Annotated in this window: 52 protein-coding genes and 2 riboswitches (1 of these 54 cut by a window edge); of the genes, 31 read left to right on the top strand and 21 right to left on the bottom strand. The window is 67.6% G+C overall.

Annotation, left to right across the window (positions count from 1 at the left end; genetic code table 11):
• Positions 1–28 precede the first annotated feature (28 nt).
• Complete coding sequence (locus ACYVII_RS10370; RefSeq protein ID WP_460534602.1) at positions 29–1,435, bottom strand: hypothetical protein; 1,407 nt, start codon at positions 1,433–1,435, stop codon at positions 29–31.
• A 196-nt stretch (positions 1,436–1,631) separates the two neighbouring features.
• On the opposite strand from ACYVII_RS10370, the gene ACYVII_RS10365 reads away from it, so the two are divergent.
• A complete protein-coding gene (locus tag ACYVII_RS10365; protein WP_460534600.1) occupies positions 1,632–2,447 on the top strand; it encodes a ZIP family metal transporter in 816 nt (271 codons plus the stop codon).
• A gap of 28 nt (positions 2,448–2,475) precedes the next feature.
• Here the strand turns inward: ACYVII_RS10365 and ACYVII_RS10360 are convergent, their stop codons facing one another.
• Complete coding sequence (locus ACYVII_RS10360; protein WP_460534598.1) at positions 2,476–3,204, bottom strand: VIT1/CCC1 transporter family protein; 729 nt, start codon at positions 3,202–3,204, stop codon at positions 2,476–2,478.
• Between the two features lie 213 nt (positions 3,205–3,417).
• Between ACYVII_RS10360 and ACYVII_RS10355 the strand changes: the two genes are divergently transcribed.
• The 8 genes from ACYVII_RS10355 (at position 3,418) to mctP (ending at position 12,068) form a co-directional block, all read left to right on the top strand.
• Positions 3,418–4,083 carry a TetR/AcrR family transcriptional regulator gene (locus tag ACYVII_RS10355; protein WP_460534596.1) on the top strand — a complete coding sequence of 222 codons (666 nt, stop codon included), beginning with the start codon at positions 3,418–3,420 and terminating at the stop codon, positions 4,081–4,083.
• Positions 4,080–5,357 carry an MFS transporter gene (locus ACYVII_RS10350; RefSeq protein WP_460534594.1) on the top strand — a complete coding sequence of 426 codons (1,278 nt, stop codon included), beginning with the start codon at positions 4,080–4,082 and terminating at the stop codon, positions 5,355–5,357. Before ACYVII_RS10355 ends, ACYVII_RS10350 begins: the two co-directional genes overlap by 4 nt.
• Positions 5,358–5,398: 41 nt before the next feature.
• Positions 5,399–6,664: an alanine racemase gene (locus ACYVII_RS10345; protein ID WP_460534832.1), complete on the top strand. Its 1,266-nt coding sequence runs from the start codon at positions 5,399–5,401 to the stop codon at positions 6,662–6,664.
• On the top strand, positions 6,661–8,010 hold the full coding sequence (locus tag ACYVII_RS10340) for an FAD-binding oxidoreductase (RefSeq protein ID WP_460534592.1): 1,350 nt from the start codon (positions 6,661–6,663) through the stop codon (positions 8,008–8,010). The genes ACYVII_RS10345 and ACYVII_RS10340 overlap by 4 nt, the downstream gene beginning before the upstream one ends.
• A 189-nt stretch (positions 8,011–8,199) precedes the next feature.
• On the top strand, positions 8,200–8,766 hold the full coding sequence (locus ACYVII_RS10335; RefSeq protein ID WP_460534590.1) for a LemA family protein: 567 nt from the start codon (positions 8,200–8,202) through the stop codon (positions 8,764–8,766).
• 57 nt (positions 8,767–8,823) lie between these two features.
• Positions 8,824–9,729 carry a M48 family metallopeptidase gene (locus tag ACYVII_RS10330; RefSeq protein ID WP_460534588.1) on the top strand — a complete coding sequence of 302 codons (906 nt, stop codon included), beginning with the start codon at positions 8,824–8,826 and terminating at the stop codon, positions 9,727–9,729.
• A 258-nt stretch (positions 9,730–9,987) separates the two neighbouring features.
• Positions 9,988–10,341, top strand: coding sequence for a DUF3311 domain-containing protein (locus tag ACYVII_RS10325; RefSeq protein ID WP_460534586.1), 354 nt, complete (start codon positions 9,988–9,990; stop codon positions 10,339–10,341).
• Positions 10,338–12,068 carry a sodium:solute symporter family protein gene (mctP, locus tag ACYVII_RS10320; RefSeq protein WP_460534584.1) on the top strand — a complete coding sequence of 577 codons (1,731 nt, stop codon included), beginning with the start codon at positions 10,338–10,340 and terminating at the stop codon, positions 12,066–12,068. The genes ACYVII_RS10325 and mctP overlap by 4 nt, the downstream gene beginning before the upstream one ends.
• A gap of 21 nt (positions 12,069–12,089) precedes the next feature.
• On the opposite strand, the gene ACYVII_RS10315 is transcribed toward mctP, so the two are convergent.
• Complete coding sequence (locus tag ACYVII_RS10315) at positions 12,090–13,319, bottom strand: winged helix-turn-helix domain-containing protein (protein ID WP_460534582.1); 1,230 nt, start codon at positions 13,317–13,319, stop codon at positions 12,090–12,092.
• A gap of 81 nt (positions 13,320–13,400) precedes the next feature.
• Between ACYVII_RS10315 and ACYVII_RS10310 the strand changes: the two genes are divergently transcribed.
• Both ACYVII_RS10310 and ilvA read left to right on the top strand, forming a co-directional pair.
• Positions 13,401–14,618 (top strand): AI-2E family transporter, encoded by a 1,218-nt coding sequence (locus ACYVII_RS10310; RefSeq protein WP_460534580.1) that lies wholly within the window; start codon positions 13,401–13,403, stop codon positions 14,616–14,618.
• Between the two features lie 94 nt (positions 14,619–14,712).
• Positions 14,713–15,969: a threonine ammonia-lyase gene (ilvA, locus tag ACYVII_RS10305; RefSeq protein ID WP_460534578.1), complete on the top strand. Its 1,257-nt coding sequence runs from the start codon at positions 14,713–14,715 to the stop codon at positions 15,967–15,969.
• Between the two features lie 17 nt (positions 15,970–15,986).
• Here ilvA and greA read toward each other — a convergent pair whose 3' ends face one another.
• Both greA and ACYVII_RS10295 read right to left on the bottom strand, forming a co-directional pair.
• The gene (gene greA / locus ACYVII_RS10300; RefSeq protein ID WP_460534576.1) at positions 15,987–16,478 is read right to left on the bottom strand and encodes a GreA/GreB family elongation factor; all 492 of its coding nucleotides are present in this window, start codon (positions 16,476–16,478) and stop codon (positions 15,987–15,989) included.
• An 89-nt stretch (positions 16,479–16,567) separates the two neighbouring features.
• The gene (locus tag ACYVII_RS10295; RefSeq protein ID WP_460534574.1) at positions 16,568–16,996 is read right to left on the bottom strand and encodes a DUF4307 domain-containing protein; all 429 of its coding nucleotides are present in this window, start codon (positions 16,994–16,996) and stop codon (positions 16,568–16,570) included.
• Positions 16,997–17,154: 158 nt separating this feature from the next.
• Between ACYVII_RS10295 and mca the strand changes: the two genes are divergently transcribed.
• Genes mca through ACYVII_RS10280 form a run of 3 tightly spaced genes read left to right on the top strand, consistent with a single transcriptional unit; the run spans position 17,155 to position 19,524 of the window.
• Positions 17,155–18,051, top strand: coding sequence for a mycothiol conjugate amidase Mca (gene mca, locus ACYVII_RS10290; protein WP_460534572.1), 897 nt, complete (start codon positions 17,155–17,157; stop codon positions 18,049–18,051).
• Positions 18,052–18,345, top strand: a complete 294-nt coding sequence (locus ACYVII_RS10285) for a hypothetical protein (protein WP_460534570.1) — start codon at positions 18,052–18,054, stop codon at positions 18,343–18,345.
• 24 nt (positions 18,346–18,369) lie between these two features.
• The gene (locus ACYVII_RS10280) at positions 18,370–19,524 is read left to right on the top strand and encodes an ArsB/NhaD family transporter (RefSeq protein ID WP_460534568.1); all 1,155 of its coding nucleotides are present in this window, start codon (positions 18,370–18,372) and stop codon (positions 19,522–19,524) included.
• Positions 19,525–19,544: 20 nt separating this feature from the next.
• On the opposite strand, the gene trhA is transcribed toward ACYVII_RS10280, so the two are convergent.
• Positions 19,545–20,348, bottom strand: a complete 804-nt coding sequence (gene trhA / locus ACYVII_RS10275; protein ID WP_460534566.1) for a PAQR family membrane homeostasis protein — start codon at positions 20,346–20,348, stop codon at positions 19,545–19,547.
• Between the two features lie 101 nt (positions 20,349–20,449).
• Here trhA and ACYVII_RS10270 point away from each other — a divergent pair, with 101 nt between their 5' ends.
• The 4 genes from ACYVII_RS10270 to ACYVII_RS10255 all read left to right on the top strand — a co-directional run bounded on the left by ACYVII_RS10270 (position 20,450) and on the right by ACYVII_RS10255 (position 24,772).
• Entirely contained in the window at positions 20,450–21,238 is a 789-nt protein-coding gene (locus ACYVII_RS10270; RefSeq protein ID WP_460534564.1) for an undecaprenyl diphosphate synthase family protein, read from the top strand.
• 94 nt (positions 21,239–21,332) lie between these two features.
• Positions 21,333–22,445, top strand: a complete 1,113-nt coding sequence (locus ACYVII_RS10265) for an aminotransferase class V-fold PLP-dependent enzyme (RefSeq protein ID WP_460534562.1) — start codon at positions 21,333–21,335, stop codon at positions 22,443–22,445.
• 186 nt (positions 22,446–22,631) lie between these two features.
• Positions 22,632–23,987, top strand: a complete 1,356-nt coding sequence (locus ACYVII_RS10260) for a PhoH family protein (RefSeq protein WP_460534830.1) — start codon at positions 22,632–22,634, stop codon at positions 23,985–23,987.
• 203 nt (positions 23,988–24,190) lie between these two features.
• Positions 24,191–24,772 (top strand): prepilin peptidase, encoded by a 582-nt coding sequence (locus ACYVII_RS10255; RefSeq protein WP_460534560.1) that lies wholly within the window; start codon positions 24,191–24,193, stop codon positions 24,770–24,772.
• Between the two features lie 64 nt (positions 24,773–24,836).
• Here ACYVII_RS10255 and ACYVII_RS10250 read toward each other — a convergent pair whose 3' ends face one another.
• From ACYVII_RS10250 to xseA, 5 genes are all read right to left on the bottom strand, one after another.
• On the bottom strand, positions 24,837–26,246 hold the full coding sequence (locus tag ACYVII_RS10250) for a class II fumarate hydratase (RefSeq protein ID WP_460534558.1): 1,410 nt from the start codon (positions 26,244–26,246) through the stop codon (positions 24,837–24,839).
• Between the two features lie 67 nt (positions 26,247–26,313).
• Positions 26,314–26,940, bottom strand: a complete 627-nt coding sequence (locus tag ACYVII_RS10245) for a carbonic anhydrase (RefSeq protein ID WP_460534556.1) — start codon at positions 26,938–26,940, stop codon at positions 26,314–26,316.
• A complete protein-coding gene (locus ACYVII_RS10240; RefSeq protein ID WP_460534554.1) occupies positions 26,937–27,590 on the bottom strand; it encodes a DUF4245 domain-containing protein in 654 nt (217 codons plus the stop codon). Before ACYVII_RS10240 ends, ACYVII_RS10245 begins: the two co-directional genes overlap by 4 nt.
• Positions 27,591–27,595: 5 nt before the next feature.
• Positions 27,596–27,895: an exodeoxyribonuclease VII small subunit gene (locus ACYVII_RS10235; RefSeq protein WP_460534552.1), complete on the bottom strand. Its 300-nt coding sequence runs from the start codon at positions 27,893–27,895 to the stop codon at positions 27,596–27,598.
• A gap of 10 nt (positions 27,896–27,905) precedes the next feature.
• Positions 27,906–29,225 carry an exodeoxyribonuclease VII large subunit gene (xseA, locus tag ACYVII_RS10230; RefSeq protein ID WP_460534827.1) on the bottom strand — a complete coding sequence of 440 codons (1,320 nt, stop codon included), beginning with the start codon at positions 29,223–29,225 and terminating at the stop codon, positions 27,906–27,908.
• Positions 29,226–29,287: 62 nt separating this feature from the next.
• Here xseA and ACYVII_RS10225 point away from each other — a divergent pair, with 62 nt between their 5' ends.
• On the top strand, positions 29,288–30,319 hold the full coding sequence (locus ACYVII_RS10225) for a 4-hydroxy-3-methylbut-2-enyl diphosphate reductase (protein WP_460534825.1): 1,032 nt from the start codon (positions 29,288–29,290) through the stop codon (positions 30,317–30,319).
• The gene (locus ACYVII_RS10220; protein WP_460534550.1) at positions 30,316–30,909 is read left to right on the top strand and encodes a DUF6264 family protein; all 594 of its coding nucleotides are present in this window, start codon (positions 30,316–30,318) and stop codon (positions 30,907–30,909) included. Before ACYVII_RS10225 ends, ACYVII_RS10220 begins: the two co-directional genes overlap by 4 nt.
• Positions 30,910–30,957: 48 nt before the next feature.
• Here ACYVII_RS10220 and fbaA read toward each other — a convergent pair whose 3' ends face one another.
• Positions 30,958–31,992, bottom strand: a complete 1,035-nt coding sequence (gene fbaA, locus ACYVII_RS10215; protein WP_460534548.1) for a class II fructose-bisphosphate aldolase — start codon at positions 31,990–31,992, stop codon at positions 30,958–30,960.
• Between the two features lie 266 nt (positions 31,993–32,258).
• Between fbaA and glpX the strand changes: the two genes are divergently transcribed.
• On the top strand, positions 32,259–33,218 hold the full coding sequence (glpX, locus tag ACYVII_RS10210) for a class II fructose-bisphosphatase (protein ID WP_460534823.1): 960 nt from the start codon (positions 32,259–32,261) through the stop codon (positions 33,216–33,218).
• A 21-nt stretch (positions 33,219–33,239) separates the two neighbouring features.
• On the opposite strand, the gene ACYVII_RS10205 is transcribed toward glpX, so the two are convergent.
• Together ACYVII_RS10205 and ACYVII_RS10200 are read right to left on the bottom strand one after the other, a co-directional pair.
• On the bottom strand, positions 33,240–34,592 hold the full coding sequence (locus tag ACYVII_RS10205; protein ID WP_460534546.1) for a DNA recombination protein RmuC: 1,353 nt from the start codon (positions 34,590–34,592) through the stop codon (positions 33,240–33,242).
• Positions 34,593–34,768: 176 nt separating this feature from the next.
• Positions 34,769–35,353 carry a 3'-5' exonuclease family protein gene (locus ACYVII_RS10200; RefSeq protein ID WP_460534544.1) on the bottom strand — a complete coding sequence of 195 codons (585 nt, stop codon included), beginning with the start codon at positions 35,351–35,353 and terminating at the stop codon, positions 34,769–34,771.
• A gap of 309 nt (positions 35,354–35,662) precedes the next feature.
• On the opposite strand from ACYVII_RS10200, the gene ACYVII_RS10195 reads away from it, so the two are divergent.
• From ACYVII_RS10195 to ACYVII_RS10170, 6 genes are all read left to right on the top strand, one after another.
• Entirely contained in the window at positions 35,663–37,396 is a 1,734-nt protein-coding gene (locus ACYVII_RS10195; protein WP_460534542.1) for an ABC transporter ATP-binding protein, read from the top strand.
• Positions 37,393–39,507, top strand: coding sequence for an ABC transporter ATP-binding protein (locus ACYVII_RS10190; RefSeq protein WP_460534540.1), 2,115 nt, complete (start codon positions 37,393–37,395; stop codon positions 39,505–39,507). The genes ACYVII_RS10195 and ACYVII_RS10190 overlap by 4 nt, the downstream gene beginning before the upstream one ends.
• Before the next feature lie 30 nt (positions 39,508–39,537).
• Positions 39,538–40,287: a class I SAM-dependent methyltransferase gene (locus tag ACYVII_RS10185; RefSeq protein ID WP_460534538.1), complete on the top strand. Its 750-nt coding sequence runs from the start codon at positions 39,538–39,540 to the stop codon at positions 40,285–40,287.
• A gap of 101 nt (positions 40,288–40,388) precedes the next feature.
• Positions 40,389–41,462 (top strand): redox-regulated ATPase YchF, encoded by a 1,074-nt coding sequence (gene ychF, locus ACYVII_RS10180; RefSeq protein ID WP_460534536.1) that lies wholly within the window; start codon positions 40,389–40,391, stop codon positions 41,460–41,462.
• Positions 41,463–41,587: 125 nt separating this feature from the next.
• The gene (locus ACYVII_RS10175; protein WP_460534534.1) at positions 41,588–41,755 is read left to right on the top strand and encodes a hypothetical protein; all 168 of its coding nucleotides are present in this window, start codon (positions 41,588–41,590) and stop codon (positions 41,753–41,755) included.
• Between the two features lie 110 nt (positions 41,756–41,865).
• Positions 41,866–42,687, top strand: coding sequence for an Fpg/Nei family DNA glycosylase (locus tag ACYVII_RS10170; protein WP_460534532.1), 822 nt, complete (start codon positions 41,866–41,868; stop codon positions 42,685–42,687).
• 54 nt (positions 42,688–42,741) lie between these two features.
• On the opposite strand, the gene ACYVII_RS10165 is transcribed toward ACYVII_RS10170, so the two are convergent.
• Positions 42,742–43,293 (bottom strand): type 1 glutamine amidotransferase domain-containing protein, encoded by a 552-nt coding sequence (locus tag ACYVII_RS10165; RefSeq protein WP_460534530.1) that lies wholly within the window; start codon positions 43,291–43,293, stop codon positions 42,742–42,744.
• 110 nt (positions 43,294–43,403) lie between these two features.
• On the opposite strand from ACYVII_RS10165, the gene ACYVII_RS10160 reads away from it, so the two are divergent.
• Positions 43,404–44,126, top strand: a complete 723-nt coding sequence (locus tag ACYVII_RS10160) for a methyltransferase domain-containing protein (protein WP_460534528.1) — start codon at positions 43,404–43,406, stop codon at positions 44,124–44,126.
• A 15-nt stretch (positions 44,127–44,141) separates the two neighbouring features.
• On the opposite strand, the gene ACYVII_RS10155 is transcribed toward ACYVII_RS10160, so the two are convergent.
• Positions 44,142–44,540: a PPOX class F420-dependent oxidoreductase gene (locus ACYVII_RS10155; protein ID WP_460534526.1), complete on the bottom strand. Its 399-nt coding sequence runs from the start codon at positions 44,538–44,540 to the stop codon at positions 44,142–44,144.
• A gap of 34 nt (positions 44,541–44,574) precedes the next feature.
• On the opposite strand from ACYVII_RS10155, the gene ACYVII_RS10150 reads away from it, so the two are divergent.
• A complete protein-coding gene (locus tag ACYVII_RS10150; protein ID WP_460534524.1) occupies positions 44,575–45,033 on the top strand; it encodes an SRPBCC family protein in 459 nt (152 codons plus the stop codon).
• On the opposite strand, the gene ACYVII_RS10145 is transcribed toward ACYVII_RS10150, so the two are convergent.
• The 5 genes from ACYVII_RS10145 to ACYVII_RS10125 are packed head-to-tail and all read right to left on the bottom strand — an operon-like array spanning position 44,995 to position 50,834.
• Complete coding sequence (locus tag ACYVII_RS10145) at positions 44,995–46,224, bottom strand: cysteine desulfurase family protein (protein ID WP_460534522.1); 1,230 nt, start codon at positions 46,222–46,224, stop codon at positions 44,995–44,997. The genes ACYVII_RS10150 and ACYVII_RS10145 overlap by 39 nt on opposite strands.
• Before the next feature lie 22 nt (positions 46,225–46,246).
• Positions 46,247–47,140, bottom strand: coding sequence for a nicotinate-nucleotide diphosphorylase (nadC, locus tag ACYVII_RS10140; protein ID WP_460534520.1), 894 nt, complete (start codon positions 47,138–47,140; stop codon positions 46,247–46,249).
• Positions 47,134–48,717 carry an L-aspartate oxidase gene (nadB, locus tag ACYVII_RS10135; protein ID WP_460534518.1) on the bottom strand — a complete coding sequence of 528 codons (1,584 nt, stop codon included), beginning with the start codon at positions 48,715–48,717 and terminating at the stop codon, positions 47,134–47,136. The genes nadC and nadB overlap by 7 nt, the downstream gene beginning before the upstream one ends.
• A gap of 1 nt (position 48,718) precedes the next feature.
• The gene (gene nadA / locus ACYVII_RS10130; RefSeq protein ID WP_460534516.1) at positions 48,719–50,026 is read right to left on the bottom strand and encodes a quinolinate synthase NadA; all 1,308 of its coding nucleotides are present in this window, start codon (positions 50,024–50,026) and stop codon (positions 48,719–48,721) included.
• Positions 50,027–50,084: 58 nt separating this feature from the next.
• Entirely contained in the window at positions 50,085–50,834 is a 750-nt protein-coding gene (locus ACYVII_RS10125) for an NUDIX hydrolase (protein ID WP_460534514.1), read from the bottom strand.
• A 121-nt stretch (positions 50,835–50,955) separates the two neighbouring features.
• A riboswitch (glycine riboswitch) is annotated at positions 50,956–51,055 on the top strand.
• 1 nt (position 51,056) lies between these two features.
• Positions 51,057–51,157: riboswitch (glycine riboswitch) on the top strand.
• Between the two features lie 83 nt (positions 51,158–51,240).
• Here ACYVII_RS10125 and gcvT point away from each other — a divergent pair.
• Together gcvT and gcvH are read left to right on the top strand one after the other, a co-directional pair.
• Positions 51,241–52,464, top strand: a complete 1,224-nt coding sequence (gene gcvT, locus ACYVII_RS10120) for a glycine cleavage system aminomethyltransferase GcvT (protein ID WP_460534512.1) — start codon at positions 51,241–51,243, stop codon at positions 52,462–52,464.
• Between the two features lies 1 nt (position 52,465).
• Positions 52,466–52,500, top strand: partial view of a glycine cleavage system protein H gene (gcvH, locus tag ACYVII_RS10115; RefSeq protein WP_460534510.1) — the 5' portion only. It continues 352 nt past the right edge of the window; the window shows 35 of its 387 coding nt (coding positions 1–35); the start codon lies at positions 52,466–52,468; its stop codon lies beyond the right edge, outside the window.

Genomic DNA, 52,500 nt, shown 5'->3' with positions numbered 1-52,500 from the left:
GCGATTTAGCCGCGAAGCCGCGATCACGTTACTCGCGCAGGTACCCGCAGAGCACGGGCACGTGCCATCCGAGAGTCTCGTTCAGGGTGACGGTTCTGAGGTCGGGTGCGTCGGAACAGGCATCCTGCGCTGCCGGGATCTGCTGCGACCAGCTGGGTCCGGATGAGCGACGCGTCCAGGTGGGCAGGTAGTTCGCTGTCAGGCAGGCGGCGACGCAGGCTACGGCCGCTAGCCCGAGCGTGTACCGAACCCTGTACCGTCGCCTTGGATGGCCCCCCGGCGCTAGATCGGTCGGGTGCCGGGGCCGGCGAAGCAGCACGTCGGCGGCGACGAGCGCGATGCTGATCAACAGCATTCCGGGGACCACGCCGTACCTGGTCAGCCAGATGTGCAGCAGCTGACTGTGCGAGAGCGCCGCGTAGTCGTAGAACGGAGCGGGGTTGTCCACGACGGATGCCGTCCAGACGACGATCGAGAGGGTTGCCGCCGCGAGGATGGCCAGGCGTTGCCGCGCAAGGGCGTGACGCCAGGCGACGGCCACCAGCCCGGCGAGCAGCGCGACGATGGCCACGGCGAGGATCAGGCCTCCAGTCGCCACGAACCGCCCGACCTGGCTCTGCGGCATGAGGTCGGGAACGATCGCGTTGATCAGGTATCCCTCCGCGATCGAGAGGGGTGAGTCCTGTGCTGCGCTCGGCAGGCTTCGCGGTGCCAGGAGGGTGACGACGAGCTGCGTGGCAATTCCGATCGCCGGGCCGGCGACGAGCATCCACCCGTGTCGCCTGCGTGCCGCCGGAACCAGCAGAGGGAGAAGGAAGACGGCCTGGATCTCGCTGAGTGCGGCGGCGAGGCCCATCAGGCTCATGATGACGGCACCGCCTCGGGTGCGGGGCGTGAAGAGGAGCAGCCAGAACAGCATCCACATGAGCAGGGAGTGCAGGTTCGTCGGGGTGCCGAGAACGTCGCGGGGGCCCAGCGGAAGTAGCACGACGACGGAGGCCAGGATCACGCGCAGGGTTCGGCTGAACAGCACATCGCGCGAGGCGACGAAGACGACGCACGCGATCGCTCCGGTGACCAGGCACGCGCCCGCGGTCATCCCCAGCGCCCAATCGGCTGCGGGTAGCCACTGCACCACCGCTGCGGCGATCAGGCGCGGGACGAACTGGAGGTAACCGGCGTAGGGGACGAACGTCGCGCCGAAGAGTCCGTGTTGCTCCGCACCGAAGAGGAACAGCCGGCCGTCTTCGGCCCACAGAGTGTCGTGCGCCACCGGAGGCAAGCGGAACCACACCAGCAGCGCCGCACCCAGCGTGGCAGCTGGGAACCCGAGGGAGAACAGGGCGCGCCGCCGGAGACGATGGTCCGGTGCCTCTGGCGGGTTCCCGTGCGGGCGAGACGGCACTCGTATGCTGCGCGGAGCGAGAACCGTCATGAACCCATCGCACGCTCAGCACCCACAGGAACGAACAAGAGTCGGCGGCTTGGCCGCGTCTCACAACGTTCTCGTCAGCAGCTCATAAGTCGCGCACACAGGGACTCCGGCTCACGACGGAGACCCGCGGTACGGAGGAGTGCATTCCGTCCAGTAGGTTAGGTATGCCTAAGCTTCCCGGCGAAAGAGAGTGTGCGTGACCACAGGGACCGTCATCATGATGGGCATCATCGCGGGTGGGACGATCTTCATCGGTCTTCCGATCGGAAGGCTTCCAGCACGCGGCGCGGGTCTGCGGGCGCTCCTCAACGCCATCACCATCGGGGTCCTGCTCTTCCTGCTCTGGGACGTGCTCGCGCACGCCGTCGACCCGGTGGATGCCGCGCTCACCGCAGCGACGGACGGCCGGTCCTGGTGGCCGTTCGCCGGGCTCGCGGCGCTGTTGTTCGCAGGCATTGCCATGGGGCTCATCGGGCTCGTCGCCTACGACCGCTGGATCGCGCGGAGACCTCGCGAGCTGCACGTGCCGATCCATGGCGTGCTCCGGCTCGGCGACCCGGCCAGCAGGCTCGCGTTCCTCATCGCGGTGGGCATCGGGCTGCACAACTTCTCCGAAGGTCTTGCGATCGGCCAGTCGGCCGCTTCTGGCCAGTTGCAGCTCGCGGTCACCCTCGTCATCGGCTTCGCCCTGCACAACGCGACGGAGGGCTTCGGTATCACCGCGCCGATGGCGGCGTCGTCAGTACGGCCGCGCTGGCGTCAACTGGCGATTCTCGGTGCGATCGGCGGTGGCCCCACCTTGGTCGGAACCCTGCTCGGCAGCGTCGTGGTCAACGACGCGCTCGGCCTGGTCTTCCTGGCGCTCGCCGCAGGGTCGATCATCTACGTGCTCGTGCAGCTGATCGGAGTCGCGCTCAAGATGAGCCGCGGCTACACGCTCTATATCGGGGTCATGATCGGGCTGATCGCGGGCTTCGTGACGGACTTCATCGTGAGTGCCGGGGGAGCGTAGGCGCATAGAGCCCACTCCCTGGCGCGCCTCACACGCCTGAGGTGTGGAAGATCCGGCCGATGACGAAGGTGGCTGCGAGCGCGATGGCTCCGCCGATCACGACACGGAATGCGGCTCTCCAGCGCGAGCTTCCGCCGATCGCTGCGGCGGCGTATCCGGTGAGTCCGAGCGCCACGATGACCGCGGCGAACGTGATCGGGATGCGGTACGCCGCCGGGAGCAGGATCGTCAGCATCGGGAGCGCGCCGCCGACGAAGAACGACAGCGCCGACGCCAGGGCCGCATGCCAAGGACTGACGACGTCGTCGGGGTCGATGTCGAGCTCCGCTGACAGGTGCGCCCGGAGGGCGTCGTGTTCGGTCAGCTCGGTCGCCACCAGGTACGCGGTCTTCTCCGAGAGCCCCTTCGCGCGGTACAGGCCGGCGAGCTCCTCGAACTCCTCTTCGGGCATCGTGGCGAGTTCTTCGGTCTCCTTCGCGATCAGCGCGCGCTCGCTGTCGCGCTGACTGCTGACTGAGACGTATTCTCCGAGCGCCATCGAAACGGCTCCGCCCACGAGCGCTGCAAGACCGGCGACGACGATGGGGCCGATGCTGGGTGTCGCACCCGCGACACCGACGACGATCGCCGCCACCGACACGATTCCGTCGTTGGCGCCCAGCACCCCGGCTCGCAGCCAGTTCAGCCGCTGCGCGAGGCCGACGCGGTGCGGCTCATCCGCATGCTGACCCGGTACCGGAACATTCTGTTCGGACATGTCGGAAGCACATCACACGTTGCGCGTCGTATCCAGCAAGGATTGGCACACCTTCGGTGCGGCGCAGGGGTGCGGTCCGGTCCCGGATGATGCATACTTGGTCAACTGACCAAGTTCGGCGGACGGGCGACCCGTCGATCTCGTTGTCTCTGTTCGACGAGGAGCAGGAGCCATCATGCAGCACATCACATCGCAACCCGAACGGTCCGGCGCATGACGCGCATGTCGGTCTCCGAGCGACGAGCCGCCCTCGTCAGCGCCGCACTGCGGGTGATCGCGCGGGAGGGGGTCTCGGCCGCCACGACGCGCGCGATCTCCGCGGATGCCGGCATGCCGCAGGCATCCTTCCACTACGCCTTCGAATCCCGCGACGAGCTGATGCGCGAGGTGGTGAAGCACGTCGTGGAGCAGGAGGAGCGCTCGATCCTGCCCGCGATGGTGCCGGCATCCGCTCCCGCCGACATGCGCGAGGCGCTGCGCGCCGGCCTGCAGCACTACTTCGCAGGGGTCGTCGCCGACCCGGATCACGAGCGGGCGATGTACGAGCTGGCGCAGTACTCGCAGCGCACGCCCGGCGCAGAGCACCTCGCGCGGCTGCAGTACGAGAGCTACTTTGCGCTCGCGGTCGCCTCGCTCGAGACCGCGGCAGAACTGGTCGGCGCCCGCTGGCTGCGGCCGGTCGACGAGATCGGACGCCTGCTGGTCGGACTCACCGACGGACTCACGTCGACGTGGCTGGCGACCCGTGACGACGCGGCCGCCCATCGGCTCATCGATTTCGCAGCGGATGCCGTCGCGCGGCTGAGCGAGCCGGTCGCCGAAGCCGTGGATGTGCGGCCGCATGAAGATCGCACCAGCGCCTTGGGAGCACGGGCATGAGCGCGGACAACGCGACGGCGGACGACGCTCCGCTGACGGTCGCCGTCTTCGCCGAGCCGGTCCGGCGCGTCGGCGGACGCTGGATCGCCGCCTTCGCACTCGCCTGGTTCGGCGTCTGGATGGCGCAGCTCACGCCCATCCAACTGCTGCTGCCCGCGCAGATCCAGAATCAGTTGAAGACGGATGACTGGGTGCAGAACGTGATCGCGTTCGGCATCATCTCCGGCATCTCCGCTCTCTGCGCCATCGTCGCCTTTCCGGTGACGGGCGCGCTCTCCGACCGCACCACGAGCCGGTTCGGCCGCAGAAGGCCTTGGATAGCAGCGGGCGCGTTGATCTTCGCGGTCTCGCTGCTGCTGCTCGGCGTGCAGAACACCATGGCCGGCATCGGAGTCTTCTGGTGCTTCGCGCTGATCGGGTTCTGCGTGCTCACGGCGGCACTCACCGCCACCATCAGCGACCAGGTTCCGGTCGACCAGCGCGGTTATGTCTCGGGCTGGTTGTCGGCTCCGCAGGCGATCGGCATCATCGCCGGCATCCTGCTCGTCACGATGCTCGCACTGGGCACGTTTCTCGGCTACGCGGCGATGGCCGTGCTGCTCATCGTGTTCGTGATCCCGTTCCTCTTCATCCCCGATGCCGTGCTGCTGCCCAGCCAGCGGGCGCCGTGGTCGCTGGCGGCCATGATGGACTCGCTGTGGATCAGCCCGAAGCGCTACCCGGACTTCGGCTGGACGCTGCTGAGCCGCATCCTGGTGAACTTCGGCAACGCGTTCGGTACGACGCTGCTGCTGTACTTCCTCGAGTTCGGGCTGCATGACAAGCAGGCGCAGGACGACCTCGTCGTGCTCACGCTCATCTACATGGTCTTCGTGATCGCGGCCGCACTGGGTCTCGGCAAGCTCTCCGACGTGCTGGGCAGACGCAAGGCGTTCGTGTTCCTGTCCTCGACGCTCCAGGCACTGGCCGCGCTGATCCTGGCGTTCGTGCCGACGTTCGGGGTCACGATGATCGCCGCCGGCCTGCTCGGCCTCGGATACGGATGCTTCCTGGCGGTCGACCAGGCGCTCGCGACCCAGGTGCTCCCCGACCCGGAAACACGCGGAAAGGATCTCGGCATCATGAACATCGCGACCGCTGTGCCGCAGGCGGCAGCGCCGTTGCTCGGCGCGCTGCTGGTGTTCGTGGCAGGTTTCGCGGGCCTGTTCATCATGGCCGCGGTGTTCGCCTTCGCAGGCGCCGTCGCCGTCTCCCGGGTGAAGTCGGTGCGCTGATGACGGTCATCGCCCAGCAAGACCAGCACGAAAGCTCCGGAATGCGCTCTTCTGCCATCGACCTCTCGCTGCCGCCGCAGGCATCCCGCCGACGCTGGGGGAACCCTGCGCTGTATTGGCCGTCGCTGACCGCGGCGACCGCTCACCTCGACGCGCCGGTCGCCGTGCTCGAGCTCGACGCGTTGCGGGCCAACGCGCATGACATGCTCCGCCGAGCGGGCGGAACTCCCATCCGCATCGCCTCGAAGTCCGTGCGCGTGCGAGCCGTCGTCGAGGCCGCACTGGCGCTGCCCGGGTTCCGCGGCGTGCTCGCGTACACGCTGCCAGAGGCACTGTGGCTGGCCGAGGGGGACAGCGAGCACGAGCCGATCCATGATGTCGTCGTCGGATACCCGACGGCTGCCCGCTCCGCCATCCACCGCCTCGCGACCTCGCCGGAGCTCTCCTCACGCGTGACCCTCATGATCGATTCGGTCGATCACCTCGACCTCATCGACAGCGTCGCAGCGCCCGGCGCTCGCGAGAGCGTTCGCGTCGCCCTCGAACTGGATGCCTCCTGGCTCGGCCCCGTCGGCCGCATCGGCGTCTTCCGCTCTCCCGTACACACGCCGGATGACGCTGAGAAACTGGCGGCACACATCGCGGCGCGCCCGGGATTCACGCTCATCGGCATGATGGCGTACGAGGCGCAGATCGCTGGCCAAGGCGACGCGCCCGCCGGCCGGCCCGGCTACGCGGCCACTGTGCGCTGGATGCAGCGCAACTCGAAGGCGGAACTCCTGGAGCGCAGGGCGGCCGCCGTCGCGGCAGTGCGTCGCGTCGCCGAGCTCGAGTTCGTCAACGGCGGCGGAACCGGCTCGCTCGAGTTCACCTCGTCAGATCCCTCCGTCACCGAGATCGGGGCGGGCAGCGGGCTGCTCGGGGGCCACCTGTTCGACAACTACCGCTCGTTCTCGCCTGCGCCGGCGGCCGCGTTCGCCCTCGACGTGGTGCGCAAAGCGCAAGCGGGGAGTGCCACGATCCTGGGCGGCGGATGGGTGGCATCCGGCCCGCCCGCCGCCGACAGGCTGCCTTCCATCGTCTGGCCCACCGGACTGCGGATGGCGCCGCGGGAGATGGCAGGCGAGGTGCAGACGCCGGTGAGCGGCCCGAACGCCGCGGGGCTGCGCACGGGCGACCGGGTGTGGTTCCGGCACACGAAGTCCGGGGAGCTGAGCGAGCACGTGAACGAGTTCGTCCTCGTCGAAGGAGGCGAGGTCGTCGGCTCCGTGCCCACCTACCGGGGCGATGGGAAGGCCTTCCTGTGAGCGGGGCAGCCAGGACGGGAGCGCTGTGGCGCAACTGGGGACGCAGCGAGAAGATCCGTCCCGCTCGAGTCGAGCGACCGAAGGATGCCGGTGCCGTGCAACGCGCGGTCGTGGCGGCGGCGACGCGCGGGCTGCATGTCAAGCCGATCGGTGCGGGGCACAGCTTCTCAGGGGCCGCGGTCGCGCCGGGCGTGCAGCTGGACCTGCATGCGCTGAGCGGCGTGCTCGCGGTCGATGAGGCATCCGCTCGGGTCACTTTCGGCGCAGGGACGAATCTGTACCGGCTCCCCGAGCTTCTGGAGCCGTACGGGCTGGCCCTGGAGAATATGGGCGACATCGACCGGCAGACGATCGCAGGCGCCACCTCGACCGGTACGCACGGCACGGGAGGCCGATTCGGCGGGCTGGCCACGCAGATCGCGGGCGCGACGCTCGTCACCGGCGACGGATCGCTCCTGAGCGTGAACGAGACCGAGAACGCCGAGCTGCTGCCCGCGGTGCGTCTCGGGCTCGGCGCACTCGGCGTGCTCGTCGACCTCACCATCCAGTGCGTGCCCGCTTTTCTGCTGCACGCCGTTGAGCGCTCTGAACCGCTCGGGGGGGTTCTGGATGCCTACCTCGAGCGGTCCGCGAACGAGGACCACTTCGAGTTCTACTGGTTTCCGCACACCGACACGGCTGTCACGAAGACGAACACGCGCCTGCCGGCGGACGCGGACCGGCATCCGCGCCCCCGGTTCGGTTCCTGGGTCGACGACGAACTGGTCGCGAATGGGGCCTATCGAGCGATCTGTGCGTTCGGCTCGGTCTTTCCTGCCATGGTTCCGCGGGTGAATCGTCTCGCGGCACGCCTGATGGGCAATGGCGACTTCACCGACGACTCGCCCCGCGTCTTCGTCAGCGACCGCTCGGTGCGGTTCCGGGAGATGGAATACGCCCTGCCGCGCGAGGCGGTGCCGCACGCCGTGCGCGAGGTGGATGCGCTCATCCGCTCCCGGGGCTGGCGCATCTCGTTCCCGGTCGAGGTCCGTTCGGCGGCCGCCGACGACAACTGGATGTCCACCGCCTACGGTCGCGACACCGGCTACATCGCGGTGCACCGCTACCACCGTGAGGACCCCAAGGAGTATTTCGCCGCGGTCGAGGCCATCATGCGCTCTCATGACGGACGACCGCACTGGGGCAAGATGCACACGCGCACGGCCGACGACCTGCGGCCGGCGTACCCGCGCTTCGACGACTTCGTGGCGGTGCGCGACCGGCTGGACCCCGCCGGGGTGTTCGAGAACCGCTACCTGCGATCCGTTCTTGGCCCGGTGCGCGTGGGCGCAGGCAGCGCCGGTTGAGCATGCCGGTCGGCATCGAAAGCTGCCGGTAGAACTGGCCTGAACCCGCCCGCCACGACCCTTCGCTGTGCACCTGCCACGGCCTAGCTCCGAGAGTCGTGGGAACGCGCAGAGTGTCGGCGGCGCGCCGGTAGGATGACCGGGTGTCGCGCTGACACGCCCGCCCACGCTCGCAAGGAGTAGCCCGCCATGGAATGGCTGATCCCCGTCATCATCATCGTCGTGATTCTGGTGATCATCGGCATCTACTTCTGGGCGATGTACAACTCGCTCGTCACGCTGAACGTGCGCGTCGACGAGGCGTGGAGCGACATCACCGTGCAGCTCAAGCGGCGTGCCGATCTGATCCCCAACCTGATCGAGACCGTCAAGGGCTACGCCGCACACGAGAAGACCGTCTTCGAAGACGTCACCAAGGCGCGCGCCGAGACGCTCTCCGCGCAGGGACCGGCAGAGGCGTCCGCCGCCGAGAACCACATCCAGCAGGCGCTGAAGAGCATCTTCGCGGTCGCCGAGGCGTACCCGCAGTTGCAGGCGAGCCAGAACTTCCTGCGCCTGCAGTCCGATCTGGTCGACACCGAAGACAAGATCCAGGCCGCTCGCCGCTTCTACAACGGCGGAGTACGCGAGTTCAACACGAAGATCCGGGTGTTCCCGAACAACCTGTTCGCCAAGCGCCTCGGGTTCAGCGCACGCGAGTTCTTCGAGGTCGCCGACGCGAACGCCATCGCCGAGCCACCGCGCGTGCAGTTCTGACCGCCGCGTCAGCCGATCTCGTAACCCCGACACCTCCGGACTGCAGGACACCCGTCTATGTACAGGGCGATAGCCGCGAACAAGCGGAACACCGTCTTCATCATCATCTTCTTCCTGGTCATCATCGGCCTGATCGGATGGCTCGCCAGCGCCCTGTTCCACAGCTGGGCGATCCTCATCGTCGTGATGATCGTGGCCGTGGCGTACGCCCTCATCCAGTACTTCGCCGCCTCCGGGCAGGCCATAGTGGCGTCGGGTGCGGTGGAGATACAGAAGGCCGACAACCCGCGCCTGTGGAACACGGTGGAGAACCTGTCCATCGCCACGGGGATGCCGATGCCGAAGGTGTACATCATCAACGACCCCGCCCCGAACGCATTCGCCACCGGGCGCGATCCGCAGCACGCCGTGGTCGCCGCGACCACGGGGCTTCTGGACATCATGGATGACTCCGAGCTCGAGGGCGTCATGGCTCACGAGCTCGGCCACGTGCGCAACTACGACATCCGGGTGTCGATGATCGTGTTCGGTCTCGTTGTCGCCGTCGGGCTGATCGCCGACATCCTGTTGCGCATGAGCATGTTCGGCGCGTTCGCCGGAGGCAACAACCGCAACAACAACAGCGGCGGAGGCGGCGGAAATCCGATCCTTCTGATCGTGGGCATCGTCGCGCTGATCCTGGCACCGCTGATGGCGTCGCTCGTGCAACTGGCGATCTCGCGTCAGCGCGAGTACCTGGCGGATGCCACCAGCGCCATGACCACGCGCAACCCCGACGAGCTCGCCAGCGCGCTCGCCAAGCTGGAGCAGTACGGACGCCCGCTGCGGCGTCAGAACTCCTCGATGTCGCACCTGTGGATCGCGAACCCGCTCAAGCCGAGCATGATGAGCCGGTTGTTCTCCACCCACCCGCCCATCGAGGATCGCATCGCCCGTCTGAAGAAGATCGGCACCAGCTTCTGAGTTGTCTTGCACGCCTGGCGAGACCAGGCGTGCCGCGGTCGACTGAGCACCTGGCTGGGTTCGGCGCCGTACAGGCCGCCGCCTCGCAGAGCGTCTCGCGTCCGCGACAGGGCGGCTTGTCCCTTCACGAGGCCACTCCGCGAGCCTTGTCGGCGCGGCTCTTGACGCGGACTGATCGCCGGGTGAAAGGTTGTCTCTGCGCTGGCCCGCACATGGGGCCGGCGGCCTTCTGTCACGAGCACTGCCGAGGAGACGATGGTGTCTGAACCCGATATGCCCACGCGCGGGCCGGCGAGGCCGGTTCCGTACGTGATCGCGGGCATCCTGATCGCGATCGCGATCATCTTGCCGTTGATCGTGCCGCTCTACGCGTTTGCGGAGCCGGCTCTGTGGGGAATGCCGTTCTTCTACTGGTACCAGCTGCTGTGGGTGTTCATCGCCTCCGGCCTGCTGGGCATCGCGTATCTCATCATGCGCAAGGAAGACAGGCGACGCCGTGCGGCGGTGCGCGGTGCGGGCTCCACGACGCCGCTTCCGACGGATGGCCGTGACCGGCGCTCCGGCACCGCCACCGGCTCCAGCACGGCCGACGACGAGGAGAACGACCGATGACGCACCTGCTCGCCCTCGCCGGCCACGTCGCCGCCACTGGTCCGGATGCCCATGGCAACCGACCGGTCAACTGGATCGCCCTCATCGTGGTCATCGTGCTGTTCGTCGTCGTGGCGGTGATCGGATTCCTCGCCTCCCGCTGGCGCACCGACCCGAGCGCCCGCGGCCTGAACTCGCTCGACGAGTGGGGCCTCGGCGGCCGCGGCTTCGGAACCTGGGTCACCTGGTTCCTCCTCGGCGGAGACCTGTACACCGCATATACCTTCGTCGCGGTTCCCGCCGCGATGTGGGCATCCGGTGCCGTCAGCGGCTTCTTCGCCGTGCCGTACACGATCGTGCTGTACCCGATCGTGTTCCTGCTGATGTCGAGGCTGTGGTCCGTCTCGCACCGGCACGGCTACGTCACGCCGGCGGACTTCGTCGGCGGACGCTACGGCAGCCGCTGGCTCTCGGTGGCGGTCGCCGTCACCGGCATCATCGCCACGATGCCGTACATCGCGCTGCAGCTGGTCGGGATCAAGGCCGTGCTCACCGTGCTCGGCCTCGGCTCCAACACGAACCCGTTCATGGCCGACCTTCCGCTCATCATCGCGTTCATCGTGCTCGCCGCCTACACGTACACCGGAGGTCTGCGGGCCCCCGCGCTGATCGCGATCGTGAAAGACATCCTGATCTACATCGCGATCATCGTGGCGATCGCCTACCTTCCTGCCCACTTCGGCGGTTGGGAGGGAATCTTCGGCGCCGCCGAGAAGAAGCTGAGCACCGTCAATCCGGCCACCGGCAACCCATTCGGTGCCGTCATCCCGGGAGCGGCCAGCTTCAACGCGTACTGGACCCTGGCGCTCGGCAGCGCGATGGCTCTCTTCATGTATCCGCACTCCATCACGGGCGTGCTGTCCACGAAGAGCCGCAACACCATCCGGCGTAATGCGATGGTGCTGCCGTTGTACTCGCTGATGCTCGGCTTTCTCGCCCTGCTCGGCTATGTGGCGATCAAGGCAGGAACCCAGCCCATCGACACGAACGGTGCGATCAACGCGCAACTGATCGTGCCGCAGTTGTTCCTGGACTCGTTCCCGTCGTGGTTCAGCGGCATCGCGCTCGCCGCGATCGCGATCGGCGCGCTGGTGCCGGCGGCGATCATGTCGATCGCGGCATCCAACCTGTTCACGCGCAACATCTACAAGGATCTGTTCAAGAAGAACGCCACGCCGAAGCAGGAGGCGGGCGTCTCCAAGCTGGTCTCGCTGCTCGTGAAGCTCGGCGCGCTGGTCTTCGTGCTGGGCATGGATCAGTCGTCGGCGATCAACCTGCAACTGCTGGGCGGCATCTGGATTCTGCAGACGTTCCCCGCGATCGTCGCCGGTCTGTACACGCGCTGGTTCAACAAATGGGCGCTGTTCGCCGGCTGGGCGGTGGGAATCGCCTACGGCACATGGGCCGCATACAACGTGATCAACCCCGCAACGCACGCGCACTTCGGCGGATCGATCGCCCCGTTCCCGTTCACCGCGGTCCCGGTGTACATCGGCGTCTCCGCGTTCGTGCTGAACGCAGTCGTCGCCACGGTGGTGACGCTGGTGCTGCGCGCATTCCGGGTGAAGGACACCACGGATGCCACGCGTGCGTCGGACTACGGAGCCGACGAGAACGACCCGAAGGTGGTCGCGATCGAGCAGCAGCAACCGCCGCTGGAGCCGGAGCTCGACGGCCGCGGTTCTTGACGTGTCAGCGGTGGTGGCTGGTCAGCCGGCCGCCACCGCCGACGCGAGCTCCGTGGAGAGGGTTCCGCGGTCGCGCACCCGCACCCCCGAGAGCCCCTGCCACTCGGCCGCCTCGCGAAGCAGAGCGGCAAGGCGCAACGGAGTCTCCGCATCGGCATCGGCCTCGGCCCAGGCGGACTGCACGATGAGCACGCCCGCCTGACGGTCGCTCTTCAGGTCGACGCGGGCCACGATGCGGTCGTCCTGCAGCACCGGAAGCACGTAGTAGCCATACACTCGCTTCGGCGCCGGCGTATAGATCTCGATGCGATAGTCCAGGCCGAACATCCGCAGCGCTCGTGCACGTTCCCACACGATCGGATCGAACGGCGACAGCAGAGCGGATGCCTGCACCCGGCGCGGCAGGCGGGCATCCGTCGCGAGCCATACGGGCGCCGGCCGCCGCGCACGCTCCCACCCTGGAACCGTGACGCGACGCACCTCGGCCGTCTCCTCGAGCTCGGCCAGCGCCCCCTGCGTCGGAACGGACTTCAGCCGGTAATAGTCGGCGATGTCGCCCAGCGTGCCGATGCCCAGCGCACGCACGGACCGGCGAACGAGCTCGCGAACGGCATCCGCAGTCGCGATCCTCGTCTCCAGCATCGACGACGGAAACACCTGTTCTGGCAGCGCATAGCGACGCTCGAATCTGTTGCGGCCGGCGATGGCGACGTCACCGAACCGGAAGAGCAGCTCGAGAGTGTGCTTCACCTCGGACCAGCCCCACCAGGGGCCCTTGCGCACATTCTCCTCGTGCTCGATGTCGCTGGCGGCCATCGGGCCGTTCGCCGCCAGCTCGTCGAGCAGCCACCGAGCGGTACTGCTGTGGGCCGCGTTCCACTCCTCGGTCCCCGCGCCATAGCGATTCCGCATCGCGTCCATGCGCCACTGGAACAGCGACCGGTCCTCTCTCCGTAGGAACGCCGCCTCGTGTGCCACGTACTCGGTGTAAGGCGCGCGCGAGCGCATCGTGAGAGCGTCCAGCAGCCCCTTGTCGTACCCGCCGAGCCGGGCGAACACGGGAAGGTAGTGGCTGCGCTCGAACACGTTGACCGAATCGATCTGAAGCAGGCCGATGCGGTCGATGAGGCCATTCAGCTGGCGGGTGCCCACTGTCGCAGGACGCGGCCTGCCGAATCCCTGAGCCGCAAGCGCGATTCGCCGGGCGAGGGCAGGGGAGATCCTGGGTGTTGCCGATGCACTGGATGCCACGGCACGACGCTAGCCGCACCCACTGTCTTTCCGGCCGCCGGAACATCGCCAACGCTCAGCAAACGCAAATAGACTGTCGCGATGGCCCGACCAGCTGCGCCGAACCATCCCGTGCCCAAAGGCACAAGCACCGACGAGACGAGCCACGAAACCGTCGAGTCATCCATTCCCCGCGGCGTGCGGCTGTCCGCGGCGTGGGCATGGCGCCTCCTGCTGATCGGCGCCGTGATCGCGGTCGTGATCTTCCTCATCGTGCAGCTGAGGCTCATCGTGGTGCCGGTGTTCGTCGCTGTGCTTCTCGCGGCGTTGCTGGTGCCGTTCGTCGATTGGCTCGCACACCACAGGTGGCCGCGCTGGCTCGCGATCGTAGTGGCACTGGCGGCCGTGCTCGTCGTGGTGGGGGGCCTCGTGGTGCTCGTCGTATGGCAGATCCGCGGGGAGGCGCAGGCGCTTCAGCATCGGAGCGCGCAAGCCTTCGACAGCTTCAAGGCGTGGCTGCAGGCACCGCCGCTGGAACTCACCGACAAGCAGATCGACAGCTACGTCTCCCAGGCACTGAAGGCTCTGCAGCAAGACAGCCAGGTGCTCATCTCCGGCGCGTTGTCCATCGGCTCGACGCTCGGGCACGTGCTCACCGGCGCGGTGCTCACCGCCTTCAGCACGCTCTTCATCCTGATCGACGGCAATGGCATCTGGTCGTGGATCGTGCGCATCTTTCCCCGGCGCGCGCGGGCCGCGACGGATGGCGCCGGTCGCGCCGGCTGGGTCACGCTGGCCAGCTTCGCCCGCGTGCAGGTTCTGGTCGCCTCGATCGACGCGCTCGGCATCGGGCTGGTCGCCTTCTTCCTCGGCCTGCCCCTGGTCATCCCGATCGCCGTGCTGGTCTTTCTCGGGTCGTTCATCCCGATCGTGGGCGCGGTCATCACCGGTGCGCTCGCGGTGGTCGTCGCACTGGTCTACAACGGCTGGGTCGCCGCGATCATCATGCTGGCCGGCGTTCTCGCGGTGCAGCAGCTCGAGGGTCACGTGCTGCAACCGCTCATCATGGGATCGGCCGTGAAGGTGCACCCGCTCGCAGTTGTGCTGGTGGTGGCGGCGGGATCGCTGCTGGCGGGCATCCCCGGGGCACTGTTCGCCGTGCCGTTCGCGGCCGTGCTCAACGTCATGGTCAGGTATGTGTCGTCGGGAGCATGGCGCGCAGGGCCGGGCGCTGCGTACGCCGGGCCCCCGGATGCCTTGTGGAAGACCGTGCCCCGCCCGCGTCGCTGGCGCGACCGGCGTAGCGCTGCTTCGTCCTGAGCGTGCACCGCGCCCGCGGTTCTGCGCGAGCGGCGCGGGATGTCTCATGGCCGGCCGGGAATGGCCGGGAACGTAAACTGTGGCGGTGACGTCCGTGAGCGAAACTCCTCGTCCCTATACCGTCGGCCCTGCCCTGGACGAGATCGAGCACGCCCACGAGATCGTCTCGCGTGTAGCGAAGAAGACGCCGGTCGAGACCTCGAACCACCTCACCGAGCTGCTCGGGTCCCCTGTGCTGCTGAAGTGCGAGAACTTGCAGCGCACCGGGTCGTACAAGATCCGCGGCGCCTACTACATGATGTCCAAGCTGAGCGAAGAGCAGCGCGCGCGCGGCGTGGTCGCGGCCTCGGCGGGGAATCACGCGCAAGGCGTCGCGTTCGCCGCTCGCCAGCTCGGCGTCAAGTCCACCATCTTCATGCCCCTGGGCGTCGCGCTTCCGAAGCTTCAGGCGACCCGCGACTATGGCGCGCACGTGGTACTGGGCGGTGCGACCGTCGAGGAGCCTCTGCGGGCGGCCGCCGAGTTCGCCCGCGACACGGGTGCGATCCTCGTTCCGCCGTTCGATCATGCGGATGTCATCACGGGACAGGCCGCGCTGGGGCTCGACATCCTCGACGACGTACCCGATGTCGAGACCATCGTGGTCCCGATCGGTGGCGGCGGACTGATCGCGGGAGTCGCTTCCGCCATCAAGCAGAGGGCGAGGCTCGAGGGACGCGACATCAGGATCATCGGTGTGCAAGCCGAGAACGCCGCAGCGTTCCCCGTGTCGCTGGCGGCCGGTGCGCCGACCGATATCGCCGTCGGGCCCACCATCGCCGACGGCATCGCGGTCGGACGGCCGGGGGCGTTGAACTTCGAGATCGTGCGGGAACTGGTCGACGACATCGTCACCGTGAGCGATGACGACACCGCACGCGCCATTCTCGTGCTGCTGGAGCGTTCCAAGCTCGTGGTCGAGCCGGCCGGGGCTGTCGGGGTGGCAGCGCTGCTCTCCGGCGCGTTGCAGGCATCCGCCGGGGAGCTGGGGCGCACGGTGGTCGTGCTCTCCGGAGGCAACATCGATCCGCTGCTCATGCAGCGCGTGGTCGACGCCGGCCTCGCCGTCTCGGATCGCTACCTCAAGTTGCGGCTCATGCTTCCCGACAGGCCGGGCCAGCTCGCTCGCACGTCGGAGTTGATCGCTGCCGCCAACGCCAACGTGGTGGAGGTGCTGCACACACGGCACGGCAACGGCCTGCAGATCAGCCAGGTCGAACTCGAGGTCAGCGTCGAGACGCGCGGACCCGAGCACAAGGCCGAAGTGGTGCGCATCCTGCGCGAAGCGGGCTACGACCCGATCGTCGACTGAGCGCTGTCGATCAGCGGCTACTGCCCCGTCCAGGTCTCCACGTTCGTGACCTTCACCTGGATCTCGCGCCCATTCGGAGCCGTGTACGAGGTCGACTCGCCCACGCTGAGGCCGAGGATCGCGGCACCGAGAGGGCTCGCCTCGCTGTACACGGAGAGCTCGCTGCCGTCGCCGATCTCACGGTTTCCGATGATGAACGTGTCTTCGTCGCCCGCGATGACCGCCGTCACCACCGTTCCGGGCTCGACCACGCCTCGGCTCTGAGGGGCCTCGCCGACCTTGGCGTGGCGCAGCAGCTCGGTGAGCTGGGCGATGCGGGCCTCTTGAACGCCCTGGGCGTCCTTGGCGGCGTGGTAGCCCCCGTTCTCCTTGAGGTCACCCTCCTCGCGAGCGGCCTCGATGCGCTTGGCGATCTCGCTGCGGCCGACAGTACTGAGGTGCTCGAGTTCAGCGGAGAGACGGTCGTGCGCCTCCTGGGTCAGGAAGGTGACCTGCGTGTCCTGGGACATGTGAACTCCTACGGATGGGGGAGGACGAACGGGCATATCAAACATCTACGCCCCAACGTGTCCGTCAGGGCGTATCAGATGATTCTACGTCAGCGTGCCGCCGAAGACCAGCAGGAGTCCACCGATCCGCTCACGCTGGGCTGCATCGTGCGCACCGTCGTGGTGAAGGATCGCGTGGTCTGAGACGACCGCGGAAGCTGCACGATCTTCCATCCGGTGACCGTGAATTCCACGTCCTGGGCCTCGATCGCGCAGGCGACCGATGCGCCGGCATCCGACGACACCGTGTACGACACCTTCACGTGCTGGTCGTCGAGCACCTGATTGGCGCCGGTGTCGACGGTGATGCCCGAACCGCGCACCTGGTCGAGGCCGGCCCACACTGTCCAGCACGCCACCACGACCACGATGAAGACGCCGAGCGCCACGAGCAGCCAGCGATCCCGACTTCTCGTGCGCGCCGTGCGACCGTATCGCGCACCGACGGCCGGCGCCCCGGATGCCGTGGGTTCGGGCACGAGGCGACCTCCGATATCGAACGATTAGGCTGGGCATCAAGCCTACGTGCTTTCGCTGTGAAGGCCCGTCGGCGCGGACTTCGTTCGCCACACCTACCAGCCCCTCAGTTGCCGGCTTGCACCGCCGCGCGACTCGCACAGATTGCCGGATGCCTGCCATGACTCTCCGACTTCTCGCCGTGCATGCCCACCCCGACGACGAGTCCAGCAAGGGCGCTGCGACGTACGCGTACTACGCCCACCACGGCGTGGACGTCATGATCGTGAGCTGCACCGGCGGCGAGCGCGGAGACATCCTCAACGATTCGCTCGCCGCCCGGGCGATGGCCGAGCGAGACCTGCCCGGACTGCGCAGGATCGAGATGGATGCCGCAGCGAAGGTGATGGGGGTGCGTCACCGCTGGCTCGGATACGTCGACTCCGGCATGCCCAGCGACGACGGCAGCGTGCCGGCGAACTCGTTCGCAGACATCCCGCTGGAGATCTCGGCCGAGCCGCTTGTCGCAGTGATCCGCGAGTTCCGGCCGCACGTTCTCCTCACCTACGACGAGAACGGCGGCTACCCGCACCCCGACCACATCCGCTGCCACGACGTCTCGGTGGCGGCGTACGAGTGGGCCGCGGATGCGGAGCGATACCCGGACGCCGGCGAGCCGTGGCAGATCGCGAAGCTCTACTACGACCGCATCTTCAACGCGAAGCGCATGGCCAGCGTCTTCGAACAGGTGCGTGCCGACGATCCCCAGTCACCGCTGCTCGAGCACTTCGAGGGCATGATGGAGCGGTTCGGCGAGCAGCCCGACCTCGCCACCACCCGTGTTCCGGCCGGCGACTTCTTCGAGGCCAGGGACGCCGCGCTCAAGTCGCACGCCAGCCAGGTGCCACCCGACAGCTCGTTCTTCTTCTGGCCCAACGACGTGCAGCGCAAGGCGTGGCCGTACGAGGACTACCAACTCATCGACTCGAAGGTGGAGACCACAGTGCCCGAGAACGATCTCTTCGCCGGGATCGAGGACGACAGCGTCGTTCCCGATGCGCGAATCGAGGCACGCTGAGTGCTCGCCACAGTCCTGCTGGCCGTCACGCCGTCGCCCACGCCGTCGCCGAAGATCCCGAATGCCGACCTGGTCACTCCCGGGGTGTGGGGTTTCGTCATCACGCTGATGATCGCCGTGGTGACGATCCTGTTGATCTGGGACATGATGCGCCGGGTGCGCCGCGCCCGCTACCGGGCCGAGGTGAACGCGAAGCTCGATGCCGAGGAGGCACAGCGCGGCACGGATGTCGTCAAGGCGGATGGCGAGGCGCGGGGCGGAACGGACGCCGCACGGCGTCCCGACCGCGACTGACGGCCGCTTCCTGAGAACGCGGACGTGCGCAGCCTGATCGTCGGCGCGGGGTTGCTCGTTGCCGGCGGCATCGCCATCCTGTTCGGCGTCTATCCGGCACGGGATGCCCTCACCCTCGTCGACCGGGTCTGGCCTGTGCTGCTCTTCGTGCTGGCCATCACCGTCGTCGCCGAACTCGCCGCGGAGGCCGGGCTGTTCGACGTCGTCGCAGGGTGGAGCACGCGAGCTGCACGCGGCAGCGCCTGGATGCTCTGGCTCCTCACGGTCGCGGTCGCGACCGTCAGTACGATCTTCCTGTCGCTCGACACGACCGCCGTGCTGCTCACCCCGATCGTGGTCACCATGGCGCGGCATGTGCGACTGGATCCGCTGCCGTTCGCGCTCACCACCGTCATGCTCGCCAACTGCGCGTCGCTTCTGCTGCCGGTCTCGAACCTCACGAATCTGCTCGCGGAGCAGAAGCTCGGGGGAGTGGGCGCGGCCGGCTTCGTCGCGCTGAGCTGGGCGCCGGCCATCGTGGCGGTGCTGCTGCCGGTGGTCGCGATTGCCGTGATCGGGCGCCGCACGCTCGCTGCCCGCTACGTCGTGCCTTCGGGGGAGAAGGTGGTGGATCGACGCCTCACGCTCGCCGCCGCGATCGTCGTGCTGGCGCTTCTCCCGGCGCTGGTCTCGGGCATTCCGGTGTGGGTTCCCGCATGCATCGCGGCGCTCGTGCTCGTCGTGGTGTTCACGGCGCTGCGTCGGGATGCCCTGCACCTCGGAGTGCTCCCGTGGTCGACCGTCGTCTTCGCAGGCGGTCTCTTCCTCGCCATGGGGGCCCTCGAGGCGGTCGGCTCTCGCGCGGTGCTTTCGGCGATCGCGGCCCCTGGCGTCTCCCCGGGCGACCTGCTCCGCGTCGCCGGCGCGGGGCTCGTCGGCGCGAACGTGGTGAACAACCTGCCCGCGTACCTGGCCCTGGAGCCGGTGGCGCAGCATCCGCTTCAGCTCATGGCGCTGCTCATCGGCGTGAACGTCGGCCCGCTCATCACGCCGTGGGCCTCGCTGGCCACGTTGCTGTGGCACTCGCGGCTGAAGCGGCTCGGTGTGGACGTGCCGTGGGGGCGCTACATGCTCATCGGTCTCGTCGTGGCGCCGGTGACCGTAGTCGTTGCGACGCTCGCGCTCGCCGCCGTGTCCTGAGCCGGCAAGCCTTCGTTGCGCTACCGGTTGTAGACCGGATGCAGCGCGATCAGCAGCGCTGCGGTCCAGTGGCACAGGAAGGCGAGCACGGTCAGCGTGTGGAAGATCTCGTGGAAGCCGAAGCTGCCGGGGAACGGGTTGGGGCGCTTGAGACCGTAGACGAGTGCGCCGATCATGTAGAGGCCGCCGCCGACGAAGACGAGAACCATCATCGCCGCATTCGCGTTCACGAGGTCGACGACGTACATGATCACGGCCCAGCCGAGCAGCACGTAGAGCGGAACGTAGAGCCAGCGCGGCGCGGTGATCCAGAACACGTGGAACGCGATGCCCAGCAGCGCCCCGCCCCACACGATCGACAGCAGTATGAAACCCTTCTGCGACGGCAGCGCGAGCATGCCGACCGGGGTGTACGTGCCTGCGATGAGAAGAAAGATGTTCGCGTGATCGATCCGCTTGAGCACGAGCTTGGTGCGGGGTTTCCAGTTGAACCGGTGATAGAGCGCGGAGTTGCCGAACAGCAGCATCGAGGTCAGCATGAACACCGCCGACGCCCATTTCGCGGGCGCGCCGTGCGAGAGGCAGATCAGCACGATGCCGGCGGCGATCGTCAGCGGGAACGTCGCGGCGTGGATCCAGCCGCGCCAGGTGGGCTTGAGCTCGGACGGATGCGCGGCCGAGGCATCCACAAGCGGCAGGTTCGGGACGCCCTTCTCACGCTCGTCGTCCGCCTTGATCGCAGCGTCGGACGGCGAGAGCTTGCTGGCGGGCTGAGCGAGCTCGTCGGCGACGTCGACGTATTCCCGGGAAGCGCGGCGGGGCATGAGACAAGCCTAGGCGGACGCACGTGGCAATCGTCTGACCGCAACCGGGCCGGCATAACCGGCTGGGGGCCGCGCTCCATCGCGCGCGATAACGTAATCGGGTGACTTCTAGCCGGATACCGAAGCCCGGCCCCGGTTTCCTGTACGGGCTGTACCAGAACCGGCTTCGGCGCAGTCTGGATCCGGCGTCGGTGCCCCAACACGTCGCCATGATCATCGACGGCAACCGGCGATGGGCGCGGCAGCTCGGGCTGGAGACGGTCGCACACGGTCACCGGGCCGGCGCAGCGAAGATGCTCGAGTTCCTCACCTGGTGCGACGAACTCGGTGTCAAGGTCGTCACGCTGTACCTGCTGTCCGCCGACAACCTGAGCAATCGCGACCGCAGCGAGCTCGCCGATCTGATCGAGATCATCGCCGATCTCGCGCACGCCGTGTCGGCGGCGGGGGACTGGCGCGTGCAGCATGTCGGTACGACGTCCGGGTTACCGAAGCGCCTCGTGCAGGCGCTCGGCGACGCGGAGCAGAGCACGAAGGAGAATCCCGGCATGCACGTGAACCTCGCCGTCGGCTACGGCGGGCGCAAGGAGATCGTGGATGCCATGCGCAGCATCGTCGCGGAACATCACGCAGAGGGGCGCAGCCTGGAGGAGCTGGCCGAGCGGCTCACACCCGACCTCATAGGGGCCCATCTGTACACCGGGGGGCAGCCCGATCCCGACCTGGTCATCCGCACCTCCGGTGAGCAGCGCCTGAGCGACTTCATGCTGTGGCAGAGCGCGCACAGCGAGTTCTACTTCGTGGAGGCACTCGGGCCGGACCTGCGCGAGGTCGACTTCCTGCGGGCGGTGCGCGACTACTCCCGCCGCAACCGCCGCTACGGCGGATGAGGCGGCACGCCGCGGTTGACGGCAGTCGTGCCGACGATGCACTGACCCTGTTGTCTACTGTCTGCGACACAGCAGAATGACTCTGGGAGGTCGCGTGACAACGGTTGAAGAGTTCGCCGAAGGTTTCCTGGAAGAACCCGGCTATCTGGATTTCGCCAGGGTCGGACCGCTCTCCGCATCCGTGGTCGCCGAGGTGCAGGGCGTCAACGAAGTGCTCTCCCGGGGCAGGTTCGGCTCGCTCGCGCCGCTGCGCAACGAGGACGAGCGGATGCGCACGGCGGCGTCCGCCCTCACCGGCTTCCCCGCCGATCAGATCGTGTTCCAGCCGAACGTGGGCACGGGCCTCATGCACGCCATGTTCGGGCTCACCGGTGCCGTTCTGCTCTCCAGGGCCGAGTTCCCGTCGCTCACCTTCTCGGCGGCACGGGCATCCGAAGCGCTGCATGCGGTGCAGCCGGTGTGGCTCGAGACGCACCACGGCAGGGTCACCCCCGGCACCGTACGTGAGCAGCTGACCGACTCCGTCACCGCCGTCGCGGTCAGCCTGGTGGACTCGCGTACCGGCTACCTGGCCGACATCGACGGCATCCGCCAGGTCATCGGCGACCGGCTGCTCATCGTCGACGCCGTGCAGGGCTTCGGCGTGGTGGATGCCCCGTACGAAGTCGCGGACGTCGTCGTGGTCGGCGCGGAGAAGTGGCTGCGCGCCGGGTGGGGCGCAGCGTTCATGTCGTTGTCCGAGCGCGCGATAGACAACCTCACTCCGGTCTGGAGCGGCCACACGGGTGCCGGTGTGGTCGATCCGTTCGACGAGGTGCTCCCGCCCGAGCGGGGTGCGGGAGCGTTCACCGTCGCACGAGCCGACAGCGTCGCCCAGGCACGGATGTCTGCAGCATTGGAAGACGTGGCATCCGTGGGTGTCGACGTGCTCGAGGCCGCCGTGGCCGGTCGTGTCGACCGCATCATCGACCTCGCCGACGAGTACGCGATTCCGGTCGCATCGGCACGCGAGACCCCGGAACGTGCGGGGATCGTCGTGCTCGAGCCATCGCGCGAGCAGCTGACGCCGCTCAGCGCGTCGCTGTTCAACCACGGCATCACGGCCACGACCCGCGCGGGAACCGTGCGGTTGAGCGCCCATGTCTCGTTCGGCGACGAGACGCTTGAGATGCTGCGCGCCGCGTTCACGTCATACTCGACGGCGTAGACCCCTCCGCCGCGCGTGTCTCCCCGTGGATGTCGGCGGCGGGGCCTAGCGTCGAGGTGTCGGGCATCGGGCCCGGCCGGGGCGTCCGTCACGGAATCGTCTTGAAAGGTGCGGCCGCTTCGTCGACAGGATCCGCGCAGAATCCCACACCGTGGGACGCGCGGGGTGGGAGTGGTTGTGACCGCGATGCAAACCCAGGTTCCGGCGGCCCGTACAACGGCGCAGTCGAGTGTCGACACGCAGACGCACCAGATCGAGCGCACGTATGTGCTCGACACATCGGTGCTGCTGTCGGACCCGCGCGCGCTGTTCCGGTTCGCCGAGCACGCCGTCGTGATCCCAGTGGTCGTGATCAGCGAACTCGAGGGCAAGCGCAACGATCCTGAGATCGGGTACTTCGCCCGACAGGCACTGCGGCTGCTCGACGAGATGCGCGTGCAGCACGGACGCCTCGACTTTCCCGTCCCGGTCGGCGATGGCGGGTCGCTGCGCGTCGAGCTGAACCACTCCAGCATGTCCGTCCTGCCCAGCGGACTGCAGTTGGGCGACAACGACTCCCGCATCCTCGCCGTCGCGCAGAACCTGGCGAACGACGGACTGGCCGTGACCGTGGTGTCGAAGGACCTGCCGCTGCGCGTCAAGGCGGCCTCGATCGGCCTGCTGGCGGAGGAGTACCGCGCCGAGCTTGCGCCGGAGTCCGGCTGGACCGGAGTTGCCGACGTCGACCTCGGCTCGGCCGACATGGCCAGGCTGTACGAGCGTGAGGAGCTGGAGTCGGATGCCCTCGACGGTCTCCCCGTCAACACCGGGCTCATCGTCCACTCCGATCGAGGCTCGGCACTCGGCCGAGTGACCGGTGGCGGAACGATGAAGCTCGTGCGCGGTGACCGCGACGTCTTCGGTCTGCATGGGCGTTCGGCAGAGCAGCGCCTCGCCATCGACATGCTGCTCGACCCCGAGATCGGCATCCTGTCGCTCGGCGGTCGTGCAGGCACGGGCAAGTCGGCGCTCGCCCTGTGCGCGGGCCTCGAGTCGGTGCTCGAACGACAGCAGCACAAGAAGATCATGGTGTTCCGCCCGTTGTATGCGGTCGGCGGCCAGGAGCTCGGGTACCTTCCCGGCGACCAGGGCGAGAAGATGACCCCTTGGGGCGAGGCGGTGTACGACACGCTCGGTGCTGTCGTCTCGCAGAACGTCATCGACGAGGTGGTGGAGCGCGGCATCCTCGAGGTGCTGCCGCTCACCCACATCCGCGGGCGCTCACTGCACGACGCGTTCGTCATCGTCGATGAGGCGCAGTCGCTGGAGCGCAACGTTCTGCTGACCGTGCTCAGCCGCATCGGGCAGGGTTCGAAGGTGGTGCTCACACACGACGTGGCCCAGCGCGACAACCTGCGGGTCGGGCGCCACGACGGTGTCGCCTCCGTGATCGAGACCCTGAAGGGTCACCCGCTGTTCGGGCACGTCACGCTGACGCGCTCCGAGCGCTCCGCGATCGCGGCACTGGTCACCGAGCTCCTGGAGTTCGGCGAGATCGCCTGAGAAGCTGCCGCGCGCCGGGGAGGGGCCGGCGCGCGGCCCCAGGCGCCGACCGCTGCAACGGGCCGGACGGTCGTGCATCTGCCCATGGCCTCGTGACCGCCTCGAGCCGTCCATCGCCGCGGACGGCCGGCGCGGGCAGGCAACGCGTACCCGCCTGTGGACAGATCACGTTCTCGCCTTCCCGTTCCCACTAGCGTCGAGCCGTGTCCACCACGCTCCACGGCTTCGATCACCGGAAGGCCTCCAGCCGACCAGGCAATCGCCGTGCGCGGCTCGTGTGGCAGTTCGCGCTCACGGCCGTGCTCATCGTGATCGCCATCTCCGGCGTCGGCGTGCGATTCGAACTGGTCGGATGCCTGTATCTCGCGTTCGTCACCCCCGAACTGTGCCGCGTCGATCTGACGGAGCACCGGCTGCCGAACGCCATAGTGCTGCCGGGCTTCGCCTTCGCCGCGATCGGTGCGGTCTTCGGCTGGCTCGCCACCGGAAGACCTCCGACGGCAGCGGCTCTGGCCGCGGCGGCGGTCGGCGGATTCTTCGCTCTTCTCGCTGTCACCGGTGGCGTCGGCATGGGCGACGTGAAACTCGCGGCAGTGCTGGCGCTGGCCGGCGGCGCGGCATCCGCGCTCGTGGTGGCGGGAACGGTCGTGCTGGGTTTCATCGCGGCCGGAGTCGGTGCCGTGGTGATGCTCACCGCGCGGGGCGGAGGCGGGAGCATCGCTTTCGGCCCGTACCTTCTGGGCGGCTTCTGGGCATCCGTCGCGGCGCTTCCGCTCGTCGCCTGAGACGCGTGACCGGCGCGATCAGAACGTCGATCGCGCCGGCTGGTCCACGTCAGGCTTCGCAGACCTACTTGGCGGTAGGCGGGGTGGTCATGCTGAGCACGTCGAGCGCCGTGTCGAGTTGCTCGAGCGTGATCTCGCCGCGCTCCACGAAGCCGAGGTCGATGACCGCCTCACGCACCGTGATGCCCTGCGCCACCGAGTGCTTCGCGATCTTCGCGGCCGCTTCGTAGCCGATGATCTTGTTCAGCGGAGTGACGATCGACGGCGACGACTCCGCCAGAGCGCGTGCTCGTTCGATGTTCGCCTCGAGCCCGCGAACCGTCTTGTCGGCGAGGGCGCGGGTCGCATTGGAGAGCAGCCTGATGGATTCCAGCAGCGCCGTGCCCATCACCGGAATGGCGACGTTGAGCTCGAACGCACCCGATGCGCCACTCCATGCAATGGTGGCGTCGTTGCCGATGACCCGTGCGGCGACCATCAGAGTCGCCTCCGGAATGACCGGGTTGACCTTGCCAGGCATGATCGACGATCCAGGCTGCAGATCGGGAATGTGCAGCTCGCCGAGTCCCGTGTTCGGTCCCGAGCCCATCCACCGCAGGTCGTTGCAGATCTTCGTGAGACCGACGGCGATCGTGCGAAGGGCACCGGATGCCTCCACAAGGCCGTCGCGGTTCGCCTGCGCCTCGAAGTGATTGCGTGCCTCTGTGATCGGCAGCTCCGTCTCCTGCGTGAGCAACCGGATTACCAGCTGCGGGAAGCCGGCGGGCGTATTGATGCCGGTGCCCACGGCCGTGCCCCCAAGGGGCACCTCGGCGACGCGGGGGAGCGCCGCCTGCACACGTTCGATGCCGAGGCGCATCTGCGCCGCGTAGCCGCCGAACTCCTGGCCGAGGGTGACGGGCGTGGCATCCATCAGGTGCGTGCGGCCGGACTTGACGGCATCCTTCCAGAGCTCCGCCTTCTCCTCGAATGCGACGGCGAGGTGGTCGAGGGCGGGGATCAGGTCATCGATGAGCGCACCGGTGACGGCGATGTGCACCGAAGTCGGGAACACGTCGTTGGAAGACTGTGACGCGTTGACGTGGTCATTCGGGTGCACCGGCCGGCCGAGGCGGCGGGACGCCAGAGTCGCCAGCACCTCGTTCATGTTCATGTTCGACGATGTGCCGCTGCCTGTCTGGTACACATCGATCGGGAACTCGTCGTCGTGAAGGCCGGCGATCACGTCGTCGGCGCTGGCCGCGATGGCGTCGGCCACCTCGGCATCGAGCACGCCGAGCTCCGCGTTCGCCAGGGCCGCGGACTTCTTGATCCGGGCGAGCGCTGCGATCTGGGCGGACTCCAGCCTCGAGCCCGAGATCGGGAAGTTCTCCACGGCTCGCTGGGTCTGGGCACTGTACAACGCGTTGCGCGGTACCCGCACTTCGCCCATCGTGTCGTGCTCGATGCGGAAGTCGTCCGTCTCTGAGGGCATCTGGCTGTCCATTCCTTGGGATCCCTTTGTCGTTGTGTCGCCTGAGCGCTTGATGGTCTTCGCGTTGTCAGATTTCGCCGACGACGAGGTGCGAGGACACCGTGCCATCGCTGAGGCGATAGTTGGCACCGACGATGGCGAGTTCGCCATCGGCGACGGCCTGCGCGACGAGTTCGCTGCGACGAAGCAACTCGCTGACGGTGTCCTTCACGTGCTCGCGTCCCACCTCCGTGGAGTCCACGGACGAGGGGTCCACCACCTCGCCCGCGACTCTCCGCACAGCGGGAACGATCGGAGCGATGAGGTCGGCGATGTGCGGTGGGAGCCTGTCTGCATCCGGTGCTGCGGAATCGATCGCGGCACGGACTGCGCCGCAGCTGTCGTGACTGAGAACCAAGAGGAGGGGCACGTGGAGCACCGCGACGCCGTACTCGATCGAGCCGAGGACCGACTCCGAGATGACCTGACCCGCGTTGCGGATGACGAACGCGTCGCCGAGCCCCAGGTCGAAGATGATCTCGGCCGCCAGACGAGAATCGCTGCATCCGAAGATCGTGGCGACCGGGGCCTGTGAGCCTGCCGTCTCCGCGCGGCGCTCAGCGTCCTGCCGGGGGTGCTGCGGGCGGTCCGCGACGAATCGCTCGTTGCCCTCCTTCAGCTGCTTCCAGGCATCCGCAGGTCTGCTGTCGGTCATCCATGTTCCTTCGCGTCGGAGGCGAGCTGCCGGCTGACGACATCCGCCAGTTGGGTGAATTCCTGGGTGTCCGCGGTTCCGTACAGCACCACGGTGCTCGCGCCCTCGACCGCGGACAGCGCGTACTGCACGTTGCCCACATCGCGGCTGGACTGCCGGTTGTCGTAGATGCTCCACTTCACGCCGTGGACCGTCGTGCTGCCGACCGGGTTCGAATTCGCCACCTGACCGGACAGCCACGTCGCATTCGCGCGGAACCCCTGAACCATGCCGATGTACTGCTGTGAAGGCGTGATCAATCCGATGTACCACTCGTCGACGCGGTCGCTGGTCTGCTGGCGAAGCTGTGCGGAGTTCGACTTCCAGTCCGACGGCAGCTTCGGTGTGATCAGCGGGTCGGGCTCGGTGCCCGCGCCCTGCTGTGCGATCTTCACGTAATCCACGTTCTTGACCGCGTCTGGTGTCGGTCGCGGCACCATGAGCACGATCACGACGACGAGAGCAAGGGTGGCCAGCAGGGAGTAGATCAGGTTGTTGACGGTCTGCCGTCGCCGGTGATCGGCGGATGTCTGTGCCTTGCGCCTAGCCGTCTCGTCCGGCGTCTCCGGCCGGCCGAGCTCGGCGACGATCGGATGTTCGTTCCTTGCCATGACCGCTAGAACGGATCCTCTCGAGGTGCGTCCGAACTCGCCGAAGAATCCACGCCCGCCCGCGCGGCATCGAGCCTCGCCTTGGCCCCGATGAGCCACTCCTCGCAGCGCCGCGCGAGGGCTTCGCCGCGCTCCCACAGTGCGAGAGACTCCTCGAGGGTGGACGTGCCTTGCTCGAGCCGGGACACCACGCCGATCAGCTCGTCCCGCGCCTGCTCGTAGCTGAGGTCGGCCGTGCCGGCATCGGTGCCGGACGCTGGGGATCCTGACGCTGCAGAGTCGAGTGCGGTGGAGTCGGAGGGCATGTCTTCCATCCTAGGAGCGGGTCGCCGCAGACGGGCTGGGTGCCTTCGCGGCTGGGGAACGACGACCGACGGGTGCTTCTGTGGACGCATCGCGGCCCAGGTCACCGACGTGCGAAGGATGCTCGCCAAGGGAAGTCGCGCGGAGGCGCCCTTCCGCCAGCGCCACCAGGAGTTCGGAGCCGGTCGGAGCATCCTCGGGGCGGCGCACGACACCGTCTGGGCCTTGCACGATCGCGTATCCACGGTCGAGGGTGCTCTGCGGCGAAAGAGCACGCAGGCGCACGGACAGCTCACGGGTCGTGTTCTCCGCACGCTCGACGCAACGATCGACCAGCTCAGTACCGCGGGCGACGTAGCGAGTGAGGTCTTCGGCGCGGGACGCGACGATCCAGTCGTGGGACGACAGGGCGGGGCGCGACCGCAACTGGGCGATGCGGTCGATCTCGTGGGCGAGCAACGCCGTCACTCTCGTCGTCATGCGCATCGATGCCTGCTGCACGCGCAGCAGTTCTTCTGCGACATCGGGGACGACCCGCTTGGCGGCATCCGTCGGCGTCGACGCTCGCAGGTCGGCGACATCGTCGAGGATCGGCCGGTCGTTCTCGTGCCCGATCGCGCTCACCAGCGGTGTGGCACAACCGGCCGCGGTGCGAACGAGGTTCTCGTCGCTGAACGGAAGAAGATTCTGGAAGTCGCCACCACCCCGCGCGACGATGATCACGTCGACCTCGGGATCGGCGTCGAGCTCACGGATGCCCGCCGCGACGTCGCCCGCAGACCGGTCGCCCTGTACGGCGGCGTGCCGCACCCGGAAACGCACCGCAGGCCAGCGCAGCTGCGCGTTGCGCAGAACATCCTTCTCTGCGTCGGAGTCCTTGCCGGTCACCAACCCGATGCAGTGCGGCAGGAAGGGGAGGGCCTTCTTACGGCTCTGCTCGAAGAGGCCTTCCTCACGCAACTGAGCGCGCAGCCGTTCCAGCCGTTCCAGCAGGTCGCCGAGTCCGACATGACGCATGTCGTAGACCTGCATCGTGAGCGTGCCGCCCTTGAACCAGTAGTTCGGCTTGATCAGGGCAACGACCCGGTCGCCCTGCTTCAGGTCGGCCGGAATACGGGAACGGGTGGACGACCAGATCGTGAACGAGATCGTCGCATCGGCCTCGCAGTCCTTGAGCTTGCCGTAGACGTTCCCGCCGGAAACACCCCACTGCGTGATCTCGCCCTCGACCCAGACGCTTCCGAGCCGGTCGATGTAGTCGCGGAGCTTGCCGGCCAGAATGGCGACCGGCCACGGCGCTTCGACCGTGGGCAGGGCATCCGGCACGCTCAGTTCCCTCCACTGTTGTCGACCTAAGCTTGAGTACCGTGAGCAACACGACTATCGACCTGGCGATGCCGCGCGTTCCCGGCGTTCGGGGCAGGCTCAAGGATAACCCGGTGGTCGGACGCAAACGGGTTCTGCTGGCCTCACCCCGTGGATACTGCGCGGGTGTGGATAGAGCCGTGATCGCCGTCGAGAAGGCGATCGAGCGCTACGGCGCACCTATTTACGTGCGCAAACAGATCGTGCACAACATCCATGTCGTCTCGACGCTCGAGCAGCGCGGTGCGATCTTCGTCGACGACGTCGACCAGGTGCCGGAGGGTGCTCACGTCGTGTTCAGTGCGCACGGAGTCGCGCCCTCCGTCGTACAGGCGGCCGCCGATCGTGGACTGCGCGCCATCGACGCCACCTGCCCGCTCGTCACCAAGGTGCACCGCGAGGCCGTGCGGTTCGCTCGTGACGACTACGAGATCCTGCTCATCGGCCACGCCGGGCACGAGGAAGTCGAGGGCACGGCAGGCGAGGCGCCGGAGCACGTCACCCTGGTGAACGGCCCCGACGACGTGGACGGCCTGCGGGTGCGGGATCCGGAGCGTGTGGTGTGGCTGTCGCAGACCACGCTGTCCGTCGACGAGACGATGGAGACCGTGCGCCGCCTGCGCGAGCGCTTCCCGAACCTCGCCGACCCGCCGAGCGACGACATCTGCTACGCCACGCAGAACCGCCAGGTCGCCATCAAGAAGGTGGCGCAGGAGGCCGACCTCGTCCTCGTCGTCGGATCGGCGAACTCGTCCAACTCCGTCCGGCTCGTCGAGGTGGCGCTGGAGAACGGGGCGAAGGCCGCGCACCGTGTGGACTACGCGAGCGAGGTCGAGCAGGAGTGGCTCGAGGGCGTGAGAACCGTCGGCGTCACGAGCGGGGCATCGGTGCCGGAGGTGCTCGTGCAGGAGCTGCTCGACGATCTGGCGGATGCCGGCTACCGCGACGTCGAGATCGTCAAGACGGCCGAGGAGGACCTCATGTTCTCGCTGCCGAAGGAGCTGCGGCGAGACGAGACCGGAACGCAGGATGCCCGCGCTCTCGGAGGACGAGCCCGATGAGCGATCCCGTCTCCCGTCCCCGGCCGCAGTACGGCGAGTACGCGACGCCGGAGGAGCAGCGTGCTGCGATCAAGGCGCCGGAGACGAACCCGCACTACGCGCCGCCCGACGAGCATCCCGCGTACGCTCCGCAGGCGTCGCCGCTTCATCCCGATGCGGCGGAACGCTTCACCCCTCCGCAGCAACCGGATGCCGAACGTCCTTCCGACGCTCCGGCCGTGCTCCGGCACCCGGCCGACCGGGTGGTCACCATCGCGCTGCTTGTGCTCGGCCTCTTCAACGTGATCACCACGATCGCCGGACGCGACGGCATCGCCGGCCAGATCGACAGTGCCTACCACAGCATGGGACTGACCGGTGACTACGTCGTGACACCCCTCTCCGGGACGGTCGCCGACGTCGTCGCGATCGCGTTCCTCGCGTTGTGGGTCGTGGCGGCCGGGCTGTCCAGCTGGGCGATGCTGCGCGGCCGGATCGCGTTCTGGATCCCGCTGGCGGCGGGCGTCCTGGCGAGCCTGGTGAATGTCGTCGGCTATCTCATCCTGTTCTTGCACGACCCGACGTTCCTGGCCTACATGCAGCATCTGTGATTGAAGGGCGCCGGCTTCCAGCCGACGCCCCTGAATCGATGCTGATCGTTACTTGCCGGAGAGCGACTGACCGGCCGAGCCGAGCTGTTGCGTGGCCTCGATGACGCGCTGGGCCATGGCGGTTTCGGCGACCTTGCCCCAGGCCCGAGGGTCGTACTGCTTCTTGTTTCCGACCTCGCCGTCGACCTTGAGCACCCCCGAGTAGTTCTCGAACATGTACCCGGCGATGGATCGAGTGAATGCGTACTGCGTGTCCGTGTCGATGTTCATCTTGATGACGCCGTTGGCGACCGCCTGCGCGATCTCCTCGTCGCTGGACCCGGAGCCGCCGTGGAAGACCAGGTCGAGCGGCTTCGGGCCGGTGCCGAACCGCTCCTGAATGCCCTCTTGGATCTCGCCGAGCAGCTCGGGGCGCAGCTTCACGTTGCCCGGCTTATACACGCCGTGTACGTTGCCGAACGTCAGCGCCGCGATGTAGCGGCCGTTCTCGCCGAGCCCGAGCGCCTCGACAGCCTTGGTCACATCGCCCACCGTGGTGTACAGCGCCTCGTTCGTGCCCTCGTGCTTGACGCCGTCTTCTTCTCCGCCGACGACGCCGATCTCGACCTCGAGAATGGCGTTGATCGCCCGAGTGCGCTTGAGCATCTCCTGCGCGATCTCGAGGTTCTCGTCGAGCGGCACAGCCGAGCCGTCCCACATGTGCGACTGGAAGATCGGGTTGCGTCCCGCCTTGACCTCTTCTTCTGATGCCGCGATCAGGGGCAGTACGAAGTCCTCGAGCGCCGGCTTCGGGCAGTGGTCGGTGTGCAGTGCCACCGTGATCGGGTAGCTCTTCGCCACTTCCGTCGCGAACCTGGCGAACGCGAGGGCTCCGGTCGCACGCGCCTTCACGGTGTGGCCGGCGAAGTAGTCGGCGCCGCCGGTCGTGACCTGGATGATGCCGTCGGACCCCGCCTCGGTGAGTCCCTGCAGGATGGCGTTGATCGACTGCGACGAGGAGGCATTGATCGCGGGGTAGGCGAAGCCGCCCTTCTTCGCGCGATCGAGCATCTCGGCGTACTGTTCCGGGGTCGCGATGGGCATGACGTCTCCTCATGAAGCAGGGGCGGATTCGCCACGAGTCTAACGAGTGCGGGGGACCGCCTCGGCGCGGGCGGCGGGGCCGTCGTGCACGCCAGTTCACGAGCTGTGAAGAATCCCAATTCATTCGCCACTTCACCGGTCGGGCGGGAGTCGATCTACTCCTAGCGTTGAAATCGACAACAAACGAAGGAGCGCTCGTGCCCAGCGACCTGATCGATCGACCTGCAGAGGATGCCGCCACGAGCGAGCAAGCCCACCGAACGGCGGTGCTGCGACCGGACCGCAACCTCGCGCTCGAGCTGGTGCGTGCCACAGAGGCCGCGGCCATCCGGGCCACCCCCTGGATCGGCAAGGGACGTAAGAACGATGCGGACGGCGCCGCCGTCGACGCCATGCGTGCCTTCCTGTCCACTGTCGACTTCGACGGCGTCGTCGTGATCGGTGAGGGCGAGAAGGACCACGCGCCGATGCTCTTCAACGGCGAGCACGTCGGCACCGGGCGCGGGCCCGCGTGCGACATCGCCGTCGATCCGATCGACGGCACGTCGCTTACGGCTGCCGGCCGGCAGAATGCCCTCTCCGTCATCGCGGTGAGCGATCGCGGCACGATGCTGGATGCCTCCGGTGTGTTCTACATGGACAAGATCGTGACGGGACCCGAGGGCGCCGGTGTCGTCGACATCCGCAAGCCGGTGGGGGAGAACCTGCGTGCGCTGGCCGACGCGCTCGGCAAGGACATCGGGGAGCTGCGCGTCGCGGTGCTCGACCGGCCTCGTCACACCGAGCTGATCGAGGAGATCAGGGAAGCCGGGGCAGGCACGCGCCTCATGCTCGACGGCGATGTGGCCGGCGGAATCAACGCGGCCCGCCACGACTCGCGCATCGATGCGTGCATCGGCATCGGCGGAAGCCCTGAGGGCATCACAACGGCGTGCGCAATCAAGGCGCTCGGTGGTTTCATGCAGGCGCGTCCAGCGCCCCGAGACGAGGAAGAGCGCGAGCGGGCATTCGCTTCCGGGCTGGACCCCGAGCGGGTGTACGAGCTGGAGGATCTCGTGGCCGGCGACAACACGATCTTCGTGGCGACCGGCGTCACCGACGGCGGCCTCGTGGACGGCGTGCGTCGTGAGGGTCCGCTGATCCGCACCAGCAGCATCGTGCTCCGCTCCACCTCGGGCACGGTACGCCGCATCTCGGCGGAGCACCTCGTCTCGAAGTGGTGGTGACCAGCGCTCGGCAGGACCCAGTCAGCGCCGACGATCGCCGATGGCGATCGGTTCCGCCGGCCGGTCATCGGATTCCGGCTCGGACTCCAGCGCACCGACGAGTTCGAACGCCGTCAGTTCGCGCGGCGACTCCTCGAGGCCGGTGAGCGAGGGGATGACCTTCGACTCGTCGAGTGCCCCGAGTTTGCGCGCCGACGGCAGCACCTGCCTCTCCAGGGAACCGACGAACTTGTTGTAATCGTTGACCGTGCCCTTGATCGAGCGGCCCAGCTTGTCGATGTGCGCAGCCGTCGTGGCCAGACGTGAGTACAGCTCGCGGCTCAGGTCGAACAGCAGCTTCGCGTCTTGCGTCAGCACGTCCTGCTGCCAGCTGAACGCCACGGTCTTGAGCACCGACCACAGCGTCACGGGGGATGCCAGTGCCACGCGCTTGCCGAACGCGAACTCCATGATCGTGGGATCGGCCTCCATCGCCCCGGAGACCAGCGACTCGCTGGGGATGAACGCGATGACCATCTCGGGCGAGGCATCCAGACCGGCCCAGTACGCCTTGCTGCCGAGCGTCGTGATGTGATCGCGCACGGCCTTCACATGCTGCTTCATGAGCGCGGCGCGTCGTGCGGCTTCCTCGCCCGTGGCTGTCGCCGGAATCTGGCTCGCCTCCAGGAATGCGTTGAAGGGCGCTTTCGCGTCGACCGCGATGTTCTTGCCTCCCGGAAGGTGCACGACCATGTCCGGCCGGCCAGCGCCGGCGTCCGAGCTGATGCTCGATTGCACATCGAAGTCGACGCGTTCCAGCAGCCCTGCGGCCTCGACGACGCTGCGCAGCTGGGTCTCGCCCCAGACGCCCCTCGTGCTGTTCGAGCGCAGCGCGGAGGCCAGCGCTTCGGCGGTGCCGCGCAGCCGCTCCTCGGATTCCGATGCGGACCTCAGTTGCTGGGCGAGCTCGCCGTGCTGCCTGCTGCGCTGCTCCTCGAGGTCGGCCACCTTCTTCTGCATGCCCTGCAGCGACTCACGCACCGGGGCGAGCGCCTGGAGCACCTTGCTCTCGGCATGTTCGCGTTCACGCTGTGCGGCGAGTTCCTGACGCTGCCGCTCGGCCAGCTCCTCGTACTGCTGCTGCTGGCGCCGGATGCTCTCGTGCAGTCCGTCGGCGGTCGCCGCCATGGCCGCGAGCTGTTCGCGGAGGGCCGCCTGCGCCGTATGCTCCTCTGCCCGCACCTCGGCCAGCTCCATCGCGTGCCGCGCGGCGATCACCTCAGGAGACTCGGCCGCCGCCGGTTCGTGCACGCCCCGCCTGCCATAGACGAGGGCGCCGAACACGCCGGCTGCACCCCCGACGAGAAGGCCGATGATGAGGAAGAGAACGTCCATGCGTCCATGCTCCCAGCGGCCACTGACATCCGATTGAGGCCTTGCCGTGGATGCTCGCATCCATGGCAAGGCCGATTGAGGATGTTGAGCGGCGAAGCCGCGATCACATCACGATCGCGCCGCGTCTGGCCTGGCGAAGCCGCGATCACAAACCGGGGAGGTCGTACGGCGCGGGCTCAGGCCGCCGCTGCGACATCTCCGATGTGGCCCATGCGCACCGGCACGTTGGCGGCCAGCTCCTCCAGTGAGCGAGCGCCGTGTCGTCCCGCCGCGTGCACGATGATGGCGGCGCAGGCTTCGGCGTCGGCCAGCGCCTCGTGGTGGTTGAAGCCCTCGAATCCGGCGGCCATCGCCGCAATGGGGAGGCGGTACGAGTCGAGCGAGTACGTCTTGCGTGCGACCTGCAGGCTGCAGAGATAGTCGTAGCCGGGGCAAGGGATGCCCGTGGCCGCGCACGCACCGCGGATCACGCCCATGTCGAAGCCTGCGTTGTGTGCGACGAAGGCGTCGTTCCCGACGAAGTCGATGAGGTCGGCGAACTGCTCCGGCCAGCCACGGGCATCCGTCACATCCCACGCGTGGATTCCATGGATGCGGATGTTCCATTCCAGGAACGCGTCGTGCCCGGGCGGCGGCTTGATCAGCCAGCTCGCCGTGTCGACGACGCGGCCGTCGCGCACCTTGACGAGACCCACCGAACACGCCGACGCGCTGCTGGAGTTCGCGGTTTCGAAGTCGATGGCGGTGAAGTCCAGTGGCACGCGGTCATGCTCGCACGTGTGCGATCGATGTTCTGAGCACCACTCCGGCGTGCCCGGGAGGTGCTCTCGAAAGAGCGTGCTGAGAGCGATTCCGAGAAGGTGCTTGCGGCTGGCCCGCTCACGATATATCGTGTTCGAGGTTTCGCGATATATCGCGAGCCGGCACTGTTCGTCCGTGGCTCGACCGCGCTCGATTCCGCTGACAACAGAACGCGTACCGCGATGTCGGCGGTATGCCCCACAATGTAACGATCCCTCCGGCAAAGCCACGCACCGCCTGCCGACGCAACGCATCCATCGGAGTCTTCTGTGCTGTTCAAACTTCTCGTCCGTTCGCTGAAGCCGTACAAATGGCTTCTGGTCGGCGTGCTGGTCTTCCAGTTCGGGTCGGCCCTCGCCAGCCTCTTCCTTCCCAGCCTCAACGCCGACATCATCGACAACGGCGTCGCCAAGGGCGACACCGGCTACATCTGGCGCACCGGCACGCTGATGCTGGTCATCTCGTTCGGCCAGATCGTCACCTCGGTCATCGCCACCTACTTCGCGGCGATGGCCGCGATGCGGGCGGGGCGAGACATCCGCGACCAGATCTTCGACCGGGTCTCCGCGTTCTCCGAGCGCGAGGTCTCCTCGTTCGGTCCCGGGTCTCTCATCACCAGGAACACGAACGACGTGCAGCAGGTGCAGATGCTTGCCATGATGTCGGCGACGTTCCTCGTCTCGGCGCCGCTGCTGGCGATCGGCGGCATCATCCTCGCGCTGCGTCAGAGCCTCAGCCTGTCCTGGCTGATCGCCGTCGCCGTTCCCGTGCTCCTCATCGTCGCGGCACTCATCATCAGCCGAATGGTGCCGTTGTTCCGCAGCTACCAGAAGAAGCTCGACGCGGTGAACCGCGTCATGCGCGAGCAGCTCACCGGCATCCGGGTGGTTCGGGCGTTCGTGCGCGAGCCCATCGAAGAGGAGCGCTTCCGCGATGCGAACACCGACATCATGGTCGTCGGCCGCAAGGTCGGGTCGCTCTTCGTCCTGCTGTTCCCCGCGGTCATGCTCATCCTCAACGTGACGGTGATCGGGGTGATCTGGTTCGGCGGTGTCAAGGTCGACTCGGGCGAGGTGCAGATCGGAACATTGTTCGCGTTCATGCAGTACGTGATGATCATCCTCTCCGGCGTGATGATGGCGAGCTTCATGACGATGATGATTCCGCGCGCCGCGGTCTCCGCCGAGCGCATCAGCGAGGTGCTCGACACGGACTCGTCGCTGGAAAGGTCCGACCGCGCCGTCTCCGACTTCCCTGCACCGGGAACCGTCGAGTTGGCGGATGCGTCGTTCACCTACCCGGGAGCCGAGCATCCGGTGCTCTCCGGGATCAGCTTCACGGCGAGCCCCGGAGAGACCGTGGCCATCGTCGGATCTACCGGCGCGGGCAAGACCACCTTGATCTCACTGCTTCCGCGGCTGTTCGACGTCACCGACGGTGCCGCCAAGGTCAACGGGGTCGACGTGCGCGAGGCGGACCTGTCGTCGCTCTGGCAGACCATCGGGCTCGTGCCGCAGCGTCCGTTCCTCTTCTCCGGCACCGTCGCCTCGAACCTCCGGTTCGGACGTGAGGACGCCACAGACGACGAGCTGTGGCGAGCCCTCTCAATCGCCCAAGGAAGCGACTTCGTCGCCCAGATGGAGGGCGGCCTCGACGCCAGAATCGCGCAAGGCGGTACGAACGTGTCGGGCGGGCAGCGACAGCGGCTGGCGATCGCGCGAGCGATCGTGCACCGGCCGCGCATCCTCGTCTTCGACGACTCGTTCTCCGCGCTCGACTTGGCGACGGATGCCCGCCTCAGGCAGGCACTGTGGCGCGAGCTCCCCGAGGTGACCAAGGTCGTCGTCGCGCAGCGCGTCTCGACCATCACGGATGCCGACCGCATCGTCGTGCTCGACGACGGCCGCATGGTGGGCCTTGGCACACACGACGAACTGCTTGCATCGAACGACACCTATCGAGAGATCGTGGAATCCCAGCTCGGAGTGGAGGCAGGACGATGAGCGCCGCCCAGAAGACCGCGAAGGACCGGGCCGCGAAGAACGCTGTGCCGAAGGAGCTCACGCAAGAGGAGAAGCTCGAGCTGGAGCTCGCTGAGCAGGCCAGGCTGAGTGCAGACGACTGGAGCGGTGGAGTCGCGCCGGGCAAGGCGTCCAACTTCGGGCCGTCATTCCGCAGGCTCATCGGCCTGCTGAAGCCGAACGCAGTGGCATTCGTCTTCGCGTCGGTTCTTGGCGCCATCGGCGTCGTGCTCACCGTCATCGCACCGAAGGTGCTCGGCGAGGCCACGAACATCCTGTTCGAGGGCGTCATCTCGAAGCAACTTCCCGCGGGTGCCACGAAGCAGCAGATCGTCGACGGCCTCAATCGCTCAGGGCAGCATGACCTGGCGAACATCGTGCAGGCCATGCAGAACCTCGACCCGGGGCACGGCGTCGACTTCGTGCGGCTGAGCCAGGTGCTCGTCATAGTGCTCGCCCTCTATTGCGCCTCGTCGGTGCTCGGATGGCTGCAGGGCTACATCATCAACGTGATCATGGTGCGCACCATGTGGCGTCTGCGCGAGCAGGTCGAGGCGAAGATCAACGACCTGCCGCTCAGCTATTTCGACCGGGTGCAGCGTGGTGAGCTCATCTCGCGGGTGACGAACGACATCGACAACATCACGCAGATGATGCAGCAGTCGCTGTCCAGTGCGATCACGAGCGTGCTGACTGTGCTCGGCGTGCTCATCCTCATGCTGTCCATCTCGTGGCAGCTCACGTTGGTTGCGCTGGTCGCGCTACCGCTGATGGGGGTGATCTTCGGCGTCATCGGTCCGCGCTCGCAGAAGGCGTTCGGCATTCAGTGGCGCAAGGTCGGGCGGCTGAACGCCCGCGTCGAGGAGTCGTTCTCCGGTCACGCGCTGGTCAAGGTGTTCGGCCGCGAGGAGAGTTCGCGGGCGGCATTCCGTTCCGAGAACGAAGAGCTTTACCAGGCATCGTTCAAGGCGCAGTTCCTGTCGAACACGATGATGCCGGCCATGATGTTCATCGGGAACCTCACCTATGTCGGCATCGCGGTGCTCGGCGCGCTCATGGTCGCCGGTGGCCAGCTTCGCCTCGGCGACGTGCAGGCGTTCATCCAGTACTCGCAGCAGTTCACGCAGCCGCTGTCGCAGCTGGGCGGCATGGCGGCGGTCGTGCAGTCCGGTACGGCATCTGCGGAGCGGGTGTTCGAGCTGCTCGACCAGGAGGAGCAGGAGCCCGACGCCGTCGATGCGCCGGCGCCCGCGGACGGCGACGGCACGATCGAGTTCGACCACGTGTCGTTCTCGTACAGTCCCGACCGGCCGCTCATCACCGACCTCTCGTTCCGGGTCGAGCCCGGCCAGACGGTCGCGATCGTGGGGCCGACCGGCGCGGGCAAGACGACGCTGGTGAACCTCATCATGCGGTTCTACGAGCTGAACGGCGGGCGCATCCTGCTGAACGGGCAGAACATCGCCGACCTCACCCGGCATGACATCCGCGCTAAGACCGGAATGGTGCTGCAGGACCCCTGGCTGTTCGCCGGAACCATCCGCGATAACATCCGCTACGGGCGTGCGGACGCCACCGACGACGAGATCCATCAGGCGGCGGAGGCGACCTACGTCGACCGCTTCGTGCACTCGTTGCCCGACGGCTACGACACCGAGCTCGACGAGGACGCATCGAATGTGTCGGCGGGCGAGAAGCAGCTGATCACCATCGCTCGCGCGTTCGTCGCGAAGCCGAGCGTGCTCATCCTCGACGAGGCGACGAGCTCGGTAGACACCCGCACGGAGCTGCTGCTGCAGCACGCGATGAACGCGCTGAGGCAGGGGCGCACGTCGTTCGTGATCGCCCACCGGTTGTCGACCATTCGTGATGCCGACCTCATCCTCGTGATGGAGCACGGCGACATCGTCGAGCAGGGCACGCACGAGGAGCTGATCGCGGCGAAGGGTGCGTACTACCGGCTCTACAACGCCCAGTTCGAGCAGGCGGCGACGGAGCTCGACGAGGAGTTCGCGGGCATCCAGGATCCGCTCGAGCAGGAGGCCAGGGAGATCGCGGAGCGCGACGAGCCGGATGCCGCTGTGCTCGAGTGATGGCGCCGGCAGCCGCCGTATGGTGAGCACATGCAGTCACGCGATACGAAGCTCGAACATGCGCGATCGTTCGGGGGTGTCGCCGACGTGTACGAGGCATCCCGACCCGGCTATCCGCCGGAGGCGGTGACCTGGCTCGTGCAGCCCGAACAGTCGCATGTGGTCGACGTCGGAGCCGGAACGGGCAAGCTGACGCGTGCGCTGGCGGCAGGCGACCGGGAGGTCGTCGCGGTGGATCCGTCCACGCAGATGCTCGAGGTGCTGCGTAGCACGGTGCCGGGAGTGCAGACTCTCGTTGGATCGGGGGAGCGGATGCCTCTTCCCGACGAGTCCGTCGATGCGGTCACATACGCGCAGGCCTGGCACTGGGTGGATGCACAGGCGGCCTCCGCCGAGGCGGGCCGGGTGTTGAAGCCGGGCGGCACACTGGGCCTGATCTGGAACTTCCGCGACGAGCGCATCGACTGGGTGCGCCAACTCGGCATCGCGATGCACGCCGACGGCGATCAATACACCACAGGAATGGATGCCGACCCTCACGTTCACGCGCCGTTCGGCGAGCCGGAGACCGCCTCGTTCGAGTGGGCACAGCCGTTCAGCCGTGACGGCCTGATCGATCTGGTGCGCTCCCGCAGCTACTTCGCCGTGATGACCGTGCCGCAGAAGGAGCGCACGCTGCATGCCGTGCGCGAACTGCTCGATAAGCATCCGCAGCTCCTCGGCAGCGAGACGATCGAGCTGCCCTATGTGACGCTCGCGTTCCGATACGTACGGCCCTGACTGCTACGAGCCCCCGGTATCACGTCGGCCGGTCGGCCACCGGCTGACTACGCCTGGAAGCGACCCGGCCGGTCATAGGCCGCCGGATACGATGGATGCCCGTGGCTCTCACTATCGGCATCGTCGGCCTGCCCAACGTCGGCAAGTCCACCCTCTTCAACGCCCTGACCAAGAACCAGGTGCTCGCGGCGAACTATCCGTTCGCGACGATCGAGCCGAACATCGGCGTGGTGAATCTGCCCGACTCCCGGCTGGGCGTGCTCGCGGAGCTGTTCCACTCCGAGCGGGTGGTGCCTGCCGCCGTGAGCTTCGTCGACATCGCCGGGATCGTGCGCGGCGCGTCGACCGGTGAGGGACTCGGCAACCAGTTCCTCGCGAACATCCGTGAGGCGGATGCCATCGCGCAGGTCGTGCGCGGATTCACCGACTCCGACGTCGTGCATGTGGAGGGCGAGGTGAACCCTGCGAACGACCTGGAGACCATCGGTGCCGAGCTCATGCTCGCGGATCTGCAGACGCTCGAGAAGGCGATCACGCGTTACGAGAAGGAGGTGCGCGGCCGCAAGCTCGACCCGGTCGTTCTCGAGATCGCGCTCGCCGCGAAGGATGCGCTCGAGAAGGGCACCTTGCTGTCGGCCACCGGCCTCGACCTCGCTCCGATCAGGGAGCTCGGCCTCCTCACCTCGAAGCCGTTCATCTTCGTCTTCAACGTGGACGAGGCGGTACTGACGGATGCCGTCCGCAAGGCCGAGTTGGCCGCCCTCGTCGCGCCCGCCCACGCGGTCTTCCTCGACGCGAAGCTCGAATCCGAGCTGATCGACCTCGACGAGGACGATGCTGCGGAGCTGCTGGCATCCACTGGTCAGGAGGAGAGCGGGCTGGACCAGCTCGCCCGGATCGGATTCGAGACGCTCGGCTTGCAGACGTTCCTGACCGCCGGTCCGAAGGAATCGCGGGCGTGGACCATCCACAAGGGATGGAAGGCACCCCAGGCTGCCGGTGTGATCCACACCGACTTCGAGAAGGGCTTCATCAAGGCCGAGGTGATCTCGTTCGACGACCTCGTCGAGCTCGGCTCCGTGCACGAGGCTCGTGCGCATGGCAAGGCCCGTCTGGAGGGCAAGGACTACGTCATGCAGGACGGCGACGTGGTGGAGTTCCGCTTCAACGTCTAGAAGTGATCGAGCCGTGACCCATGCGACCGTGCCACGGATCGCGTCGGAGACCTGGGCGGTTCTGTAAGCGCTTCTCGTTTCATTCGCGACGTATCCTTGCGCTGTCGCCGGAAGGAAGCATCGACGTGTCTGCTCAGGAACAACGTTCGTCGCACCACGTACCCGCCCCCGGAGAGCCAACGGTACCGGAACTCGAGGAGGACGAGACGATCGCGCCGCGCCCTGAAGAGGAGATCGCCGACGTGCTTCGGGCCGAGCCCGATGTCGAAGACCACAGGCAGAGCCGGGCTTGACGACGATCCGGGCCAGGGCGCCGTGGTTCACCGGCGTCCACAACGCTGACCCGACCGGGACCCGCCAACGATGCCGGGCGTCTGTCTGATGACCGTGCGAGGCTAGGGGCATGCCCGAGTCACCAGAGGTGCAGGCCGTGGTCGAGCAAATCGGCGATCGGCTCGCCGGTCGCGCGCTCACCGCGGTGGACCTGCTCGAGTTCCGTGTGGTCAAGACGCGGCCCCGTCCGCCGGAGAGCCTGATCGGATCCGATCTGACGCGCGCTCGGCGTTTCGGCAAGTACCTCGATCTCGTCTTCGGTGAGCAGCACCTCGTGATTTCGCTCGGTCGGCACGGCTGGGCGCGCTGGGCTGGCGACACCACAGCTGTCGAGCAGCTGCCACCCGCGCTGGCGATCCTCGACTTCGACGACGGAACTCGCCTGGAACTGACGGATGCCGGTGGCTGGGTATCTCTCGGCGCCTGGGTCGTCGATGACCCGCTCAATGTGTCCGGCATCGCCGCGCTGGGACCGGACCCGGCCGATTCGGGCTACTCGCGCGGCAATTTCGACGGAGCGTTCGTCGGTCGTCGCAAGCAGTTGAAGGCCGTGCTGGAGGAGCAGAAGTCCATCGCAGGCATCGGCAACGCGTACTCTGACGAGATCCTGTTCGCGGCGCGCCTGAATCCGATTGCTCACGCGTCGGCGCTCGACGAGGCCGAGCTCGAGCGGTTGTTCGAGCAGACGGTCGGTGTCATCCGGGGAGCGATCGGCGCACGGCGCGGCATCCCGATGTCCGAACTCAAGGCGGCGAAGACGGCCGCGATGCTGGTGCACGGCCGTGCCGGTGAACCGTGCCCGGGATGCGACGACACGATCCGGGACTTCGCGTTCGCAGGCACGACGGCTCAGTACTGTCCGCAGTGCCAGACCGGTGGCGAACTGCTCTGAACGCTCGAGGTGCCGGAGTGAATCACCCCGGCACCTCGCTCGCGTCTTACGTCCTCAGGCGGTCTGATCCTGGTCCTTGCCCTCACCGATCTCCTCGACGGCCTTGGCGTTGAACGCGGGAAGATCCGCCGGGGTGCGGCTGGTGACGAGGCCGTGGTCGACCACGACCTCCTCGTCCACCCAGTCGGCGCCCGCATTGCGCAGGTCGGTCTTCAGGCTGTGGTAGCTGGTCATCCGCCGCCCGTCCACGACGCCGGCCTCGATCAGCGTCCACGGCGCATGGCAGATCGCGGCGACAGGCTTGTGCTCCTCGAAGAACCCCTTGGTGAACGCGACCGACGCCTCGTCCGTGCGCAGATGATCGGCGTTCACCACTCCGCCGGGCAGAACGAGTGCATCGAATTCGGATGCCTGCACCTGCGAAGGCGACGCATCCACCGACTGCCGGTGGCCGTTCTTGCCCTTGATCGATCCGGACTCCGGCGACACCATCGTGAGCGTTGCGCCCACCGCTTCGAGCGCCTCCCACGGCGAGCTCAGCTCGGCGTCCTCATACCCGTTCGTTGCCAGGAAGGCGACCTTCTTGCCATTCAGTTCTCCACTCATGGTGGCGACGGTATGGCGAGGGCGGAAACGACCCCCAGGGGTTGACAGCCTGCACCGCAGAATCGGGACGTGCCGCACCGGCGGAACCTCCGGCATGGCAAGCTGACGACGTGCCCGATGCGATCTTCGACGACCCGCGCCTCGCGCGCCTGTACGACCCGCTCGACCCCGACCGGAGCGACCTCGACGCATACCTCGCGATGGTGCGAGAGTTCAGCGCCCACACCGTGCTCGACATCGGATGCGGTACCGGCACCTTCGCCTGCCTCCTCGCCGGGGAAGGGTTCGAGGTCGTGGGCGTCGACCCGGCCCTGGCATCGCTCGACGTGGCACGCGGCAAGCCGGACGCCGAGCGCGTCCGGTGGATTCACGGAGATGCGACGTCGCTTCCGCCGCTGAATGCCGACATCGCGTTCATGACCGGTAACGTCGCCCAGGTGTTCCTCACCGACGAGGAATGGATGGCTACGCTCACCGGCATCCGGGAAGCGCTCCGTGCGGGCGGCAGGCTGGTCTTCGAGACACGCGACCCCGAGCAGAAGGCGTGGCTCGGATGGGTTCGGGATGCCACTTTCGAGGACGTGCAGCTTCCCGACGCGGGACGTGTGCGTTCCTGGACCGACCTGATCGACGTTTCGCCACCGCTGGTCACGTTCGAGTCGTGGGTGGTCTTGCCCAGCGGTGAGCCGCTGCGCTCGACGTCGACACTGCGGTTCCGCTCCCGCGGCGAGGTCGAGCATTCGCTCCTTGACGCGGGTTTCACGGTCAGCGATGTACGCGAAGCTCCCGATCGCCCCGGCAAGGAGTTCGTGTTCGTCGCGCTCCGTTCGTGAGCGCGTGCCGCGCGCTCAGTTCGTGACGGCGTGCTCCACGCTCATCACGAGAATCACACGGTCGGCGCGATCCGCAGGCGGCTGCACTTCTGCGTCTCCGTACCGGCGCCCGAGGCGCACGTAGAACTCGCCCTCCGGGTCGGGCACGACGTCGACGAGGCGGCCTCGCACCTCCAGGTACCGGTAGAAGTCCTTCTCGCGCACGACCGTGAGGCTCATCGACGGGTTGTGCCGCAGGTTGCGGTACTTCTGCCGCTTCGTGGTGTGCGTGAAACGGATGTGCTCCCCGTCGAACTCGAACCACATCGGGTTCACCTGCACGGTGTCGTCCGGCCGGATGGTGCCCAGGAACCCGAAGTTGGGCTCGATGAGCATGGGCTTGAGGTCGGCGCGAATGATGTCGGATGCCGTCATTCCTCCATCCTGTCGGATGCGCCACGATGGGGATATGACTGAGCACGACGACGCGACACGCGTCACCTCCGCAAGCCGTGACATCCAGGCGTCCGCCGCGGTGATCTTCGAGCTGATCGCCGACCCGGCACAGCAGCCGAGGTGGGACGGCAACGACAACCTTCTCGAAGCCGAACCCGGACAGCGGGTTCACGGTGTCGGCCAGATCTTCGCGATGACGAACCGAGGTGGCCGTGTGCGCGAGAACCATGTCGTCGAGTTCGAGGAGGGCCGCCGCATCGCCTGGATGCCTGCAGAGGTCGGAAAGCCGCCGATCGGGCAGCTGTGGCGGTGGGAGCTCCAGGAGATCGAACCCGGCCGGACCACGGTCACCCACACCTACGACTGGACTCAGCTGAACGACGAGTCTCGCCTCGAACGCGCGCGAGCCACCACTTCGGAGCGGCTTATGGCTTCAATCGATCGGCTCGCCGCGCTCGCGGAGGCTTCCTGACTCGTTCGCGCTGACGGCCGCCTTTCGCGCAGGGTCCGCGCCACGCACAGCGACGACGGATTCGACGAGTGCGTCGGCCGCACGGCCGAGGTCGGCCGGGGAGGCGTGCGTCCAGCTGAAGCGCAGAGCCGTGCTCGCTACGTCGTCGGGCACCCCGAGCGCCGTGAGCACGTGGGAGGGCTCGGTGCGACCGGCAGCGCACGCGGAACCGCTGGAGGCGACGACTCCTCGCCGCTCCAGTTCCAGCAACACGGTCTCACCGTTCACGCCGTCGATCACGAACGATGCGTGCCCCGGGATGCGCCGCTCCGGATGCCCGGTCAGCGTCGTGCCGGGAACTCGCGTGAGGACGGCGGCGATGAACGCGTCACGGTCCGGGTCCGTCGTGAGGCCGGACTCATCAGCTGCCGGCCGCTCGTGCTCCGCGGCTTGGAGAGCGGTGGCCAGCGCGACCGCGAATGCCAGGTTCTCGGTGCCCGACCGGCGACCGCGTTCCTGGCCGCCGCCGTGCAACACCGGCTCGACGGGCATGCCTCCGCGTAGGAAGAGGGCACCGGAGCCCTTCGGCGCGCCCACCTTGTGTCCCGAGAACGAGAGCGCGTCCACGCCGAGGCGTCGAACGTCGAGCGGGAGCCGCCCGGCCGCCTGCACCGCGTCGGTGTGGAACCGGGCTCCGACGCGATGGGCAGTCTCGGCCAGTTCGGCCACCTGCTGCACCGTTCCGATCTCGTTGTTCGCGTACGCGAGCGAAACGAGGGTGGTATCCGGACGCAGCACCGAGAGCAGAGCCTCGACCGTGACCACGCCCTGCGCGTCAAGCGGCACGAAGTCCACCTCGAAGCCGTGCACCCGGCGCAGGAAGTCCACGGACTCGAGCACGGCCTCGTGCTCCGTCGCAGCCGTCACGACGTGACGCCCGCGCGGTTCGCCGAGCGCGATGCCCTTGATTGCGAGGTTGTCGGCCTCGGTGCCTCCTGCGGTGAACACCACCTCGGATGCGCGACACCGGAGCACCGACGCGACGCGCGTGCGGGCATCCGTGAGCGCGGCGGCAGCGCGCAGACCCGGCTCGTGCGTGCTCGACGGGTTGCCGAACTCGCCGGTCAGATACGGCCACGCCGCCTCGAGTGCGGCGCGGCGCACGGGCGTGGTCGCTGCCGCGTCGAGATAGAGAGTGGCGGGTGCCGGCATCAGCGCTGTGGTTTCGACACGCTCAACCGGCGGAAGAGGCGGTGGCAGGAGAAGTGGCGGCAGCGGCGTCGATGTCGAGGTCGAGCCCGATGTCGAGCGATCGCACGCTGTGCGTGAGCGCACCGACCGAGATCACGTCGACCCCCGTGGCGGCGATCGCGGCGACCGTGTCGAGGTTCACGTTGCCACTGGCCTCCACGATGGCCCGGCCGGCGACCAAGGCGACGCCCTCGCGCAGCTCGTCGACCGTGAAGTTGTCGAGCATGATCGTGTCGACACCGCCCGCGAGCACCGGTTCGATCTGGTCCATGCGATCGACCTCGACCTCGAGGTGCGTCGTGTGTCCCAGCCGCTCCCGCACGGAACGGATCGCATCGGTCACCGATCGGCCGCCGGCGGTGAGCACGGCGAGGTGGTTGTCCTTGGCCATGACGGCATCCGACAGCGAGTTGCGGTGATTGCGGCCGCCGCCGCACACCACCGCGTGGCGTTCGAGCGCTCGCAGCCCAGGCGTGGTCTTGCGGGTGTCGACGATGCGCGCGTTCGTTCCAGCCGCAAGCTCGACATAGCGTGCGGTCAGCGTGGCGATTCCGCTCATGCGCTGCACGAGATTCAGTGCGACCCGCTCGCCGCGCAGGATGCCCCGGGCCGGCCCCGCCACACGTGCCAGCGCCTGGGCCCTCTCGAAGCGCTCACCGTCGCCGACCAGAAGCTCGACGACGATGCGCTCGTCGACGGCGACCATGGTGCGCTCGAGTACCTGACCGCCGGAGAACACTCCTGGGTCGCGTGCGACAAGGCGAGCGGATGCCGTCGCCTGCGCCGGAATGAACAGTTCGCTGGTCACGTCGCCCCACGGTGCATCCTCCTCGAGGGCGGCGGTGACGACCCGGTCGATGATCTGCTGGGTCAGCACGCGCCGACCACCTCTCGTGTCATGCCCTGACGGGCGTCGGTGAATGTGCCGATGTGCACGTCGCCATCGCGGAGGACGACTCGGCTGTGCACGGCCTCTGAGTGGGTTGTCGGGAAGTCGCTGCGGTAGTGGGCGCCGCGAGATTCCTCCCGTGCCAGGGCTGCGCGCACCACCAGGTCGCCGAGCGTCAGCAGGTTGAGTTCCTCCTGTGCGGCGATGCTCGGAACCGAGTCCGCAGGCTGCAGCTCGTCGATCAGGCGCAGAGCCTCGCTCAGCCCATCAGCGTTCCTTTCGACGCCCGCATAGCGCCACATCACGTCGCGAAGATCGTCCACCGCGCGTTCGGATGGCACTTCGCCCGCTGCGCGGCCGGAGCCGGAGAGAACGGTGTCCTCGACCGGCGACGTGGGCAGTTCGGTAGCAGACAGCGCATCCGCTGCACGAGCCGCGAACACGAGCCCCTCCAGCAGCGAGTTCGACGCCAGCCGATTCGCCCCCTGAGCCCCGGTGCACGCCGCCTCGCCGATCGCTAAGAGACCGGGAATGCTCGTGCGTGCCCAGGCATCCGTCTTCACCCCGCCCATCCAGTAGTGAGCGGCGGGCGTCACCGGAATCGGCTCGAGCGCCCAGTCGAGTCCAGCAGCCTCGCACGCCGCCTGGATGGTCGGGAACCGATGCGCGAGGAACCGGCGCCCCAGCCCTGTGGCATCCAATAGAACCGGGGCGCCGTTCTGCGCGGTCATCTGCCGAGCGATGGCTCGGGCGACAACGTCGCGGGGCGCGAGCTCCGCATCCCGGTGCACGCGCTGCATGAAGCGCGATCCCGAGGCGTCCAAGAGCACGGCACCCTCGCCACGCACCGCCTCCGACACGAGGGTTCCGCCCGGCGCCGCCAGCGCCGTCGGATGGAACTGGTAGAACTCGAGGTCGGCCAGCTCGGCGCCGGCCCGCCACGCGGCCGCGATCCCGTCGCCGGTGGCACCGCACGGGTTCGTGGTGTGCGAGTACAGGCGTCCAGCGCCGCCGGTGGCGAGCACCACGGCCTCCGCCCCGAGCACGCCGCCGGTACCGTCCGCATCGAGCGTGCGCACACCGACCGTGCGACCGGACCGCACAACGAGATCGGTCAGCATCGTGTTCTCCACAATGCGGATCCCGGATGCCCGCACCCGCGTCGCCAGCGTCACCTCGATCCCGCGTCCGGTCGCGTCGCCTCCAGCGTGCAGCACCCTCGAGCGGGAGTGCGCGGCCTCGAGCCCGCGCGCCAGCTCGCCGCCCGACCGGTCGAACGGCACACCGAAACGCACCAGTTCACGCACGAGCGCCGGACCTTCTGAGCAGAGGATGCGCACGGCATCCTCGTTCCCGAGCCCGGCGCCCGCCAGGAGCGTGTCCCGCACGTGCAGCTCGACGCTGTCGTCGTCGAAGAGCGCGGCAGCTATGCCACCCTGCGCATAGAGCGTGTTGCTCTCCTGCAACGCTCCCTTCGTGATCAGCGTCACTTCCGCGAACGTCGAGATCCGCAGCGCGGCGGTGAGACCCGCGATGCCGCTGCCGACGACCACAACGCGAGACATGTCAGGCCGCCATCGTCCTGTCGGGACGTGCCGCGAGCATCCGCTCGAGTGCCACCCGGGCATCCGTCGCGACCTCATCGGTGACGCGCACCTGGTTGACCACCTCGCCGCGCACGAACGACTCCAGCACCCACGCGACGTATCCGGGGTGGATGCGGTACATCGTCGAGCACGGGCACACCACGGAGTCGAGGCAGAAGATGGTGTGCTGCGGGTACTCCGCCGCCAGCCGCTGCACCAGGTTGATCTCGGTGCCGATCGCGAACGTCGACCCGGCGGGCGCCGCCTGGATCGCCTTGACGATGTAGTCGGTCGAGCCGTACTCGTCGGCGGCGTCGACCACGTCCATCGGGCACTCCGGGTGCACGATGACGCGCACGCCGGGATGCTCCGCCCGGGCCCGGGCGATCTGCGGCACGGTGAACCGCTTGTGCACCGAGCAGAAGCCCTGCCACAGGATGACCTTCGCGTCGCGTAGCGACTGCGCGTTGTTGCCGCCGAGACTCTTGCGCGGGTTCCACATCGGCATCGCCGTCAGCGGCACGCCCATCGCCTTCGCGGTGTTGCGTCCGAGGTGCTGATCGGGGAAGAAAAGCACCCGCTTGCCGCGCTCGAAAGCCCAGCGCAGCACGGTCGACGCGTTCGACGAGGTGCAGACGATCCCGCCGTGCCTGCCGCAGAACGCCTTGAGCGCAGCCGACGAGTTCATATAGGTGACGGGGATGACGGATGCCGTGCCGTCGGCGCCCGCACCGCTCTGCTCATCCCGGTACAGCTCCATGAGCTGCTCCCAGGCCTCCTCGACGGAGTCGATGTCGGCCATGTCGGCCATCGAGCATCCCGCGGCGAGGTTGGGGAGGATGACGCTCTGCTCGCGCGCGGTCAGGATGTCAGCGGTCTCGGCCATGAAGTGCACACCGCAGAAGACGATCGCTTCGGCTTCGGGATGCGCCTTGGCCGCGTTCGCGAGCTGGAACGAGTCGCCCACGAAGTCCGCGAACTGCACCACCTCGTCGCGCTGGTAGAAGTGGCCGAGCACCATCACGCGCTCTCCGAGCGTGTCTTTGGCGGCACGGATGCGGTCGGCCAGCTCCTCGGCGGATGCGTCGCGGTACTCCTGCGGCAGCTCGCCCTGCGTAGGGGAGTCCGCGGGAATCGGATCGGCCATCGATGCCCCGGGCCCGTACCCGGGCATTCCGAGGTCGAACGACCACGGTGCCTCGACGAGTTCGGGCGTGCAGGTCTCACCCTGTTCTTCGCCCGACGCGATGAGCTGGATGGTGCGGTCGACGGAGGCGGTGATCGTCATGAGATGCCTTCTCGGTTGTGTAGGTGGCCTGGTTGAAGCCGGGTGCCGGTGTACGTCGTCACGGGGGCGGCAGCGGTCCGTTGTCGGCGAGGTCGACGGAACCGCCGTAGCGGTAGAGCTTGGGCGGCCGGTGCCGGGTGCCGGTGAGTCGCTCGCCGGTGTCGACGAGCGTGTCGGATGCCTCCATGGCCCTGCGGAAGTTGGCAGGGTCGAGAGGCCTGCCGAGCACGGCCTCGTGCACCTCGCGCAGTTGGGCAAGCGTGAACGTCTCACCGAGGAGCGCGTGCGCGATGCGGGAGTACTCCATCTTGTTGCGCAGCCGCCACAGCGCATACTCGACGATCACGTTGTGGTCGAAAGCCAGCGGAGGCAGCTCGTCGGCCGGGAACCAGCGCACGTTCTGGCCGACCGTCGCCCTGGCGGCCTCGCCCGAGCCGACGAGCGCCCAGTACACGATCGAGACGACGCGGGCCCCATCGGAAGTGCTGGCAGGGGAGCGGTCGGCGTCGCCGAACGCGTAGAGCTGCTCCAGGTAACGGGGTGCGAGTCCCGTGGTGTCGCCGAGGGTGCGGCGCGCGGCATCCGACAGTCCCTCCGTCACGTGGAGCGGACCTCCCGGCAGAGCCCACCGACCCTCGAACGGCTCGCGGATGCGTCGCACGAGCGGCAACCACAGCGTCGGAGCCGAGCCTTCAGCGCCGAACCGATCGTCCGCCCGCAGGGCGAAGATGACCGTCGAGACCGCGAGCTCGACATCGGCGCCGGATGCCTGTGCTCGTGCGGCAGTGCCGCCTGCGTCCGTGTTCATGTTCGTCATAAGAGTAAAGGTTTGATTGACCTGAAGTAATCCTACACCTTGTGGTTCGGATGACTGGAACTCACCTTCAGCGAGGGCGATAGGCTGAGCGCACAACAGAAGATCGGGCCACACGGTCGATGCGGGAGAGTCCGCGCGGGTCTTCCCGCAGCGGGCACCGAAGGAGCAATCCTCCCCGACAATCTCTCAGGTACCCCTACCGCGTCGAACTGGCCGCTCTGGAGAGCAGTCCGAGGTATCAGCCCGGGCTCGCCCACGGTGAAAGGTCCGCGACCGCGGGCCGAATCTCTCAGGCATTCAGTGACAGAGGGGGAGTTCTCACGAGACGTGTCGTATGACGCGTCCGTCCTCGACGGGTGACCCCCAGGTTCCCAACGCGAACAGATTCGGAGAACTCATGGCCCAGCCCTCTTCACAGAAGCAGGCTTCGTCTCAGAAGCTATCGCCCCTGAACGATGCGCACATCGCCGCAGGCGCGAGCTTCACGGACTTCGCCGGCTGGCAGATGCCGGTGCGGTACTCGAGCGACCTCGCCGAGCACCACGCGGTGCGCACGGCTGCCGGACTATTCGATCTCTCGCACATGGGCGAGATCGTCGTGCTCGGGCCGCAAGCCGCCGATGCACTCGACCACGCGCTCGCCGGACGCCTGTCGGCGCTGCAGCTCGGGCAGGCGAAGTACAGCCTCCTGCTGAACGAGCGGGGCGGCATCCTCGACGATCTCGTCGTCTACCGCACCGGCGTCGATCGGTATCTGGTGGTGGCGAACGCGGCCAACCGGCAGACCGTCGCAGAGGAGCTGACGAAGCGGTCGGCATCCTTCGAGGCGGATGTCTACGACGAGTCGGACGACATCGCGCTGATCGCGATCCAGGGCCCGCGCGCGCTGGAGATCCTGCAGAACGTCCAGGGACTCGGCATCGAGGCGGGAGACGACGTTCCAGAAGACCACGAGGAGCCCGACGTCGAGAATGCGCTCGCCGGCCTGAAGTACTACCGGTCGCTGTCCGGCACGTTCCAGGATCATCCGGTGCTGATCGCCCGCACCGGCTACACCGGCGAAGACGGCTTCGAGCTCTATGTCGCGCCCGACAATGCGCCTGCCCTGTGGGAGGCGTTGCTGGAGACCGGTGCGGGAGCAGGACTCGTGCCCGCGGGTCTCGCCGCCCGTGACACGCTGCGCCTGGAGGCGGGCATGCCGCTCTACGGGCACGAGCTCACAGCGGGAACGTTCCCGTCTCAGGCAGGGCTCGGTCGCGTCGTTGTGCTCGACAAGCCCGGTGATTTCGTGGGCCGCTCCGCGATCGAGCGGGGCGCGGCGCCGGATGCCCGTGTGCTCGTGGGTCTGGAAGGCGCAGGCAAGCGCGCGGCCCGCGCCGGTTACGCACTGTATGCGCATGCGGCGAGCGAGGCCGAGGCCGTGCCGGCTGCCGGCCAGGACGCCCCGATCGGCGAGATCACCTCCGGCGCGCTCTCGCCCACGCTCGGGCATCCGATCGCGCTCGCCTACGTGGATCCGGAGTACGCCGACGTCGGCACCGAACTCGATGTGGATGTGCGCGGATCGCGCATCCCGTTCACCGTCATCACCCTGCCCTTCTACAGCAGAAAGAAGAACTGACATGGCAGTGCCCACCGATCGTCGTTACACCGCAGA

The sequence above is a fragment of the Humibacter ginsengiterrae genome, assembly GCF_054780115.1.
Note: the sequence above shows the minus strand (reverse complement) of the source record. Positions and strands in the feature narration are given on the sequence as shown.

What these genes read in the sequence shown, in the direction of transcription:
- ACYVII_RS10250 (WP_460534558.1), bottom strand. Translation starts at nt 26,246, where the DNA reads ATGCCCTCAGAGACGGACGACTTCCGCATCGAGCACGACACGATGGGC.
- ACYVII_RS10245 (WP_460534556.1), bottom strand. Translation starts at nt 26,940, where the DNA reads ATGACCGACAGCAGACCTGCGGATGCCTGGAAGCAGCTGAAGGAGGGC.
- ACYVII_RS10125 (WP_460534514.1), bottom strand. Translation starts at nt 50,834, where the DNA reads ATGAACACGGACGCAGGCGGCACTGCCGCACGAGCACAGGCATCCGGC.
- ACYVII_RS10235 (WP_460534552.1), bottom strand. Translation starts at nt 27,895, where the DNA reads ATGCCCTCCGACTCCACCGCACTCGACTCTGCAGCGTCAGGATCCCCA.
- ACYVII_RS10170 (WP_460534532.1), top strand. Translation starts at nt 41,866, where the DNA reads ATGCCCGAGTCACCAGAGGTGCAGGCCGTGGTCGAGCAAATCGGCGAT.
- ACYVII_RS10350 (WP_460534594.1), top strand. Translation starts at nt 4,080, where the DNA reads ATGAGCGCGGACAACGCGACGGCGGACGACGCTCCGCTGACGGTCGCC.
- mca (WP_460534572.1), top strand. Translation starts at nt 17,155, where the DNA reads ATGACTCTCCGACTTCTCGCCGTGCATGCCCACCCCGACGACGAGTCC.
- greA (WP_460534576.1), bottom strand. Translation starts at nt 16,478, where the DNA reads ATGTCCCAGGACACGCAGGTCACCTTCCTGACCCAGGAGGCGCACGAC.
- nadB (WP_460534518.1), bottom strand. Translation starts at nt 48,717, where the DNA reads ATGTCTCGCGTTGTGGTCGTCGGCAGCGGCATCGCGGGTCTCACCGCC.
- ACYVII_RS10370 (WP_460534602.1), bottom strand. Translation starts at nt 1,435, where the DNA reads ATGACGGTTCTCGCTCCGCGCAGCATACGAGTGCCGTCTCGCCCGCAC.
- ACYVII_RS10190 (WP_460534540.1), top strand. Translation starts at nt 37,393, where the DNA reads ATGAGCGCCGCCCAGAAGACCGCGAAGGACCGGGCCGCGAAGAACGCT.
- ACYVII_RS10330 (WP_460534588.1), top strand. Translation starts at nt 8,824, where the DNA reads ATGTACAGGGCGATAGCCGCGAACAAGCGGAACACCGTCTTCATCATC.
- ACYVII_RS10240 (WP_460534554.1), bottom strand. Translation starts at nt 27,590, where the DNA reads ATGGCAAGGAACGAACATCCGATCGTCGCCGAGCTCGGCCGGCCGGAG.
- gcvT (WP_460534512.1), top strand. Translation starts at nt 51,241, where the DNA reads ATGGCCCAGCCCTCTTCACAGAAGCAGGCTTCGTCTCAGAAGCTATCG.
- nadA (WP_460534516.1), bottom strand. Translation starts at nt 50,026, where the DNA reads ATGACGATCACCGCCTCCGTCGACCGCACCATCCAGCTCATCGCGTCG.
- ACYVII_RS10205 (WP_460534546.1), bottom strand. Translation starts at nt 34,592, where the DNA reads ATGGACGTTCTCTTCCTCATCATCGGCCTTCTCGTCGGGGGTGCAGCC.
- ACYVII_RS10355 (WP_460534596.1), top strand. Translation starts at nt 3,418, where the DNA reads ATGACGCGCATGTCGGTCTCCGAGCGACGAGCCGCCCTCGTCAGCGCC.
- ACYVII_RS10220 (WP_460534550.1), top strand. Translation starts at nt 30,316, where the DNA reads ATGAGCGATCCCGTCTCCCGTCCCCGGCCGCAGTACGGCGAGTACGCG.
- ACYVII_RS10345 (WP_460534832.1), top strand. Translation starts at nt 5,399, where the DNA reads ATGCGCTCTTCTGCCATCGACCTCTCGCTGCCGCCGCAGGCATCCCGC.
- mctP (WP_460534584.1), top strand. Translation starts at nt 10,338, where the DNA reads ATGACGCACCTGCTCGCCCTCGCCGGCCACGTCGCCGCCACTGGTCCG.
- trhA (WP_460534566.1), bottom strand. Translation starts at nt 20,348, where the DNA reads ATGCCCCGCCGCGCTTCCCGGGAATACGTCGACGTCGCCGACGAGCTC.
- ACYVII_RS10165 (WP_460534530.1), bottom strand. Translation starts at nt 43,293, where the DNA reads ATGAGTGGAGAACTGAATGGCAAGAAGGTCGCCTTCCTGGCAACGAAC.
- ACYVII_RS10185 (WP_460534538.1), top strand. Translation starts at nt 39,538, where the DNA reads ATGCAGTCACGCGATACGAAGCTCGAACATGCGCGATCGTTCGGGGGT.
- ACYVII_RS10155 (WP_460534526.1), bottom strand. Translation starts at nt 44,540, where the DNA reads ATGACGGCATCCGACATCATTCGCGCCGACCTCAAGCCCATGCTCATC.
- ACYVII_RS10150 (WP_460534524.1), top strand. Translation starts at nt 44,575, where the DNA reads ATGACTGAGCACGACGACGCGACACGCGTCACCTCCGCAAGCCGTGAC.
- ACYVII_RS10310 (WP_460534580.1), top strand. Translation starts at nt 13,401, where the DNA reads ATGGCCCGACCAGCTGCGCCGAACCATCCCGTGCCCAAAGGCACAAGC.
- ACYVII_RS10335 (WP_460534590.1), top strand. Translation starts at nt 8,200, where the DNA reads ATGGAATGGCTGATCCCCGTCATCATCATCGTCGTGATTCTGGTGATC.
- fbaA (WP_460534548.1), bottom strand. Translation starts at nt 31,992, where the DNA reads ATGCCCATCGCGACCCCGGAACAGTACGCCGAGATGCTCGATCGCGCG.
- ACYVII_RS10260 (WP_460534830.1), top strand. Translation starts at nt 22,632, where the DNA reads ATGCAAACCCAGGTTCCGGCGGCCCGTACAACGGCGCAGTCGAGTGTC.
- ACYVII_RS10225 (WP_460534825.1), top strand. Translation starts at nt 29,288, where the DNA reads ATGCCGCGCGTTCCCGGCGTTCGGGGCAGGCTCAAGGATAACCCGGTG.
- ACYVII_RS10360 (WP_460534598.1), bottom strand. Translation starts at nt 3,204, where the DNA reads ATGTCCGAACAGAATGTTCCGGTACCGGGTCAGCATGCGGATGAGCCG.
- ACYVII_RS10145 (WP_460534522.1), bottom strand. Translation starts at nt 46,224, where the DNA reads ATGCCGGCACCCGCCACTCTCTATCTCGACGCGGCAGCGACCACGCCC.